The organism is Corynebacterium sp. 2571A, from assembly GCF_055700935.1.
Window position 1 is genome coordinate 457320 of record NZ_JASTTE010000002.1, and the last position, 57279, is coordinate 514598.

General features: G+C 67.7%; 53 protein-coding genes (2 of these 53 running past the window's edge). 41 read left to right on the forward strand and 12 right to left on the reverse strand.

Annotation, left to right across the window (positions count from 1 at the left end):
* The 19 genes from rsmH to ileS all read left to right on the forward strand — a co-directional run.
* Nucleotides 1–723, forward strand: partial view of a 16S rRNA (cytosine(1402)-N(4))-methyltransferase RsmH gene (gene rsmH / locus QQS53_RS05560; protein ID WP_472774903.1) — the 3' portion only. Its footprint begins 321 nt before the window's first position; 723 of the gene's 1044 nt are visible here — the last part of the coding sequence; its start codon lies off the left edge, out of view; its stop codon occupies nt 721–723.
* Nucleotides 720–1574 carry a cell division protein FtsL gene (ftsL, locus tag QQS53_RS05565; protein WP_472774904.1) on the forward strand — a complete coding sequence of 285 codons (855 nt, stop codon included), beginning with the start codon at nt 720–722 and terminating at the stop codon, nt 1572–1574. The genes rsmH and ftsL overlap by 4 nt, the downstream gene beginning before the upstream one ends.
* Before the next feature lie 244 nt (nt 1575–1818).
* A complete protein-coding gene (locus QQS53_RS05570) occupies nt 1819–3675 on the forward strand; it encodes a peptidoglycan D,D-transpeptidase FtsI family protein (RefSeq protein ID WP_472775057.1) in 1857 nt (618 codons plus the stop codon).
* A gap of 12 nt (nt 3676–3687) precedes the next feature.
* Entirely contained in the window at nt 3688–5253 is a 1566-nt protein-coding gene (locus tag QQS53_RS05575; protein WP_472774905.1) for a UDP-N-acetylmuramoyl-L-alanyl-D-glutamate--2,6-diaminopimelate ligase, read from the forward strand.
* Nucleotides 5250–6782, forward strand: coding sequence for a UDP-N-acetylmuramoyl-tripeptide--D-alanyl-D-alanine ligase (locus QQS53_RS05580; protein WP_472774906.1), 1533 nt, complete (start codon nt 5250–5252; stop codon nt 6780–6782). Before QQS53_RS05575 ends, QQS53_RS05580 begins: the two co-directional genes overlap by 4 nt.
* 76 nt (nt 6783–6858) lie before the next feature.
* Nucleotides 6859–7965 (forward strand): phospho-N-acetylmuramoyl-pentapeptide-transferase, encoded by a 1107-nt coding sequence (mraY, locus tag QQS53_RS05585; RefSeq protein WP_472774907.1) that lies wholly within the window; start codon nt 6859–6861, stop codon nt 7963–7965.
* Between the two features lie 37 nt (nt 7966–8002).
* The gene (murD, locus tag QQS53_RS05590; RefSeq protein WP_472774908.1) at nt 8003–9511 is read left to right on the forward strand and encodes a UDP-N-acetylmuramoyl-L-alanine--D-glutamate ligase; all 1509 of its coding nucleotides are present in this window, start codon (nt 8003–8005) and stop codon (nt 9509–9511) included.
* Entirely contained in the window at nt 9508–11010 is a 1503-nt protein-coding gene (locus tag QQS53_RS05595; protein WP_472774909.1) for an FtsW/RodA/SpoVE family cell cycle protein, read from the forward strand. The genes murD and QQS53_RS05595 overlap by 4 nt, the downstream gene beginning before the upstream one ends.
* Before the next feature lie 10 nt (nt 11011–11020).
* On the forward strand, nt 11021–12103 hold the full coding sequence (gene murG, locus QQS53_RS05600; protein ID WP_472774910.1) for an undecaprenyldiphospho-muramoylpentapeptide beta-N-acetylglucosaminyltransferase: 1083 nt from the start codon (nt 11021–11023) through the stop codon (nt 12101–12103).
* Nucleotides 12104–12174: 71 nt separating this feature from the next.
* Nucleotides 12175–13590 carry a UDP-N-acetylmuramate--L-alanine ligase gene (gene murC, locus QQS53_RS05605; protein ID WP_472775058.1) on the forward strand — a complete coding sequence of 472 codons (1416 nt, stop codon included), beginning with the start codon at nt 12175–12177 and terminating at the stop codon, nt 13588–13590.
* Nucleotides 13587–14240, forward strand: coding sequence for a cell division protein FtsQ/DivIB (locus QQS53_RS05610; protein WP_472774911.1), 654 nt, complete (start codon nt 13587–13589; stop codon nt 14238–14240). Before murC ends, QQS53_RS05610 begins: the two co-directional genes overlap by 4 nt.
* A gap of 232 nt (nt 14241–14472) precedes the next feature.
* On the forward strand, nt 14473–15771 hold the full coding sequence (gene ftsZ / locus QQS53_RS05615; RefSeq protein ID WP_472774912.1) for a cell division protein FtsZ: 1299 nt from the start codon (nt 14473–14475) through the stop codon (nt 15769–15771).
* A 31-nt stretch (nt 15772–15802) separates the two neighbouring features.
* Nucleotides 15803–16567 (forward strand): peptidoglycan editing factor PgeF, encoded by a 765-nt coding sequence (pgeF, locus tag QQS53_RS05620; protein ID WP_472774913.1) that lies wholly within the window; start codon nt 15803–15805, stop codon nt 16565–16567.
* Nucleotides 16557–17312, forward strand: coding sequence for a YggS family pyridoxal phosphate-dependent enzyme (locus QQS53_RS05625; RefSeq protein WP_472774914.1), 756 nt, complete (start codon nt 16557–16559; stop codon nt 17310–17312). Before pgeF ends, QQS53_RS05625 begins: the two co-directional genes overlap by 11 nt.
* A 63-nt stretch (nt 17313–17375) precedes the next feature.
* Nucleotides 17376–17819 (forward strand): cell division protein SepF, encoded by a 444-nt coding sequence (locus tag QQS53_RS05630; RefSeq protein ID WP_472774915.1) that lies wholly within the window; start codon nt 17376–17378, stop codon nt 17817–17819.
* 126 nt (nt 17820–17945) lie between these two features.
* Entirely contained in the window at nt 17946–18236 is a 291-nt protein-coding gene (locus tag QQS53_RS05635; RefSeq protein ID WP_070768273.1) for a YggT family protein, read from the forward strand.
* A gap of 291 nt (nt 18237–18527) precedes the next feature.
* Nucleotides 18528–19601: a DivIVA domain-containing protein gene (locus tag QQS53_RS05640; protein WP_472774916.1), complete on the forward strand. Its 1074-nt coding sequence runs from the start codon at nt 18528–18530 to the stop codon at nt 19599–19601.
* A gap of 149 nt (nt 19602–19750) precedes the next feature.
* A complete protein-coding gene (locus QQS53_RS05645) occupies nt 19751–19957 on the forward strand; it encodes a hypothetical protein (protein ID WP_290222428.1) in 207 nt (68 codons plus the stop codon).
* Between the two features lie 362 nt (nt 19958–20319).
* The gene (ileS, locus tag QQS53_RS05650; protein WP_472775059.1) at nt 20320–23469 is read left to right on the forward strand and encodes an isoleucine--tRNA ligase; all 3150 of its coding nucleotides are present in this window, start codon (nt 20320–20322) and stop codon (nt 23467–23469) included.
* Here the strand turns inward: ileS and QQS53_RS05655 are convergent.
* The gene (locus tag QQS53_RS05655; RefSeq protein ID WP_472774917.1) at nt 23466–24707 is read right to left on the reverse strand and encodes an MFS transporter; all 1242 of its coding nucleotides are present in this window, start codon (nt 24705–24707) and stop codon (nt 23466–23468) included. The two genes, ileS and QQS53_RS05655, sit on opposite strands and share 4 nt — an antisense overlap.
* On the reverse strand, nt 24704–25360 hold the full coding sequence (locus tag QQS53_RS05660) for a GntR family transcriptional regulator (protein WP_472774918.1): 657 nt from the start codon (nt 25358–25360) through the stop codon (nt 24704–24706). Before QQS53_RS05660 ends, QQS53_RS05655 begins: the two co-directional genes overlap by 4 nt.
* A gap of 58 nt (nt 25361–25418) precedes the next feature.
* Here QQS53_RS05660 and QQS53_RS05665 point away from each other — a divergent pair, with 58 nt between their 5' ends.
* On the forward strand, nt 25419–26831 hold the full coding sequence (locus QQS53_RS05665) for a DNA polymerase IV (RefSeq protein ID WP_472774919.1): 1413 nt from the start codon (nt 25419–25421) through the stop codon (nt 26829–26831).
* Here QQS53_RS05665 and QQS53_RS05670 read toward each other — a convergent pair.
* On the reverse strand, nt 26828–27766 hold the full coding sequence (locus tag QQS53_RS05670; protein ID WP_472774920.1) for an asparaginase: 939 nt from the start codon (nt 27764–27766) through the stop codon (nt 26828–26830). The genes QQS53_RS05665 and QQS53_RS05670 overlap by 4 nt on opposite strands.
* A 172-nt stretch (nt 27767–27938) precedes the next feature.
* Here QQS53_RS05670 and QQS53_RS05675 point away from each other — a divergent pair, with 172 nt between their 5' ends.
* Entirely contained in the window at nt 27939–28535 is a 597-nt protein-coding gene (locus QQS53_RS05675) for a WKL family lipoprotein (RefSeq protein WP_246819217.1), read from the forward strand.
* A gap of 87 nt (nt 28536–28622) precedes the next feature.
* Here the strand turns inward: QQS53_RS05675 and QQS53_RS05680 are convergent, their stop codons facing one another.
* Nucleotides 28623–29564, reverse strand: coding sequence for a hypothetical protein (locus tag QQS53_RS05680; RefSeq protein ID WP_472774921.1), 942 nt, complete (start codon nt 29562–29564; stop codon nt 28623–28625).
* A 32-nt stretch (nt 29565–29596) separates the two neighbouring features.
* On the opposite strand from QQS53_RS05680, the gene lspA reads away from it, so the two are divergent.
* The 3 genes from lspA to QQS53_RS05695 are packed head-to-tail and all read left to right on the forward strand — an operon-like array spanning nt 29597 to nt 31561.
* Nucleotides 29597–30106, forward strand: a complete 510-nt coding sequence (gene lspA / locus QQS53_RS05685; protein WP_472774922.1) for a signal peptidase II — start codon at nt 29597–29599, stop codon at nt 30104–30106.
* Nucleotides 30090–31016 carry an RluA family pseudouridine synthase gene (locus QQS53_RS05690; RefSeq protein ID WP_472774923.1) on the forward strand — a complete coding sequence of 309 codons (927 nt, stop codon included), beginning with the start codon at nt 30090–30092 and terminating at the stop codon, nt 31014–31016. Before lspA ends, QQS53_RS05690 begins: the two co-directional genes overlap by 17 nt.
* The gene (locus QQS53_RS05695; RefSeq protein WP_472774924.1) at nt 31013–31561 is read left to right on the forward strand and encodes a hypothetical protein; all 549 of its coding nucleotides are present in this window, start codon (nt 31013–31015) and stop codon (nt 31559–31561) included. Before QQS53_RS05690 ends, QQS53_RS05695 begins: the two co-directional genes overlap by 4 nt.
* Here QQS53_RS05695 and rarD read toward each other — a convergent pair.
* Nucleotides 31536–32423, reverse strand: a complete 888-nt coding sequence (rarD, locus tag QQS53_RS05700) for an EamA family transporter RarD (protein WP_472774925.1) — start codon at nt 32421–32423, stop codon at nt 31536–31538. The two genes, QQS53_RS05695 and rarD, sit on opposite strands and share 26 nt — an antisense overlap.
* 65 nt (nt 32424–32488) lie before the next feature.
* On the opposite strand from rarD, the gene dnaE reads away from it, so the two are divergent.
* The 3 genes from dnaE to QQS53_RS05715 all read left to right on the forward strand — a co-directional run bounded on the left by dnaE (nt 32489) and on the right by QQS53_RS05715 (nt 38590).
* The gene (gene dnaE / locus QQS53_RS05705; RefSeq protein WP_472774926.1) at nt 32489–36058 is read left to right on the forward strand and encodes a DNA polymerase III subunit alpha; all 3570 of its coding nucleotides are present in this window, start codon (nt 32489–32491) and stop codon (nt 36056–36058) included.
* Between the two features lie 89 nt (nt 36059–36147).
* Complete coding sequence (locus QQS53_RS05710; RefSeq protein WP_472774927.1) at nt 36148–37350, forward strand: cobalamin-independent methionine synthase II family protein; 1203 nt, start codon at nt 36148–36150, stop codon at nt 37348–37350.
* 238 nt (nt 37351–37588) lie between these two features.
* The gene (locus tag QQS53_RS05715) at nt 37589–38590 is read left to right on the forward strand and encodes an HNH endonuclease signature motif containing protein (protein ID WP_472774928.1); all 1002 of its coding nucleotides are present in this window, start codon (nt 37589–37591) and stop codon (nt 38588–38590) included.
* Between the two features lie 182 nt (nt 38591–38772).
* Here the strand turns inward: QQS53_RS05715 and QQS53_RS05720 are convergent, their stop codons facing one another.
* Nucleotides 38773–39183, reverse strand: coding sequence for a hypothetical protein (locus tag QQS53_RS05720; protein WP_472774929.1), 411 nt, complete (start codon nt 39181–39183; stop codon nt 38773–38775).
* A gap of 190 nt (nt 39184–39373) precedes the next feature.
* Between QQS53_RS05720 and ilvA the strand changes: the two genes are divergently transcribed.
* Genes ilvA through QQS53_RS05740 form a run of 4 tightly spaced genes read left to right on the forward strand, consistent with a single transcriptional unit; the run spans nt 39374 to nt 41938 of the window.
* The gene (gene ilvA, locus QQS53_RS05725; RefSeq protein WP_472774930.1) at nt 39374–40648 is read left to right on the forward strand and encodes a threonine ammonia-lyase IlvA; all 1275 of its coding nucleotides are present in this window, start codon (nt 39374–39376) and stop codon (nt 40646–40648) included.
* A complete protein-coding gene (locus QQS53_RS05730; RefSeq protein ID WP_472774931.1) occupies nt 40648–41292 on the forward strand; it encodes a YigZ family protein in 645 nt (214 codons plus the stop codon). Before ilvA ends, QQS53_RS05730 begins: the two co-directional genes overlap by 1 nt.
* Before the next feature lie 16 nt (nt 41293–41308).
* Nucleotides 41309–41548 carry a hypothetical protein gene (locus tag QQS53_RS05735; protein ID WP_070769540.1) on the forward strand — a complete coding sequence of 80 codons (240 nt, stop codon included), beginning with the start codon at nt 41309–41311 and terminating at the stop codon, nt 41546–41548.
* A gap of 3 nt (nt 41549–41551) precedes the next feature.
* Nucleotides 41552–41938: an RNA-binding S4 domain-containing protein gene (locus QQS53_RS05740; RefSeq protein ID WP_070769539.1), complete on the forward strand. Its 387-nt coding sequence runs from the start codon at nt 41552–41554 to the stop codon at nt 41936–41938.
* A gap of 1 nt (nt 41939) precedes the next feature.
* On the opposite strand, the gene QQS53_RS05745 is transcribed toward QQS53_RS05740, so the two are convergent.
* From QQS53_RS05745 to QQS53_RS05765, 5 genes are all read right to left on the reverse strand, one after another.
* On the reverse strand, nt 41940–42905 hold the full coding sequence (locus tag QQS53_RS05745) for a GTP pyrophosphokinase (protein WP_472774932.1): 966 nt from the start codon (nt 42903–42905) through the stop codon (nt 41940–41942).
* Nucleotides 42906–42930: 25 nt separating this feature from the next.
* Nucleotides 42931–43566 carry a hypothetical protein gene (locus QQS53_RS05750; protein ID WP_472774933.1) on the reverse strand — a complete coding sequence of 212 codons (636 nt, stop codon included), beginning with the start codon at nt 43564–43566 and terminating at the stop codon, nt 42931–42933.
* Nucleotides 43567–43638: 72 nt separating this feature from the next.
* A complete protein-coding gene (locus QQS53_RS05755; RefSeq protein ID WP_472774934.1) occupies nt 43639–44949 on the reverse strand; it encodes a 3'-5' exonuclease in 1311 nt (436 codons plus the stop codon).
* A gap of 27 nt (nt 44950–44976) precedes the next feature.
* Nucleotides 44977–47148: a glycogen debranching protein GlgX gene (gene glgX, locus QQS53_RS05760; RefSeq protein WP_472774935.1), complete on the reverse strand. Its 2172-nt coding sequence runs from the start codon at nt 47146–47148 to the stop codon at nt 44977–44979.
* A 31-nt stretch (nt 47149–47179) separates the two neighbouring features.
* Nucleotides 47180–47737, reverse strand: coding sequence for a TetR family transcriptional regulator (locus QQS53_RS05765; RefSeq protein WP_472774936.1), 558 nt, complete (start codon nt 47735–47737; stop codon nt 47180–47182).
* Between the two features lie 186 nt (nt 47738–47923).
* Here QQS53_RS05765 and QQS53_RS05770 point away from each other — a divergent pair, with 186 nt between their 5' ends.
* Both QQS53_RS05770 and QQS53_RS05775 read left to right on the forward strand, forming a co-directional pair.
* Entirely contained in the window at nt 47924–48646 is a 723-nt protein-coding gene (locus tag QQS53_RS05770) for a hypothetical protein (protein ID WP_472774937.1), read from the forward strand.
* A 98-nt stretch (nt 48647–48744) separates the two neighbouring features.
* On the forward strand, nt 48745–49245 hold the full coding sequence (locus QQS53_RS05775; RefSeq protein ID WP_472774938.1) for a hypothetical protein: 501 nt from the start codon (nt 48745–48747) through the stop codon (nt 49243–49245).
* Here QQS53_RS05775 and QQS53_RS05780 read toward each other — a convergent pair.
* On the reverse strand, nt 49242–50255 hold the full coding sequence (locus QQS53_RS05780; RefSeq protein WP_472774939.1) for a type III secretion system chaperone family protein: 1014 nt from the start codon (nt 50253–50255) through the stop codon (nt 49242–49244). The two genes, QQS53_RS05775 and QQS53_RS05780, sit on opposite strands and share 4 nt — an antisense overlap.
* 186 nt (nt 50256–50441) lie before the next feature.
* Here QQS53_RS05780 and hisD point away from each other — a divergent pair, with 186 nt between their 5' ends.
* From hisD to QQS53_RS05820, 8 genes are all read left to right on the forward strand, one after another.
* Nucleotides 50442–51749, forward strand: a complete 1308-nt coding sequence (gene hisD, locus QQS53_RS05785; protein WP_472774940.1) for a histidinol dehydrogenase — start codon at nt 50442–50444, stop codon at nt 51747–51749.
* A 26-nt stretch (nt 51750–51775) separates the two neighbouring features.
* The gene (locus QQS53_RS05790) at nt 51776–52912 is read left to right on the forward strand and encodes a histidinol-phosphate transaminase (protein WP_472774941.1); all 1137 of its coding nucleotides are present in this window, start codon (nt 51776–51778) and stop codon (nt 52910–52912) included.
* A complete protein-coding gene (gene hisB / locus QQS53_RS05795) occupies nt 52912–53523 on the forward strand; it encodes an imidazoleglycerol-phosphate dehydratase HisB (protein ID WP_472774942.1) in 612 nt (203 codons plus the stop codon). Before QQS53_RS05790 ends, hisB begins: the two co-directional genes overlap by 1 nt.
* Nucleotides 53524–53527: 4 nt before the next feature.
* Nucleotides 53528–53692: a hypothetical protein gene (locus tag QQS53_RS05800; RefSeq protein WP_296205084.1), complete on the forward strand. Its 165-nt coding sequence runs from the start codon at nt 53528–53530 to the stop codon at nt 53690–53692.
* Nucleotides 53693–55054 (forward strand): MFS transporter, encoded by a 1362-nt coding sequence (locus tag QQS53_RS05805; RefSeq protein WP_472774943.1) that lies wholly within the window; start codon nt 53693–53695, stop codon nt 55052–55054. It begins immediately after the preceding gene.
* Nucleotides 55054–55689, forward strand: a complete 636-nt coding sequence (hisH, locus tag QQS53_RS05810; RefSeq protein WP_472774944.1) for an imidazole glycerol phosphate synthase subunit HisH — start codon at nt 55054–55056, stop codon at nt 55687–55689. The genes QQS53_RS05805 and hisH overlap by 1 nt, the downstream gene beginning before the upstream one ends.
* Nucleotides 55690–55703: 14 nt before the next feature.
* Nucleotides 55704–56513 carry a bifunctional 1-(5-phosphoribosyl)-5-((5-phosphoribosylamino)methylideneamino)imidazole-4-carboxamide isomerase/phosphoribosylanthranilate isomerase PriA gene (gene priA, locus QQS53_RS05815; protein ID WP_472774945.1) on the forward strand — a complete coding sequence of 270 codons (810 nt, stop codon included), beginning with the start codon at nt 55704–55706 and terminating at the stop codon, nt 56511–56513.
* Nucleotides 56514–56574: 61 nt separating this feature from the next.
* On the forward strand, nt 56575–57279 hold the 5' portion of the coding sequence (locus QQS53_RS05820) for an inositol monophosphatase family protein (protein ID WP_472775060.1). 72 nt of this gene lie beyond the right edge of the window; 705 of the gene's 777 nt are visible here — the first part of the coding sequence; it begins with the start codon at nt 56575–56577; its stop codon lies beyond the right edge, outside the window.

The following is a 57279-nucleotide window of genomic DNA, read 5'->3' on the forward strand; positions in this document are numbered from 1 at the left end:
CACGCGGTTTTGGACAAGGCGCGGGAGTGGGGCATCGCGGGCGCGTTGTTTGACCTGGGGGTGTCGTCGATGCAGCTGGACCAGGCCGAGCGCGGCTTCGCCTACAGCCAGGACGCGCCGCTGGACATGCGTATGGACCCCAGCCAGGGGATTACCGCGGCGGATGTGCTCAACACCTACGACCACGGCAACCTGGCGCGCATCCTTAAGACCTACGGGGACGAGCGTTTCGCCGGCAAGATTGCCAGCGCCGTCGTGCGCGAGCGCGAGAAGGAACTCTTCCGTGACTCGGCGCGGCTGGTGGAGCTTTTGTACGCCACCATCCCGGCGGCGACCCGGCGCACGGGCGGGCACCCGGCCAAGCGCACCTTCCAGGCACTGCGCGTGGAGGTCAACCGCGAGCTGGAGGCCATCGAGCAGGTGCTGCCGGTTATCGCCGCGGCGCTGCGCGTCGGCGGCCGCGCGGTGTTTATGAGCTACCAGTCCCTGGAGGACCGGCTGGTCAAGCAGTTCTTCAAGGAGCAATCGACGTCGTCGACCCCGGAGGGCCTGCCGATGGACCTGCCAGGCACCGAACCGGACTACCGGGTGGCAACCCGCGGGGCGGAGAAGGCCTCTAAGGCCGAAATCGCCGAGAACCCGCGGGCCGCCTCGGTGCGGGTGCGGGCACTGGAGCGAATAGCCGGCACCCCGCAGCTGCTTTCCCCGGGAGGCACGCCATGACCCAGACCACTCGACACACCACCCGCCAATCCTCGACGAAGGGACACCGCTCCATGGGAGCTAGCCGAGATTTCACCACCGGAGAAGATACCGGAGCAGCCACCGCACTGCTCGAGCGGGATGGCCGCCGCGGCGCCCAGCGCACCGCGCGAACCCGGACCCCGGAACGCTGGGATGTGCGCCCGCGGCGCAGCTCGCACGGCACGACCAGCCCGCACGGCCCGCGCTACCAGCGCCTGGGCTCCCAGCAGGTGGTCTCCCAGCGCGGCCGCCGGCTGACCCCGATCAAGAAGAACTCACTGTTCGCCCGCCTGTCGGCAGTGGCCATCGTGCTGCTTATCGGCGGCGTGTGCCTGGCCATGTGGCTGTCGGGACTGTCGACCTCCCAGACTTTCAAGATCCAGCAGCTCTCCGCGCAGGAATCGCAGCTGGGCAACCAGATTGAAACGCTGAACCGCGACCTGGAAAACGTGCGCTCCACCGCGGACGTGGCCCGCCGCGCCGCGGACGCGAACATGGGCGTGCCCACCAACCCCGGCGTCGTCGAGGTCGGCGAGGACGGCAAGGTAGAGGAGAAGCGCGCGGCGACGGACGAGCAGGAATCCATCATCGACGTCAACGGCACGGCGATCCGCCCGGGCCGCGCCTCCAGCAACCCGGACGACACGGAAGGCATGTCCGATAGCCTGAACGCGACGCCGGACGGGCATCGTTCGCCGCAGGCACAGTCCGAGCGTTCGGGCGAGGGCCGCGAGCAAAACCGTGAGCAGAACGCGGAATCGAATGCACCACGCGCGGACGAGTTACCGGATCTGCCGGTCCGTGCCCCGTATTCTGGAGCCGGGAATTAGCAGTTGCTTTGGGCAGCCGGGTGGTTGTCCCAGAGGAAATGAATAAGGCAGGTGACTTACCACCGTGACGTCACGGAATCCGGGATCGCGCCCGCACCGGCGGTATCGCGATACCGGCGCGCGGGTGGGGCAATCGGCACGTCAGCCGCGCGCCGGCGGCCACAGCTACGGCACCGCCGCGGAGAAGACGCGGCCGGCTAGCACCCAGCCGCAGGTCAAGAAGCTCTACAAGAATTCGCACATGATGTCCCGCCGCCTGCGGTTCATCATGGCTTTCCTGTTGGTGGGCATGCTGGTACTGGTGGGACGCCTGGCCTGGGTGCAGGTCGTCTGGGGCCCGGATCTGTCGGCTAAGGCTATGGAGCAGCGCTCCCGGGTCTACGTGGAGCCGGCCCGCCGCGGCGAAATCACCGATAGCGATGGGCAGCGCCTGGCCTATACCATGCAGGCCCGCTCCCTGACCGTCTCGCCGACGCGCTTGCGCAAGGAGCTGGAGGAGCAGTTCACCAACGAACTTAGCGCCGAGGGCGCTAGCGGCGACGATCTGAAGAAGAAGGCCGGCGAGGCCGTCGATGACCGCCTGAAGGAGATGTCCAAGGGCATCCCGAAGATGATCAAGGACGCCGGCGCCGAGGTCGGCAGCGTTGACGACAAGGAGATCCTCGACAAGCTGAAGGCGGACACCCAGTACGAGGTGCTGGTGCGCAACGTGGATCCGGACGTGGCCGTAGAAATCGCCGAGGAATACCACGGCGTGGCCGCCGACCACCAGGACATCCGCCAGTACCCGAACGGTGCCATCGCCGAGAACGTGATTGGCAAGGTCTCCATGGACGGCCAGGGCCAGTTCGGCCTGGAGGCCTCCGGCGACTCGACGCTGACGGGCATCGACGGGCGCAAGACCGAGGACGTCTCCACGGACGGGCAGCCCATCCCGGGCACCCTGCGCGACGAGGTCAACGCCGTCGACGGCGCCAACGTCCACCTGACGCTGGACCTGGACCTGCAGACCTTCGTGCAGCAGAAGCTGGAGAAGGCCAAGGCCAATTCGCAGGCCAAGTCCGCCGAGGCCGTGGTGCTGGACTCGGCCACCGGCGAGGTTCTCGCCATGGCGAATACGGATACCATCGACCCCAACGAGGACATCGAAAAGCAGGTCAAGGCCGGCAAGGGCTTCGAGAACCCGTCGATCTCCCACCCCTACGAGCCGGGCTCGGTGGCCAAGATCGTCACCGCCGCCGCGGCCATCGAGGAGGGCGTGACCACCCCGGAGGAGGTCCACCAGGTCCCGGGCTCCATCGACATGGCCGGTGTGACGGTCAACGACGCCTGGCAGCACGGCGTCGAGCCCTACACCACGGCCGGCATCTTCGGTAAGTCCTCCAACGTCGGCACGCTCATGCTGGCCGAGAAGCTGGGGGACAAGACCTACTCGAAGTACCTCGACGCCTTCGGGCTGGGCAACGCCAGCGGCATCGAGCTGCCGAACGAGTCCGGCGGCCTGGTACCGGCCTTCGAGCAGTGGTCCGGCGGCACCTTCGCCAACCTGCCGATCGGCCAGGGCATGTCCTGGACGACGCTGCAGATGGCGAGTGTCTACCAGACCATCGCGAACGAGGGCGAGCGCATCACCCCGCGCATCATCAAGGACATCGACGGCGAAAGCGGCGAGGACCGCATCCACTCCGAGCCGGAGAAGACCCAGGTCATCAGCCCGGCCGCGGCGAAGACCACCCTGGACATGTTCCGGGCGGTTTTCCAGGAGGACCCGGCGGGCGTGCAGTCCGGCACGGCGCAAGGCAACGGCATCGACGGCTACCAGCTGTCCGGCAAGACCGGCACGGCCCAGAAGGTCGACCCGAACACGGGGGCGTATTCTAATTCCGCCTACTGGATCACCTTCGCGGGCGTGGCCCCGGCGGATGACCCGCGCTTCGTGGTCGCCATCATGCTGGACGAGCCGAAGTCGGGCGTCAACGACGACGGGTCGGGCGGGCAGTCCGCGGCGCCGGTCTTTAGCGACATCGCCGGCTGGCTGCTCAACCGAGACAACATACCCACCTCTCCGGAGGGCAAGAACCTTAAACTGCGGGCGGAATAGGAGAACATCACCATGGCACGTACGCTAGCTCGACTGGCACAGCTGGCCGGCGGGAGCCTGAGCGGCTCGCCGGAGACGGAAGTTAGCAGCATCGGACTGGACTCGCGCTCCATCGCCCCGGGCGGGATGTTCGCGGCCTTGCCGGGCCTTCACGCCCACGGCGCGCGTTTCGCCGCCGACACCCCGGCAGCGGCGGTGCTTACCGATGCCGCCGGCGCGGAAATCCTCGACGCCGCCGGCGACACCCGACCCCGGCTGGTGGTCGAGGACATCCGGGCCGTGCTGGGGGATATCTCCGCCGAAATCTACGACCACCCGTCGGCCGACCTGACCATCCTGGGCGTTACCGGGACCTCCGGAAAGACCACCACTAGCTACCTGCTGGAGGCCGGGCTGCTGGCCGCCGGCTACCAGGTAGGCCTTATCGGCACCACCGGCACGCGCATCAACCGCACCCCGGTGCCCACGTCGCTGACCACGCCGGAAGCCCCCAAACTCCAAGAACTTTTCGCGCAGATGCGCGACCAGGGGGTCACCCACGTGGTCATGGAGGTCTCCTCCCACGCCCTGGCACTGGGCCGCGTGAAGGGCACGCGCTTTGCCGTGGGCGGGTTCACCAACCTCTCGCAGGACCATCTGGACTTCCACCCGACCATGGAAGACTATTTCCTGACCAAGGCCCGCCTGTTCACCGGCCCCGAGGCCGCCGCGGCTGCGGTCATCTGCGTCGACGATTCCTGGGGCCAGCGGCTGGTGGAACTGTCCCGCGCGGCGGGCACCCCCACCGCGGAGGTCGCCACCGCCGAGAAGGCCGTAACAACCAACGCGGGCAAGGTCATTTCCGCCCACCACACCGCGGTGGAACCGACCGGCGAACAGCACGGCGTGCTCAGCCTGGAGGGCAAGGACTACCAGTTCACGGTCCCGCTACCGGGCAAGTTCAACGTAGCCAACGCCGCCCTGGCAGCCGGGATGGCCGCCGCGGCCGGAGTGGACGTGGAGGCCTTCCTGAAGGGCGTGGCCGGCGTCGCGGTGCCGGGGCGCATGCAGCGCGTGGACTGCGGCCAGGATTTCGTCGCCGTGGTCGACTACGCCCACAAGCCGGCGGCCGTGGCCGCGGTCCTGGACACGCTGCGCGAGCAGATTCGGACCTCCGAGCGCCCGGAGGGGCGCATCGGCATTGTCATCGGCGCCGGCGGCGACCGGGATTCTTCCAAGCGCCCGCTGATGGGGCAGGCCGCGGCCAGCCGCGCCGACTACGTCGCGGTCACCGACGACAACCCCCGCACCGAGGACCCGACTCCCATCCGCGCAGCCGTACTGGCAGGTGCGAAGGAGGCCGCCGCCGAGCGCGACGACGAGGTCACCTTGGCAGAGTACGCCTCCCGCGCCGCGGCCATCGACGCGGCTATCCAGTGGGCAGAGCCTGGCGATGCGATTATCGTGGTAGGCAAAGGCCACGAAGTCGGCCAGATCGTGGGGGACACGGTCCACCACTTTGACGACCGGGAAGAGGTACAGCGCGCACTGGAAACTAAGACCTCCGGCACCACGCCGGCGGGGAAGGAAGAAGCATGATTGAGCTAACGCTAAAAGAGATAGCCGAGATCACCGGCGGCTATCTGGACGAGGTCGATGACCCGCAGGCTCAGGTCACCAGCTTCGTCGAATTCGATTCGCGCAAGATCACCCCGGGCGGGCTGTTTTTGGCCCTGCCCGGCGCCCGCGTCGATGGGCACGACTACGCCCGCGCGGCCGTCGATCAGGGCGCGGTGGCCGTGCTGGCCGCCCGCCCGGTGGGCGTGCCCGCAATCGTCGTCGAACCCACCGGCCGCGTGGAGGGCGACGGCGCGAACGCTGATATCTACGCCCACGACGCCGACGGGTCTGCCGCCGCTGTCATCCGCGCCCTCTCAGCGCTGGCCCAGGCGGTCACCCGCCGGCTGGCCGACCACGGCAACCTGACCATCGTCGGAGTGACCGGCTCGGCCGGCAAGACCTCGACCAAGGACCTGATGGCGGCCATTTTCCACTGCGCGGGCGAGACCGTCGCCCCGCCCGGCTCCTTCAACAACGAGGTCGGACACCCCTACACCGCGCTGCGGTGCGACTGGCAGACCAAGTACCTGGTCGCGGAGATGTCGGCGCGCGGCATCGGCCACATCCGCCACCTGGCGGACATCGCCCGCCCGACCATCGGCGCGGTGCTCAACGTGGGCTCGGCCCACCTGGGTGAGTTCGGCTCCCGCGAAAACATCGCCCAGGCCAAGGGCGAGCTGGTCGAGGCCCTACCGGCGGCCGCCGAGGGCGGGGTAGCGGTGCTCAACGCCGACGACTCCTTTGTCGCCGCCATGGCGAAGCGCACAGACGCCAAGGTCGTCTACTACTCCGCGGCGAACCCGCCGGCGCCGGAGGCTGACTACACCGCTACCGACGTGGAGCTCGACGACGTTGCGCGCGCCGCGTTTACCCTCCACTCGCCGAACGCCGCCCCGCAGCGCATCAAGCTGCAGGTCTTCGGCGTCCACCAGGTCTCCAACGCCCTGGCGGCGGCCGCCTCGGCCATCGAGTCGGGGATCCCGGCGGAGCAGGTCGCCGCGGCGCTGAGCGGGCACCGGAACGCCTCCGCGAACCGGATGGACGTCTACAGCCGCCCGGACGGGGTCACCATCATCAACGACTCCTACAACGCCAACCCGGACTCCATGCGCGCGGCCATCGCGGCGCTGGGGTATACCACCGCGGCGCGCCCGGACGCCCGGGCGATTGCGGTCTTGGGCGAGATGGGCGAGCTGGGCGCGGAAGCCGAGCACGCCCACCAGCAGCTGGGCGCGGAACTGGCGAAGTACAACGTGGACCGGCTGATCATCGTCGGTGATTCCCCGGCCTGCCGGGCGCTGGCCGCCGCGGCCGCCGACCGCGGGATCACCACGACCGTCGGGGCGGACCACGCGCAGGCCGCCCAGCTGGTCGAGGAAACCCTGCGCACCCCGCCCGCCGGGGTGGAGCAGTGGTCGCAGCGCGCGGCGAAGGACGTGGTGCTCATCAAGGCATCGAACGCCCAGCAGCTGTGGCGGGTAGCTGCAAACCTAAAGGGCGAGGGCTAGAACCACCTCGATAAGATAAGCTCGCGCAGAATTTTCTTCAGACTGCTTTTGTTGTATTAGAAGGACCACGTTCACAGTGACCCAAATTATTCTCTCCGGCGTAATTAGCTTTATCGTCGCGATTTTCTTCACACCCTGGCTGATCCGGTATTTCTCCCACGCCGGCAAGGGGCAAGAGATCCGCGAAGACGGCCCTAAGTCGCACCTGCGCAAGCGCGGGACCCCGACCATGGGCGGTCTGGCGATCCTAGCCGGCATCGTCGTGGCCTACCTGACCACGGGCTTCTACGGGTTGGTTTCCGGCAAAGGCGGGTTCACTGTCTCCGGCGTCCTGGTCCTGGGCTTGACCCTGGGGCTGGGCGGCCTGGGCTTTGCGGACGACTTCATCAAGCTGTTCAAGGCCCGCAACCTGGGCCTGAACAAGAAGGCCAAGCTCATCGGGCAGCTCGCGCTCGCCCTGGCCTTTGGCTTCCTGGCGCTGCAGTTCCCGGACGACAACGGCCTGACCCCGGCCTCGACCAAGCTGTCGATGTTCCGCGAGATCGACACCTTCGACATCGCCGTGGGCGGCGCCGTCATCGGCACCATCGTCTTCCTGGTCTTCATGTATATCCTCATCGCGGCCTGGTCGAACGCGGTCAACCTCACCGACGGCCTGGATGGGCTGGCGGCCGGCACGACCGCCTTCGTGATGGGCGCCTACAGCCTGATCACCTTCTGGCAGTTCCGCAACGCCTGCGGCGCCGACCACGCCGCCGGCTGCTACGAGGTCCGGGATCCGCTGGACCTGGCCATCCTGGCCGCGGCCGGGCTGGGCGGCTGCCTGGGCTTTCTGTGGTGGAACGCTGCCCCGGCCAAGATCTTCATGGGGGACACGGGCTCCCTGGCGCTCGGCGGCCTGGTCGCGGGCATCTCCGTGACCACCCACACCGAGCTGCTGATGATCATCATCGGTTCCCTGTTCGTGGTGGAGGCGGCCTCCGTGGTCATCCAGGTCGCCGTCTTCAAGACGACCGGCAAGCGCTTTTTCCGCATGGCGCCCATCCACCACCACTTCGAAAACGGTGGATGGCCGGAGACCTCCGTGGTCATCCGCTTCTGGCTGCTGGCCGGCATGGCCGCCATGCTGGGCGTGGCCCTGTTCTACGCAGACTGGCTGACTGCCGCGGGCATCGGAATCTAGAAACTGAAGATAAAGGTTAGGAGCCTTCGATAACACCATGACTTTGCACACGGCGCGTAGTCTGCCCGCGGACCTGGCCCAGGCCCGCCGGGTGCTGGTAGCGGGCGCGGGCGTATCCGGGCGCGGCTGTGCTCGCGTGCTGGACCGCCTGAACCTCGAGGTCACCATCGCCGACGACAACCCGCAGGCGCGGCAGCAGGGCCTGGCCGATTGCGGCGCGCGGGCGACCGGGATGAGTACCGCGGAGGCTATGGCGATTGCCGCCGACGGCCAGATCGACCTGGTGGTGACCTCCCCGGGCTGGCGCCCGGACTCGCCGCTGCTTACCGCCTACCGTGACGCCGGCGTCGAGGTCATCGGCGACGTCGAGCTGGCCTACCGCCTGGACGCGGCCGGCACCTTCGGCGCGCCGCGCCAGTGGCTGGTCATCACCGGCACCAACGGCAAGACCACTACCACCGGCATGCTGGCGGCCATCATGCAGGCAGACACTAGTCGCACCGGCCGCCGCGCGGTGTCGGTGGGCAACATCGGGGTCTCCGTCTTCGACGCCATCCAGGACAACGATCGCGTCGACGTGCTGGTCGCTGAGCTGTCGTCTTTCCAGTTGCACTGGGCCAGCCAGCTGCGCCCGGACGTGGGGGTGCTGCTGAACTTGGCCGAGGATCACCTCGACTGGCACGGCAGCTTCGACAACTACGCCGCGGACAAGGCCAAGGTCATGCACGCAGGCATCGCTATCGCCGGTGCGGACGACGCGCACGTGATGGAGCTGGTCGCCCGCGCCCGCCAGTCCGGCGACCTGGCCCCGCAGGTCTATTCCTTTAGCTCCCAGACCCCGCTGGCCGGCCAGGTCGGCGTGGAGGGCGGGCGAATTATCGCCCGCCTGGACGGCGAGGACCTAGACCTAGTCTCCGCCGACGGGGTGGAGCCGGCCGGATTGGCCGGGGTTTTGGACGCCTGCGCGGCGGCAGCGGCCGGGCTGGCCGCCGGCGCGAGCCGCGAAGCCGTGGAAGCAGGCCTGGGGGCCTACCACGTCGCCGGCCACCGCGGCGCGGTCGTGCACCGCCACGGCGGGGTCAGCTTCATCGACAACTCCAAGGCCACCAACCCGCACGCCGCCGACGCCGCCCTGGAGGGCCTCGACCGGGTCATCTGGCTGGTCGGCGGGCAGCTCAAGGGGGCAGATGTCAGCGAGCTGGTCGCCACCCACGCCGACCAGCTCAAGGCCGCCGTCGTGCTGGGCACAGACCGGCAGCTGGTGGCGCGGGCCCTAAGCGCCCACGCCCCGCAGGTCCCCGTGACCGTCTTAGACGAGCAGGACCCGCAGGCGGCCATGGATGGCGCAGTCGCGGCGGCCTGGCAACACGCCGAGGCGGGGGATACCGTACTTCTGGCCCCGGCTGCGGCATCGTTAGACATGTACACCGGGATGGCGCAGCGCGGCGACTTCTTTGCCGCCGCAGCCCGCGCTCTCACGGAGCAATCCGCCCACGACGCCGCCCAGGATGCCGGAGAAGATACCGAGGAGAAGCCAGCGCAATGACCTCCACAACGCAGAAGTCAGCCAAGCCCGGCCACCGGGTGGCTAATTTCCTCGAGCGCAGCCTCGAGCAGATGAACAAGTGGCCGGGGCTGGACTATCTGATGTTGCGGATCATCATCTTCCTGCTCGTCGGCATCGGTGTGACGATGGTCTTCTCGTCGTCTATGGCCGAGTCCCTCGTGGAATCCGGCCTGGTCTGGGGCCAGGCGCTGCGCCAGACCGCGATGGTCCTGGTCGGCCTCCTGGCCTTCTGGGTCGCGCTGAAGATCCCACCGCGGGCCATGCGCTGGGCCATCCCATGGATCCTGTTGTTGTCCATCGTGCTGCTCATCCTCGTGCTCATCCCGGGGGTGGGTACCGGCCGCGCGGAGGTCGGCTCCCAGTCGTGGATCATCCTGGGACCGATTTCCTTGCAGCCCTCGGAGCTGGCGCGCGTGGCCATCGGGCTCTTCGGTGCCTCGGCGCTGGCCAACAAGCAGCACCGCCCGAAGGACCTGCTGGATCCGTTCATGGTCTATTCCGCCATCGCGGGCCTGATGTTCCTGCTGATTATCCTCCAGGGCGACCTGGGCATGGCCATGTCTTTCGCCGTGGTGGTCGTGTTCACCCTGTTTTTCGCCGGCGTGGACTGGCGCGTGGTCGCCTCGATTATCGGTCTGGCGGTCGCGGGCGTCGTCTTCGTCTTTCTCTCGGGCGGCTTCCGCTCGCACCGTTTCCACACCTACTTCGACGCCCTGGTGGGCAACATCCAGGACACCCAGGGCACCGGCTTCCAGGCCTACCAGGGTTTCCTCTCGCTAGCCGACGGCGGCGTCGCCGGCGTGGGCATCGGCCAGTCCCGCGCCAAGTGGTTCTACCTGCCGGAGGCCAAGAACGACTTCATCTTCGCCGTGGTGGGCGAGGAGCTCGGCCTGTGGGGCGGCGCACTCGTCATCGTGCTCTTCGCCCTGCTGGGGTTCTTCGGCATCCGCACCGCCCTGCGCGCGCAGAACCAGTTCCACGCCCTCATGGCGGCGACCCTGACCACCGGCGTGGTGGCCCAGGCCTACTTCAACATCGGCTACGTCGTCGGCCTGCTACCGGTGACCGGCATCCAGCTGCCGATGATCTCGGCCGGCGGCACCGCGGCAATCATCACCATCGGCTCCATGGGCCTGTTGTGTAACGTGGCCCGGCACGAGCCGGAGGCAGTCTCGGCCATGCGCAACTACGGGCGTCCGCTCTTCGACCGGCTCTTCTTCATCGCGGAGCCGGAGCCGGCCGATGCCGCCCCGCGCGGCGGCCGTCGCCGCGCCGACGGTTCGGGCGCGCCCCGGGACCGCCGCCCCGAGCGCCCGGGTGCCAGCCCCCAAAAGCGGGGCAGTGCCCGCAGACAGCAGCAGCGTGAGGAGCGTTTCGGCTCCCCGGTGACCGGCCGGACCCGCCCGGTGCGCTCCACGCCGCGTGGGCAGGATTCCACCGGGCGCGGCGGGGACAGGAACCCGCGCCGGCGCTGGTAGCCTGTAGTTCATGAATTCAAAGCCTTTATCCGTCGTCGTCGCTGGTGGCGGCACTGCCGGACATATTGAGCCGGCCCTGGCTGTGGCCGCTGTCCTGCAGCGCGACTACGGCGCCCGTATTACCGCTCTGGGCACCCAGAAGGGGCTGGAGAGCGACCTCATTCCCGCCCGCGGGGTCGATCTGGAGATGATCACCCCGGTCCCGATCCCGCGCAAGCTCAGCCTGGACCTGCTGAAGCTGCCGTACCGCCTGGTGCGTTCCGTGCTGGAAGCGCGCAAGGTTCTTAAGAAGGTGGACGCCGACGCCGTCTTCGGCACCGGCGGCTACGTCGCCGCGCCGGCCTACCTGGCCGCGGCCAGCCACCACCTGCCCTTCTACGTGCTGGAGACCAATGCGCTGGCGGGCCTGGCCAACAAGCTGGGCGTCAAGCTGGGCGGCATCGGCTTCAACGCCCACCCGAATTCGGGCATGCCGGGCGAGCAGATCGGCATTCCGGTGCGACCGGAACTGGGCAACGATCCGGAGGCCGCCGCCCGCGGGCGCGAGCTCTGGGGTCTGCGCGAGGGTATTCCCACCATCCTGGTCACCGGCGGCTCCCAGGGGGCGGCCAGCATTAACCGCGCCGTGGCCGCGGCGAAGTCCTCCTGGGACGGGGAGTTCCAGGTCCTGCACGCCGTCGGCAAGAAGAACGCGCTGCCCGAGTCGAGCGAGGGCTACGTGCCGGTGCCGTATATCGACGACATGTCCGCGGCCCTGGCCGTGGCGGATCTGGCGGTTTGCCGCTCCGGGGCGATGACCGTGGCGGAGGTCTCCGCCGCCGGCGTGCCCGCCATCTACGTGCCGCTGCCGCACGGCAACGGCGAGCAGGCTCTCAATTCCAAGGACGTCGTGGCAGCGGGAGCGGCCGTCCAGGTCCCCGACGCCGAGCTGGACGGGGCGCGCCTGGACCGCGAGGTGCGCGCCATCCTGGGCGATGAGCAGCGCCTTGAGTCTATGCGCGCGGCTGTTGCCAACAGCGCGGCCGGCGGCGCGGCCCAGCGCCTGGCCGACCACATCGCCACCGCCGTCCGAGAAGGCAAGGAGGTCTCCTAGTGGGTCCCGAATCCACCCCAGACGCAGTCAACCTCGACCGGGTCCACCTGGTGGGCATCGGCGGCGCCGGCATGTCCGGCCTGGCCCGGATCCTCCTGGCCCGCGGCAGCGCCGTGTCCGGCTCGGACCAGAAGGAGTCCACCGCCGTGGAAGTCTTGCGCACCCTCGGCGCGCACATCTCGGTCGGCCACGCCGCGGAGAACCTGCGGCTCGGCGGCGAGAACCCGACCGCCGTGGTCACCTCTTTTGCCGCGATCCCGCAGGACAACCCGGAGCTGGTCGCCGCGCGGGAGGCCGGCATTCCGGTCATTCGCCGCTCCGACCTGCTGGGCGAGCTGATGGAGGGCTACACCCAGGTGCTGCTAGCCGGCACCCACGGCAAGACCTCGACGACCTCGATGACGGTCAACGCGCTGCAGCAGGCCGGCGAGGACCCGTCCTTCGCCATCGGCGGCCAGCTCAACCGGGCCGGCACCAACGCCCACCACGGCACCGGGAAGGCCTTCGTGGCCGAGGCGGACGAGTCGGATGCCTCCCTGTTGCGCTACCGCCCGGACGTGGCGGTGGTGACCAATATCGAGCCTGATCACCTGGACTTCTTCGGCACCCCAGAGGCCTACTTCCAGGTCTTCGAGAACTTCGCCGATCGGATCACCCCGACCGGGCACCTGGTGGTCTGCCTGGAGGACGAGCACGCGGCCCAGATGGGCCAGCGCGCCGCCCAGCGCGGCATCGCCGTCGTAGGCTACGGCACCCCCGACGCCGTAAAGCGTTACCCGGACGTTCCGGCGGCCGCGGTGATTTCTACCGAGGAGGCCACCGCGGAGGGCACCCGGGTCACCGTCCACCTGGATGTGGCGGGGCACTCGGTGGGGCTGGACTACCTGCTGCAGGTCCCCGGGCACCACATGGTGCTCAACTCGGCCGCTGCCTTGGTGGCCGGCACGCTGGCGGGCGCGGACCCGCACAAGCTGGCCGACGGGCTCAGCGACTTCACCGGCGTGCGCCGGCGCTTCGAGTACCGCGGGGCCGTCGCGGCGGGGCCTCAAGGCCAGGAGCCGGTGGAGGTCTTCGACGACTACGCGCACCACCCGACCGAGGTAGCCGCGGTCCTGCGCGCCGCCCGCGAGCGGGTGGAGGCGACCACCCGCGCCGGCCGCGTGGTGGTCTGCTTCCAGCCGCACCTGTACTCGCGCACCATTAAATTCCAGCAGGAATTCGCCGACGCGCTGAGCCTGGCGGACGTGGCGGTCGTGTTGGATATCTACGGCGCCCGCGAGCAACCGGTGGAGGGGATCACCTCCCGCATCATCACCGACAAGATACCCGCGGGAACCGAGGTCTTCTACGAGCCGGACTTCTCCGCGGCGGCGGCCAGCGTGGTCGCGGCCGTCAAACCGGGCGATCTGGTGCTGACCATGGGCGCCGGCTCGGTCACCTTGGTGGCCGCGGAGATCCTGGCTGAGCTGGAGCAGCGTTTCCAATGAGGAGCAAGCTAGTACTGTCGGTGGTCGGCGCCCTCGTGGCGGTGGCGGTCATCGCTGCCGCCGTGGTGTGGTTCTTCCCCGTGTTTAAGGCCCAGGATTTCGAGCTCAACGGCGCCACCCAGGTCACCGAGGAAGAGGTCCGCGAGGCCTCCGGGATAGCCGAGGGCAGCAACCTGATGCGCCTGGACGCGCACGCGGCCGCCGAGGGCGTGGCCACCCTTCCCTGGGTCAAGTCCGCGACGGTGGGCCGCTCCCTGCCCAGCACGGTGCAGGTGGATATCACCGAGCGGGAGGCCGTGGCCTTCCTGCGCGAGGGCGATGGCACCCACCTCATCGACTCGGCGGGCAAGGAATTCGTCGTCGCCGAGCCGCCGGAAGGGGCCGTGGAGATCGACAGTGATGACAAGTCCAGCCTGGTCGACGCCGTCGAGATCTTGGCCGCCCTGTCGCAGGACCAGCGCGCCCAGGTCGAAAAGCTCAGCATGGACGAGAAATACTCGGCCACGCTGCACCTGACGGAAGGCCGCACGGTCGTCTGGGGCGCGAACGACGACAACGCCGACAAGGCGCGGGCGTTTTCCACCGTGCTGCAGATGGACGGCACCCAGTGGAATATCACTAACCCCGAGTTGGTGACTAAGCGCGGTTAGCGCTGTAAAAAATTCTCGAATTCGCGCCCCCGCCTGATTGCCGTATGGTGGGGGCGCGAACTGCATAAAAGCCCATGTCAGCAACCCTAAAGTAGAGGTTGAGGGTACCGACACGCGGGCAAATGAACACGTAAATTACACGTGTGTCAGTGAAGATGGATAGCAACCGCGTCATAGGCGCGCAATTCCTCGTTTATTTACCAACAAATCCCGAAAGGTTTGACCACCTCTCATGAGCACACCGAACAACAATTTGGCGGAAATCAAGGTCGTCGGCGTCGGCGGCGGCGGCGTCAACGCCGTCAACCGCATGATCGAAGAAGGCCTCAAGGGCGTCGAGTTCGTGGCAATTAACACGGACTCCCAGGCGCTGATCTTCTCCGACGCCGACTTCAAACTGGATATCGGCCGCGAGGCCACCCGCGGCCTGGGCGCCGGCGCCAACCCGGAGGTCGGCCGCACCTCCGCCGAGGACAACAAGTCCGAGATCGAGGACGCCCTCAACGGCGCCGACATGGTCTTCGTCACCGCCGGCGAGGGCGGCGGCACCGGCACCGGCGCCGCCCCGGTCGTGGCCTCCATCGCCAAGAAGCAGGGCGCGCTGACTGTCGGTGTCGTCACCAAGCCCTTCAAGTTCGAGGGCGCCCGCCGTACCCGCCAGGCCCTGGAGGGCATCGAGCAGCTCCGCGAGGTCTGCGACACCTTGATTGTCATCCCGAACGACCGCCTGCTGCAGCTGGGCGACGAAAACCTGTCCATGATGGAAGCCTTCCGCGCCGCCGACGAGGTCCTTCACAACGGTGTTCAGGGTATCTCCAACCTGATCCTCATCCCGGGCATGATCAACGTCGACTTTGCCGACGTTCGCTCCGTCATGGCCGACGCCGGCTCCGCCCTGATGGGTGTGGGTTCTGCCCGCGGCGACAACCGGGTCATGACCGCGGCCGAGCAGGCCATCAACTCCCCGCTGCTGGAGTCCACCATGGAAGGCGCCAAGGGCGTGCTGCTGTCCGTGGCCGGCGGCTCCGACCTGGGCCTGCAGGAGGTCTACGAGGCCTCCTCCATGGTCGAGGAGAAGGCCGACCCGGACGTCAACCTGATTTTCGGCACCATCATCGACGACAATCTGGGCGACGAGGTCCGCGTGACCATCATCGCCACCGGTTTCGACGCCGAGAAGAACGCTACCGATAAGCCGGCTGGCGAGGCCCACCCGCAGCAGCCCCAGCAGCAGCGTTCGGGTTCGCTGTTCGAAAACCGCGACCGCGCCACCGAGCCGGAGCCGGCCGAGGAGCCGCGCGGCGGCTACGAGCCGCGCCACCAGCTGCGCCACGACGAGCGCGAGGGCTACAGCCCGCGCGAGTCCGAGCCGCAGCGCCGCGCCGGCGATTCCCGCGGCGACGGCGGGCTGTTTACCACCCGCGAGCGCTTCGACCGGGAGGCCCCGCGGGGGGACTACCGCCCGAGCTACCGCGACGAGCGCGACAACCGCGGCGACGATGACCTGGACGTGCCGGACTTCTTGCGCTAATTGAGTCCCCGCGCGCGCTAGTCTGGAGTGCATGCCAGTAAACGAGGAAGCACGCACCACCCGCCCCGCCCGCCTGAAACGCCCCTTCCGGATGGTCTTTACGGCCCGCTCGGGAGGGGCTTCGGCGTCCCCGTACGAGTCTTTCAACCTGGCTGAGCACGTGGGCGACGACCCGGCGGCGGTCGCGGCGAACCGGCAGCGCCTGCGCGAGCTGCTGCGCCTAGACGAGATCGTCTGGATGGAGCAGCTCCACACCAATAACGTCACCGTCGTCGACGGCCCGCGGTCTGCGCCCGTGGAGGCTACCGATGCCCTGGTCACCGCCACCGAGGGCCTCGCCCTGGGCGTGCTGGTCGCCGACTGCACCCCGGTGCTGCTGGCCGACCCGGAAGCCCGCGTGGTCGCCGCCGCCCACGCCGGGCGCTTAGGCGCGCGCAACGGGATCGTGCCGGCGACCGTGGAGGCGATGTGCGATCTTGGCGCGCGCCCGGAGCGCCTGCAGGTGCTGCTGGGCCCGGCCGCCAGCGGACGGCACTACGAGGTGCCCGCCGAGATGGCCGCCGACGTCGAGGCCCACCTGCCCGGCTCGCGGACGACGACCGAGAAGGGCACCCCGGGCATCGACGTGCGCGCCGGACTCATCCGGCAGCTGATGGGCCTGGGCGTTACCGCCATCCAGGCGGATCCGCGCTGCACTATCGAGGACACCACTTTCTTTTCCTACCGCCGGGAGGGGACGACCGGCCGGCAGGCAGGACTCATCTGGTTGGAGGAGCAGACCGACAATGACCGATAAGACTACCCCGCAGGACCGCCAGCAGGACACGGCAGACCAGGGCCGCGACCAGGCCCGGCTCGCCGAGTTGGAGCGCGGACTGGCCCGCACCCGCGAGCAGATTGCCGGGCTGGCCGCCGAAGCCGGCCGCCCGGCGCCGCGCCTGCTGCCGGTGACCAAGTTCCACCCGGCCGAGGACATCGCGCTGCTTAGCCAGCTGGGCGTGACCGACGTCGCCGAAAACCGCGAGCAGGAAGCCCGCGCCAAGGCCGAGCATCTGCCCGAGATGCGCTTCCATATGATCGGCCAGATCCAGACCAAGAAGGCCAACCACGTGGCCCGCTGGGCACACAGCGTGCACTCGCTGGATTCCGAAAAACTCGCCCACGCCCTCGACCGCGGGGTGGAGCTGGCCCGCGAGCGCGGCCAGCGCAGCGAGAACCTGCCGGTCTACGTGCAGCTGTCCTACGACTCGGATCCGTCCCGCGGGGGCGCGGCCTGGGACACGGCCGAAGACCTGCTGCGGGTGGTCGAGGATTTGGACAACCTGGACCTGCGCGGCATCATGGTTGTCCCGCCCGTGGAGGCGGACGCGGCAGAGGTCTTTGCCTCCGCGCGCCAGCTGGCCGACGAGCTGGGGGAGAAGCTCGGCCAAGCGCTCGAGCTGTCGGCCGGGATGAGCACGGATCTGCGCGAGGCAATTTTTGCCGGCACGGATATCGTGCGTGTCGGAACCGGCATCATGGGCACGCGGCCAGTAGGTTAAAAACCAACGCAAAGACGCATATCAGACCGCACTTGTACATTTCGGGTCAGAGGGAGACCACATATGTCATTTATTGATCGCACGAAGGAGTTCTTCGGCCTGCAGCCGATGGACATGGACCACGACGACGCCTACTACGAGGACGACGCTCGCTACGCCACCGCCGGCTCCGCGGCCTACCAGCCGCGCCCGAGCTACGAGCGCACCCCGGCCGAGCCGGAGTTCGCGCCGACCATCGTGCCGATTTCCCTGACCACCTACAACGACGCCCCGAAGATCGGCGAGCCCTTCCGCGACGGCGACGCCGTCGTCTTCGAGCTGACCGACGCCGAGAAGTCCGCCGCCAAGCGCTTCATCGACTTCGCCGCCGGTCTTTGCTTCGCGCTGCGCGGCCGCATGGTCGACCTGACCAAGGGGCTGGACACCGACCGCCGCGTGTTCGCCATCGTGCCGGAGCGCGCCAACATCTCCACCCTGGAGCTGGAGCGCGCCGCCCAGCTGCGCTAAGCGCGTCACGGCTTTTTGTTCCCCGGGCTTCGCCCACCGGTTAACCCGGTGAGGGCACCCGGGGATTTTTCGTGGCTTGCCGGGTAATTCCCCAAAGGTGGGGGTAGTTCGGATAGGGTCGATGGGGTGAGTCAATTAGGAATTATTCTGTACGCCGTGCTCCGGATCTTTTCCCTAGCGCTAATCGTGCGCATCATCATCGAGATGATCCAGTCCTTTTCCCGGCAGTTCAACCCGCCGCGCTGGTTCATGATGTGCGCCGAGCCGCTGTTTGCGGTCACAGATCCGCCCGTAAAAGCCCTGCGCAAACTCATTCCGCCGCTGCGGCTGGGCGGGGTAGCGCTAGACATGTCAATCATCGTCCTGTTCATCATCCTGGCCATCCTGATGAATATCGTCATCGCCACGATGGTCTAGTTTCCGTGATCTAGCCGGCCGCCGGCGGGCTAGAACACACGGGTAACGGACGGGCACTAGCGGGGCAGAGGTAAACGAAAGTGCAAAATCGTCAACCTCGGCTTAATATTGAGACTTGAGTAATCGTCCGTTACTGTGTCTTTTTGGTTACAATGAAACGAAGAATCGTATTATTGTCCGATTAGAAAACCTTGGGTTGGGCGACGAGTGTAGGCTCGTAGCTTGATTCATATCTTCTATTGGCTCCGGAAACCTCCGGGGTTGCACCGACTTGAAGGGGAAGAGAAGTCAATGCCGCTGTCACCAGCTGATGTACACAACGTCGCGTTCAGCAAGCCGCCGATTGGCAAGCGTGGCTACAACGAGGACGAGGTCGACCAGTTCCTCGACCTGGTTGAAGACGCCCTTGCCCAGCTGCAGGACGAGAATGACGACCTGCAGTCGCAGGTCAACAGCCTGCAGTCCGGCTCCGGCGCCGCCACCGCTTCCGCGGCGTCCGCTACCTCTTCGGTCGACGAGGCCGCTCTCCGCAAGGAGATCGAGGCAGACCTGCGCTCCCAGCTCGACAAGGAATACGAGAAGAAGCTGGCCGACGCCAAGGCTGAGGCCGCGCAGAACGCCAAGAAGGAGCAGGCTTCCGCTGCCGCTGGCAAGTCCAGCGCCGACTCCAAGGAGCTGAAGGCCGCCCAGGACGAGGCCACCAAGGCCAAGCAGGACCTGGACAAGGCTCGCCGCGACCTGGAGGCTGCCAAGAAGGAAAACCAGGAGCTGCAGAAGAAGGTCGCGGACGTTTCCGCTTCCTCCGCTTCCGCTTCCACCGCCAAGGAGACCCCGGCGGCTGCCGCCACCGCGGACGCCAACGGCCTGGCTACCCCGGAGACCCACATGCAGGCCGCCCGCGTGTTGGGCCTGGCCCAGGAGATGGCCGACCGCCTGACCAACGAGGCCAAGGCCGAGTCCGAGTCCATGCTGACCGACGCGCGCACCGCCGCCGAGAAGCAGCTGTCCGACGCCGACACCAAGTCCCGCACCCAGCTGGACGAGGCCCAGAAGAAGGCCGACGCCCAGGTCGCCGAGGCCCAGCAGCGCGCCAAGCAGACCGAGTCCGAGGCTAACTCCCGCGCCGAGGCCCAGATCCGCCAGGCCGAGGAGAAGGCAGCGGCCCTGCAGGCTGACGCTGAGAAGAAGCACACCGAGATCATGAATACGGTCAAGCAGCAGCAGACCGCCCTGGAGACCCGCATCTCCGAGCTGCGCACCTTCGAGCGCGAGTACCGCACCCGCCTGAAGACCCTGCTGGAGTCCCAGCTGGAGGAGCTCGAGACCCGCGGCTCCGCCGCCCCGAACGGCGAGTCCAACTCCTAAGACCTCGCTAGGGGAGGAAGCTCGTTATCCCCGCGCTACCGCACGCCCCCGGACGCCCACGGTCATAACCGTGCGCGACGGGGGCTTTGGTGTAGGTTTAATGCATAAGCCAGTTTGATACGCATCTGCGAGAAAGGGCGTCATTTTCCATGCTGATTGCTGCCTTGGTCTTAGCGTTCATCGCTTTCATCGCCTTCGTCAACTACCTGCTGTCCGCGGCCACCTGGTCGCTCGTGGTGGTTTTCGTCGCCGCAGCCGCCGGCATCATCCTGGTTATAATCGACGCCTTCGCCAAGCACCGCGGGGACCGGACCCCGCCTAGCTCGCAGCCGCAGGACGCGGCCCACCAGTCCTAGCTGTCCCGTCCTCGCCGGCTGGCCTGGTGCGCAAAGGAATTGCCGCCGGGACTGGCTCAGCCGGCGCTCGGGCGGCTATACTAAGGGCTTATATACGATGATCCGGCAATCACCGGGGAGTATTCCGGAAGAACGGCGCTGCTTTTTACGTTATCTGAGCAGCGCTTATTAGAACCGGGCGGGTGGGACCGTCAACTCCTTCACGACCAACGAAGCGGGAGCGCCATGTGGGCTCCAAGCGGGGTGGTACCGCGCTCATAACGGGCGTCCCCGCGCAGTGTTTAATTACCGCGCGTGAAGGATGGAGCAATACCGTGAACCACCACAGCCCCAATGTCGGCGGCGTGTACCCCAAGGTCGATATGACCGGCGATTCCAGCCGCTTCCCGGATATGGAAGAGGTCGTCCAGGACTACTGGAAGCAGGACGGGACCTTCCAGGCCTCGTTGGATCAGACCCAGGATAAGCCGGAATACATCTTCTACGACGGCCCGCCTTTTGCTAACGGCCTGCCGCACTACGGTCACCTTCTGACCGGCTACGTCAAGGACATCGTCCCGCGCTATCGCACCATGGCGGGCAACTACGTCCCCCGCGTTTTCGGCTGGGACTGCCACGGCCTGCCGGCGGAGCTGGAGGCCGAAAAGCAGCTGGGCATCACCGACAAGGGCCAGATCGAGGAAATGGGCCTCGAACGCTTTAACGAGTACTGCGCGTCCTCGGTGCTGCGCTACGCGGACGAGTGGAAGGACTACGTCACCCGCCAGGCCCGCTGGGTGGACTTTGACCACGGCTACAAGACCATGGACCTGGACTTCATGGAGTCGGTCATGTGGGCCTTCAAGGAGCTCTACGACAAGGGGCTTATCTACCAGGGCTTCCGCGTGCTGCCGTACTCCTGGGCCGAGCACACCCCGCTGTCGAACCAGGAGACCCGCCTGGATGATTCCTACAAGATGCGCCAGGATCCGACGCTGACCGTGACCTTCCCGGTCACCGGCGCGCTGGCCGGCTCGGCCGCGGAGGAGACGCTGCAGGCCAACCCGGAGCTGGCCGATGCCTCCTTCCTGGCCTGGACCACCACCCCGTGGACCCTGCCGTCTAACTCCGCCCTGGCCGTGCACCCGGAGGTCACTTACGCCCTGGTGCGCGTGGGCGGCGACGGCGAGTTCGCCGGCCGGCTGTTCGTGCTCGCCGACGGGCTGCGCGCGGCGTATGCCAAGGAGCTGGGCGATAACGCCGAGGTCGTCAAGACCTTCACCGGCGCGGAGCTGACCGGCTTCAAATACCAGCCGATCTTCGATTACTTCGCCGACATGCGCAACGGCTTCCAGGTGCTGTCTGCCGACTACGTCACCACCGAGGACGGCACCGGTGTGGTCCACCAGGCCCCGGCCTTTGGTGAGGACGATATGAACACCTGCGCCGCCCACGACATCGAGCTGGTCATCCCCGTCGACGACGACGGCAAGTTCACCTCCCAGGCGCCGGACTACGAGGGCCAGCTGGTCTTCGACGCCAACAAGGACATCATCCGCGATCTGAAGGCCGCGGGCCGCGTGGTGCGCCACCAGACCATCGAGCACTCCTACCCGCACTCGTGGCGCTCCGGCGAGCCGCTCATCTACAAGGCGATGCCGTCCTGGTTCGTCAAGGTCACCGAGTTTCGCGATCGCATGGTCGAGCTCAACCACAACGAGATCGAGTGGATGCCGGGTCATATCCGCGACGGCCAGTTTGGCAAGTGGCTAGAGGGCGCCCGCGACTGGAACATCTCCCGCTCGCGCTACTGGGGCGCGCCGATCCCGGTGTGGGTCTCCGACTCCGAGGAGTACCCGCGCATGGACGTCTACGGCTCGCTCGACGAGCTGGAGCGCGACTTCGGCGTGCGCCCGACCTCGCTGCACCGCCCGTACATCGACGAGCTGACCCGCCCGAACCCGGACGATCCGACGGGCAAGTCCACCATGCGCCGCGTGCCGGACGTGCTGGACTGCTGGTTCGAGTCCGGCTCCATGCCGTTTGCTCAGAAGCACTACCCGTTCGAGAACAAGGACTGGTTCGAGACCCACTCGCCGTCGGACTTCATCGTCGAGTACTCCGGCCAGACCCGCGGCTGGTTCTACGTCATGCACGTTTTGTCCACCGCGCTGTTCGACCGCCCGGCGTACAAGAAGGTCGTCGCCCACGGCATCGTCCTGGGCAACGACGGGCTGAAGATGTCCAAGTCCAAGGGCAACTACCCGGACGTCAACGAGGTCTTCGACCGCGACGGCTCGGACGCCATGCGCTGGTTCCTCATGTCCAGCCCGATCCTGCGCGGCGGCAACCTCATCGTGACCGAGCAGGGCATCCGCGACGGCGTGCGCCAGGCGTTGCTGCCCATCTGGAACGCCTACTCCTTCCTGCAGCTCTACGCCGGCCAGGAGGCGCACTTCGACACCTCGTCGACCAACGTGCTGGACCGCTACATCCTGGCCAAGACGCACGACCTGGTCAAAAACGTCGATGCCGCCCTGGCGAATACCGACATCGCCACGGCCACCGAGGAGGCGCGCCTGTTCGCGGACGTGCTGACCAACTGGTATGTGCGCCGCTCCCGCGACCGCTTCTGGTCCGGCGACGCGGAGCACCCGGAGGCCTTCAACACCCTCTACACGGTGCTGGAGACCGTGGCCCGCGTCTTCGCTCCGCTGCTGCCGCACATCAGCGAGGTCATCTACCGCGGCCTGACCGGTGAGCGTTCCGTCCACCTGACCAGCTTCCCGGATCCGGCGGACTACCCGGCTGACGATGCCCTGGTCTCCGCCATGGACGCCACCCGCGCGGTGGCCTCGGCGGCGTCCTCGGTGCGCAAGTCCAACAAGCTGCGCAACCGCCTGCCGCTGCCGAAGCTGACCGTGGCCATGGCCGGCGCGGATAAGCTGGCGGACTTCGCGGGCATCATCCGCGACGAGGTCAACGTCAAGGAGGTCGAGCTGACCGAGGACGTGGATTCCGCCGGCCGCTTCGAAGTCGTCTGCAACGCGAAGGTCGCCGGCCCGCGCCTGGGCAAGGACGTCCAGCGCGCGATCAAGAACCTGAAGGCGGGCAACTACGAGCGCCAGGGCGAGGAGGTCGTCGTCGACGGCGACATCACCCTGCACGCCGACGAGTACACCGAGCGCCTGCAGGCGGCGGATCCGGACTCGACGGCCCGCATCGACGGCGTCGACGGGCTGGTGGTGCTGGACACCAACGTCACCGAAGAGCTGGAGGCCGAGGGCTGGGCCGCGGACGTTATCCGCGGCCTGCAGGATGCCCGCAAGGCCTCCGGGTTCGAGGTCAGCGACCGGATTTCCGCGGTGCTCTACGTGCCGGCGGAGAAGGAAGACTGGGCTCGTCGCCACGCCGAGCACATCGCGGGCGAGGTGCTGGCCACGGACTTCCAGGTCAGCACAAACGCCCCCGCTGATAGCGAGGGCGTGCACCAGGTGGTGGCGGGAGTTACTGCCACCGTCGCGAAGAATTAATTCGCGCCCGGCAGGTGCTTGCGCCAGGCCAGGGACACGTTGCCCAGGCAGAACAGCGCGAGCACCGCGCCGACGGAAAACAGGCTGGTAAAGCCGATATACGGCGCCAGCGCCGAGAACGCCATCGGGATGAAGAACCCGAGGTAGGCGATGCAGTAGTAGACGGCGGTCAGGCCGGCCAGCTCCCGCTCGCCGGCAATCCGCTGGACCTCGGACAGGCCGGCCACCAGGGCCAGGCCGTAGCCGGCGCCCATCGTGGCCGCGGCGAGAATTCCCAGCGGCAGCGACAGGGTGTGCGCGGCGGCGGCCCCCAGCAGGGTGCCGCAGGTGATAACCGCCATGGCGATAGCCGAGGCGCGCGCCGAGCGGTGGGTGTCAATGACCTGGCCGAGCATCTGCACGCCCACGCCGCAGCCCAGGGTGATGACCGTCATCAGGCCGGAAAAGGCGATGGGGACGTCCCCGGCTGAGCGGGAGAGCAGCTGGGGCAACAGAGCATAGGCCGCGCCGGCGCAGCCGAAGACCCACGGGGCGACGGGGACCACCACGCGCAAAAAGCGGCGGTGGGCGGCGGCCGGGATGCGCAGCATGGCCAGCATGTCGCCGATGGTCAGCTCCAGCACCGTGCGCTTGATGGACCCGCGCATGGGCTGCCGGGTCTCCGGGGCGTGGCCCAGCCACCAGCCGGTGGCCAGGGTGAGCACGATGTGGATGACATACGCCAGGTGGGTGGGCCACGGGCCCCACTGCGCGAGCACCGAGGCGAGGCCGGCGCCGACGAGGAAGCCGACGGTCAGGCACAGTGAGGCCTTGCGGGCGCCGCCGCGGGGCTCGAGCTCGGTGATCCAGGTGGACCCGACCGCCATGACCAGGCCCAGCGCCATCCCGCAGAGCACGCGCCCGCTGGCGATAATCAGCGGCTCGTTCGGGGCCACCGACAGCAGGAAGGAACCGAACAGGGACAGGGGAGCGGCCGGCAGCAACGTGGGCTTGCGGCCGATGAGATCGGACAGCGGCCCGCCGATGAGCAGGGCGGGGATAATGCCCACCACGTAGGCGGCGAGCAGGCCGTTGACGGTGACCTGGCTGAAGCTGGAGACCTCGCGGTACATCACCAGCAGCGGGGTGAACTCGTTGCCGCCCCAGGCGACGGCGACCATGGTGCCGGCCACCGGCCACCAGGCGTGGGAGGGATAGGACTTGACGGAGGGGATGCGTTCGGTAACGGTAGTGGTCATAACTGATTTCGGGAGTGGGTGAGGTGTTCGGATAAGGCGTGGCTGTAAGCCTCGAAGTCGCCGTCGTTAAGGGCGCGGGTGAGCTGGCGGTGGCCGTCGACGAAGCGGCGGGCGCGCGCCGGGCTGCGCCCGACCGCCGTGGCGGTAAAGCGCTGCTGCTGCTCGCGCAGGCTGTGGCCGAGCTGGGACAGGAAGCGGTTGCCGCCGTTGTCCATGATGGTCTGGTGGAACTTGGCGTCCAGCCGGGTGTATTCGGCCAGGTCTTCGGCCGCCAGAGCTTCGTCCTGTTCGGCGATGATGGCCTCCAGCACGCTGCCGATGACGTGCCGCTCGCTGTCGGAAAGCCCGCAGATATGCTCGGCGGAGAAGCGGTCCACCAGCTCGCGGGCCTCGTAGACCTCGCGGATGTCCCGGGCGGTCAGCGGCACCACCAGGGCGCCGCGCTTGGGGTAGAGCTGCAAGAAGCCTTCGACCTCTAGACGGAGGAAGGCTTCGCGGACGGGAGTGCGGCTGCAGCCGAGCTCCTGGGCCACTTCGCCCTCGCTCAGCATGGTCGATCCGGGCACGGTGCCGTCGATAATTCGTTCCTTGAGGTAGGCGTAGGCCCGTTCCGCCGCGGGCGGGGAGGGGTGCTCGGTCTTTGTATGCAACATGGATACATCATGGATCCAAGTTGGGTCGGCAGGCAAGCGCCGGGTTAAGATCGGGGGTATGCAGCGCTGGGTTCTCCACATCGATATGGACGCGTTTTTCGCCTCCGTCGAGCAGCTGACCCGGCCCACCCTGCGCGGGCGCCCCGTTCTCGTCGGCGGCCTCGGCGGCCGCGGCGTGGTCGCCGGGGCGAGCTACGAGGCCCGCGCCTTCGGCGCCCACTCGGCGATGCCCATGTACCGCGCCCAGCAACTGGTCAGCGCCCGCGCCGTCGTGGTCCGCCCCCGGCGCGTGGTCTACCAGGCCGCCTCCCGGCGCGTCTTTGAACTGATTTCCTCCCGCGTCGGGCTCATCGAGCAGCTGTCCATCGACGAAGGCTTCATGGAGCCGGCCGAGCTGCAGGGCGCCTCCGCGAAGACCGTCTTCGACTGGGCCGAGGAGCTGCGCGCGGCCATCCGCGCCGAGACCGGCCTGCCGTGCTCCATCGGAGCGGGCACGGGCAAGCAGTTCGCCAAGATCGGCTCGGTCGAGGCCAAGCCGGACGGCACCTTCGTCATTCCCGCGGACAAGCAGCTGGACTTCCTCCACCCGCTGGACGTGGCCAAGCTGTGGGGAGTGGGCCCGGTGACCGCGCAGAAGCTGCACTCGATTGGGATTAAGACCATCGGCGACTTGGCCAGCCTGAGCAAGCGCGAAGTGGAGATCTCGGTCGGCTCCGTGGTTGGCGGCCAGCTGTGGGAGATGGCGCGCGGCATCGACCCGCGCGAGGTCGCCCCGCGGGCCATCTCCAAGTCGATCTCCGCCGAGCACACCTACCCGAAGGATCTGATAACGGAGGCGGAGGTGGACGCGGCTATCGACCGCGCCGCCGAGGGCGCGCACGTCCGCCTGCTCAAGGACGGGCGGGGAGCGCGCACCGTCACGGTCAAGCTGCGGATGGCGGACTTTCACATCGAGTCGCGCTCGGCGACCCTGCCGTACGCTACCGACGACTTCGAGACCCTGCGCGCCGCGGCGTTCAAGCTGGCGCGCTACCCCGCGGAGTTGGGCCCCATCCGCTTGGTCGGCGTGGGCTATTCCGGGCTGGAAACCGCCCGGCAGGACGTGCTCTTCCCGGAGCTCGACCGCGAGATCGTCAGGCCCGTCCCGCCGGATAGCGACTTCGAGACTGGCGTGGCCGATCACACGGTGGATACGGGCCCCGTGGCCGTCGATGTCGCCGATACCCCGGATAGCCAGTGGGTGGCCACCCAAGACGTCTACCACCCGGACTACGGACACGGCTGGATCCAGGGGGCGGGACATGGGGTGGTCAGCGTGCGCTTCGAAACGCGCGCTACCGGCCCCGGGCGCACCAAGTCGCTTCCCGACGACGACCCGGACCTGGTGGCCGCCGATCCGCTGGACTCGCTGGCCTGGGACGAGTGGTTCCTAGCCCGCGAGGATGACCTCGCCGGGCTGGACGAGGACTAGAAACTAAAGACCTCGGCCGGGTCCACCCCGCCGGCCAGGCAGGCCGCCAGCAGGATCCGGGCCTGCCCCGGGCGCAGCGGTCCCGCGCCCAAGGCTCCCGCCGCGCCCAACGATGCGCCCCCGCCGTCACCGCCGTAGGCCAGCCGCACCGCGCCGTAGGGCGAGCGGGTCGAAATCACCACGCTGGTCCCGGCCCGCAGCGCCTCGCCCAGGGCCTGGCCCATCGCGGGGGACATGTTGCCCGAGCCCATGGCCGCGACGACGATGCCGCGGGCTCCGCTGGCCACGGCGGCATCGACAAGCTCGCGCCCGGCGCCCGGGTAGGCCGCGAGGGTGGCAACCGGGGCGGTATCCAGCGCGCCCGCCGGCAGCGGGAAGCGGGCAGAAAGCGCGTCTGGTACCTCGAGCGACTCGAAGGCGTCGAGCTGGCTGGTATGCCGCTTGCGCACGCCCGCCGCCGGCAGCGTCTGCCCGCCGAAGCAGACCCACGCCCCGTCGGTGGCAGCGCCCGCGTGGCGGCAGGCGGTGTCCAGGGCCAGCTGCAGGTTGCCCGGCCCGTCGGGCTCCGGGTGGTCGGCGGCGCGCTGGGCGCCGGTAAGCACCACGGGCTTGGCAGGCGCTAGCTGGCAGGCCAGGGCCATGGCCGTTTCCTCCAGCGAATCGGTGCCGTGAGTTATCACCACGCCCGCGGTGGCGGGATCGGCCAGCAGCCCGCGGACCTCGGCTAGCAGCCCGTCCAGGTCGGCCGGCGTGATGGCGGAGGAATCCAGTTGCAAGTAGTCCACGGCGCGGACGGGCAGCGGGTGCGCAAGCCCCCGCACCAGGTCCGCGGCCTGGCGGGTGGGCACCAGCGCGCCGGAATCATCCTTCGTGCAGGCTATGGTCCCGCCGGTGGCCAGGACGACGATGGTCGGGGACGCGGAGGTGGAATTCATGCGCTCCAGCATAACCTTTAGGGGCTGCGTCAAGCGTGGGGGAGTTTGGGAATTGGCTGATAGCTCCGGCGCGCGTGTTTCGCAGGTGGCGGCAAAGCCGGTAGCATAATTAAGGCTGACAGGCGCGCTCTGCAAGACCGCGCGCTGGACCCTATGCAAGGAGATCTTTTTCGTGATTAACGCTCAACTTGGTCGTCGGATTTCCGCCGCGGCACTCGCCACGGCCGCCGGGCTGGCGCTGGCCGCCTGCTCTTCCGACGAGGAAGAGAACAACGCCACCGATTCCGCCGCGACCACCCAGGCGGAATCCGCCGAGGGCACTGACGGCTCCGCCGGAGCCGAGGGTGACAGCGCGACCCCGGAGCAGCCGACCGCCGCGGACCTCAACGCCGTCCTGGCCACCGCCACGGACCCGGCCGCCTCCGAGGAAGATAAGGTTGCCACCGTCCAGGGCGGGGAGACCGCCCCCGAGCTCTTCGAGACCATGGCCGCCTCCAAGGCCGAGACCGGCGCTACCTTCGAGGTCGTCGACCCGGTTCTGCCGGGCTACGCCCCGCAGTCGGTGCTGGCCACCGTCAACTTCAGCGTCCCGGAAGAACCCGGCCAGACCGCCGACAACGTCGAGTTCGTCTACGAAGACGGTAAGTGGAAGCTGTCCCAGTCCTGGGCCTGCACCCTGATTACCAACACCGTCGCCCCGGAGCAGGTGCCGGCCATGTGCACCGACGGCAGCGTCGAAAACAACGACGGCGCCGTCAGCGAGCAGTAAGCCCGCCCGCCGCCGCGCAACTACTGAGCCGAAGACCCTCCCCGCCCTAGCGGCCGGGAGGGTCTCGTGCTGTGCGGAGCCGGGGTTCTAGGAAAAGTCCAGCGCGGTGGCCGAGGTCTGGACCACGCGGACCTCGGACTCCGGGGTGCCGTAGGTGATCTTGGTATGCATGCTGACGTTGCCGGCCACGGGCAGGGGCTTGCCCAGGTCCACGGTCAGCGATCCCGTGCTGTTAGTGCTCGAATCCAGCACCTTCAGCTCCTGGCCCTCCAAGTCGGTTCCTTCCGCCTGGCCGTCCAGGGACAGCGCGCCCAGCGACGGGCGCTGGTGGATCTCCACGCCCAGCTCGGCGCGCCCATCTTTAAGCGATTCCAGCGTGTAGGTCGTCTCCTGCAGCAACACCGCCTCGCCCGGCACGCGCGACTCCACGGTCCAGGTCGCGCCGGGGCCAATCTCCTCGTCCGGGAAGACCACGGGCAGGGCCGTCAGCTTGGTGATGGCCTGCTCGGCGATGGCCCGCGCGGTATCCGTGGATTCCTGCGGCGCGGCCAGGCGCAGCGAGGACATCTGCCCGTTGTCCTCGGCGCGCCAGCCGAACTGGAAGCCTTCGGCCGAGGAGATATCGGAATCGCCGTCGAAGCCGGGCTCGCCCACGGTGAAGAAGGCATTCCGGGTGGCGGGTGCCTGGCCCTCGGTGGCCTCGGAGGCTTCCTCCACGGAGCCTTTCAGCGGCAGGTGCGTGGTGGCGGTGTCGATGTCCTCGGCGCGGAAGTCGGCCGCGGCATCGGCCCGCAGGACGTCCTGCTGGAAGCCCTCCGTGATATCCAGGTTGAGCTCCTGCTCGGAGTCGATATCGGCGAAGGCGAGCACCTGTTTGTCGCCCTGGCCGGTGGATTCGACGGTGACCCGTGGGGCATCGACAGCCATGCCCACGGGCTGCTCCACGGCCGGGCCGGGGGCTTGGTAGTTGCAGCCGGCCAGCAGCAGGGAGGTGACTAGGACAGCGGGGATAGCTTTAACACGAAACACGTATTCCAAATTACCGGATCGTTACGTTTACAATGGACCGGGTGAGCCCAACTAAAAGGAGAAATCTCGGATTAATGGCCACCATCGTGGTGGCGGTGGCAGTCCTCGACCAGGTGACCAAGGCGGTCATGCTGGCGTGGCTCGACGAAGGCGAAGCCGTCGCCGTCATCGGGGACTGGTTCCGGTTCTTCCTCGTCTTCAACCCCGGGGCCGCCTTCTCCATGGGCGGGGAGGGGTCCACCTGGCTATTTACCACCATCCAGCTGGCCTTCGTCGTGGGTGTGGCCATCGCCGCCCCGCGGATCAAAGACCCCGGCCAGGCCGTCGGGCTGGCGATGATCGCCGGCGGCGCCCTGGGCAATTTCATCGACCGTATCGCCCGCGAACCGGGCTTCTGGTTCGGCCACGTCGTGGACTTTATCTCCGTGGGATCGTTCGCCGTGTTCAACATCGCCGACGCGTCCATCACCATCGGGGTGGTCGTCTTCATCGTCGCCATGTTCCTAGAGGAAAGGAGCCAAGCCCGTGCACAGGGAGAGTAGAACGCTGCCCGTCCCCGAAGGACTCGCCGGCATGCGGGTCGATGCCGCCCTATCCAAGCTGCTCGGCTTCTCCCGGGCCACGGCCGCGCAGCTGTGCGCCGACGGCGACGTCACCGTCGACGGCAAGCCGCAGAGCAAGTCCGACCGCCTGCTGGAGGGCGCCTGGCTGGACGTGACCATGCCGGAGCCGCCCAAGCCGCTGATGCCCACCGAGGAATTGGTCGAGGGCATGGACATCCTCTACTCCGATGACGACGTCATCGCCGTGCACAAGCCCGTGGGCGTGGCCGCCCACCCCACCGTCGGCTGGGACGGGCCCACCGTCGTCGGGGGCCTGGCCGCGGCTGGGTTCCGGATTTCTACCTCGGGGCCGCCGGAGCGCAAGGGCATCGTCCAGCGCCTGGACGTGGGCACCTCCGGCGTGATGGTGGTCGCCGCCAGCGAGCGCGGCTACTCGGTGCTCAAGCGCGCCTTCAAGGAGCGCACGGTGAAAAAGACCTACCACGCGCTGGTCCAGGGCCTGCCCGATCCCATCGAGGGCACCATCGACGCGCCCATCGGCCGGCACCCGTCCGCCGGCTGGAAATTCGCCGTCACCGAGGACGGCAAGCCGGCCGTGACCCACTACCAGCTCATGGAGGCCTTCCGCGAGGCCAGCCTGCTGGAGGTCCACCTGGAGACCGGCCGCACGCACCAGATCCGCGTGCACATGTCCGCCACCGGGCACCCGTGCTGCGGGGATCCCATGTACGGCTCCGATCCCAATCTCGCGCAGCGCCTGGGGCTCATCCGCCAGTGGCTGCACGCGGTCAAGCTGGGCTTCTACCACCCGGTCAGCGGACGCTGGATGGAGATCACCGCGCCGTACCCGGATGATCTGGCCCACGCCCTCGACGTGGTGCGCGGATGAATGGCCGCGGCTGGGCGGTCGTCGGCGTCGCCGCGGTCGGGGTGGTCTGGGCGGCCGGGGCCTGCGGCGCGCAGCCTACCGCGCCGCTGCAGGGCGACCAGCTCGGCCCGGAGGCGGGCGAAGACCAGGGCGCTTACACTGCACGGGCGGCCGGCCGGCTGGCGGAGGCCGACGATGCCACCTCTACCTACGCGCTCGTGACCTTCCAGTCCGCGCTTTCCCCGCAGGAGGCCGCTGACGTCGTGGAGCCGGCCGGCCGCGTCAACGCCCTGCTGGTGGGCGCGTCCGAGCCCATCGCCCTGCCGGAGCCGGTCGCCGGGGCTACCCGGGCGGACGTCTTTGACGCCGCGCTGGATCAGACCCAGGCGGGGCTGGAGGGAATCGGCCGGGTCGAGGTCCCGCGCGAGCTGAGCGCGGTGGTGGTCTGGGACTCGGGTCGGGTCCTGCGGGACATCGCCGGGGAGGGCCAGGTGGCCGCCGTGGAACCCGCGCCCGCCGATGCCGCCTGGGGCAGCTTCGCTATTCGCCCGCCGGGCGCCCTCTAGTCCCCGCCCTGCCCGCGCGAGGCCGGTGGCGCAGCAGGTCGATGAGGTAGACCGCCACGGCCACCCAGATGATAATGAAGCCCACCCAGCGCTCCGGGGGCATGTGCTCCTGGGTGACAAACAGCGCCCAGAGCATCTGCATGGTCGGGGTGATGTACTGCAGCATGCCGATCGTCGCCAGCGGCAGGTGCTTGGCGCCCTGGGCGAAGCACAGAAGCGGCAGCGCGGTAACCAGGCCGGCGCTAATGAGCAGCAACGGGTGCAGCGGGCCCTGGTTGAAAAAGGTGCCCTGGCCGCCGGCCTCTAGGTAGATGAGGTAGCCCAGCGCCAGCGGGACCATGACCAGGGTCTCCGCGGCCACGGAGCCGGTCGAGGAGACTGAGATCTTCTTCTTGAGCAGTCCGTAGATACCGAAGCTGAGCGCCAGTGCCAGCGAGATATACGGCGTCTGGCCCGTCATGAAGGTCAGCCAGAGCACCGCCACCGCGGCAATGAGAACCGCCGCCAGCTGGCCGCGGCGCAGCTGCTCCTTCAGGAAGATGATGCCCAGGCAGACCGCCACCAGCGGGTTGATGAAATAGCCCAGGGCGGCATCGGCGACGTGGTTGGTGTTAATCGCCACGACGTACACACCCCAGTTGATGGTGATCGCCACGCCGCAGGCGGCCATCCAGCCCCAGGTGCGCAGGCTGAAGGCTTGCAGCTCCCGCCAGCCGCCGGTGGCCAGGAGGTAAGCCCCGACCAGCACGGCGGTCCACACCACGCGGTGGGCGAGGATCTCCAGCGGGTCGGCGGGCAGCAGGAGCGGAAAGAAAGCGGGGAAGAATCCCCACATCAGGTAGGCGGCGAGTGTATACAGCATTGGCTTAAAAGGTACCCCTTCCACGGCTTTAAGGCTGCCTTGACGCACCGGCTAGAATAGCCGGCATGGTCAAAAACTCCTCCTTCGTCCACCTGCATAACCACACCGAGTTTTCCATGCTGGACGGCATGGCCAAGGTGGATCTGCTGGCAGAGGAGGTCGGCCGGCAGCAGATGCCGGCCGTGGGCATGACCGACCACGGCAACATGTTCGGCTCCGACGCCTTCTACCGCCGCATGACGGGGGCGGGTATTAAGCCGATCATCGGCATCGAGGCCTACATGGCGCCGGGGTCCCGCTTTAACAAGAAGCGCCAGCTGTGGGGCAACCCGGACCAAAAGCGCGACGACGTCTCCGCCTCCGGCGCCTACCTCCACCAGACCATGCTGGCCGAGAACGCCACCGGCCTGCAGAACCTGTTCAAGCTGTCGTCGCTGGCCTCCTACGAGGGCCAGCTGGGCAAGTGGCCGCGCATGGACGCCGAGCTCATCGCCGAGCACGCCGACGGCATCATCGCCACCACCGGCTGCCCCTCGGGGGACGTGCAGACGCGCCTGCGTCTGGGCCAGTTCGACGAGGCGCTGGAGGCCGCCGCGATGTGGCAGGACATCTACGGCAAGGACAACTACTTCCTGGAGCTGATGGACCACGGGCTGGACATCGAAAAGCGCACCCGCGACGCCCTGCTGGAAATCGGCCGCCGCCTGGACCTGCCGCCGCTGGTAACCAACGACTGCCACTACGTGCTGGAATCCCAGGCCCCCAACCACGAGGCCATGCTGTGCGTGCAGACCGGCAAGACGCTTAACGACCCGGACCGCTTCAAGTTCGGCGGCTCGGGCTACTACATCAAGTCCGCGCAGCAGATGCGCGAGATCTGGGACGAGATGGTCCCGGACGGCTGCGACAATACCTTGTGGATCGCCGAGCGCGTCGGCGACTACAGCAAGGTCTGGGAGGAACACACCCACGACCGCATGCCGATCGCGGACGTGCCGGAGGGCTACAGCCCGACCTCCTGGCTGACCCACGAGGTCATGGAGGGGCTCAAGGCGCGCTTCCCCGACTCGGAGGTGCCGGACGACTACATCAAGCGCGCCGAGTACGAGATCTCGGTCATCGACATGAAGGGCTACCCGTCCTACTTCCTCATCGTGGCCGAGCTGATCAAGCACGCCCGGTCGGTGGGCATCCGCGTCGGGCCGGGCCGTGGCTCTGCCGCCGGCGCCCTGGTCGCCTACGCGCTGACCATTACCAATATCGACCCCATCGAGCACGACCTGCTCTTCGAGCGCTTCCTCAACCCGGAGCGCCCGTCCGCGCCCGATATCGATATCGACTTCGACGACCGCCGCCGCGGCGAGATGATCACCTACGCCGCCGAGCGCTGGGGTGAGGACAAGATCGCCCAGGTGATCACCTTCGGCACGGTCAAGACCAAGCAGGCCATCAAGGACTCCGCGAAGGTGCACTTCGGGCAGGAGGGCTTCCAGATGGCCGACCGCATCAACGCGGCCCTGCCGCCGGCGATCATGGCCAAGGACATCCCGCTGGCCGGCATCACCGACCCGGAGCACGAGCGCTACTCCGAGGCCGCCGAGGTGCGCAACATGGTCGAATCCGACCCGACCGTCCGCCAGATCTACGACACCGCCCGCGGCCTGGAGGGCGTGGTCCGCCAGGCCGGCGTCCACGCCTGCGCGGTGATTATGGCCTCGGTGCGCCTGATGGACCACATCCCGATGTGGAAGCGGCCCGCCGACGGCGCCATCATCACCGGCTGGGACTACCCGGCCTGCGAGGCCATCGGCCTGCTGAAGATGGACTTTCTGGGCCTGCGCAACCTCACCGTCATCGGCGACGCCCTAGAAAACATTCGCAAAAACCGCGGCGAAGAGATCCACCTGGAGGACCTGCACGCCGACGATCCGGCCGTCAGCCGCGTCTACGACCTGCTTTCCCGCGGCGAGACCCTGGGCGTGTTCCAGCTGGACTCCGGCGGCATGCAGGAGCTGCTCAAGCGCATGAAGCCGACGGGCTTCAAGGACATCGTGGCATCGTTGGCGCTCTACCGTCCGGGCCCGATGGGTGTTAACGCCCACTGGGATTACGCCGACCGCAAGAACGGGCGCAAGGAAATCACCCCGATCCACCCCGAGCTGGCAGAACCGCTGAAGGAGATCCTGGACGAGACCTACGGCCTCATCGTCTACCAGGAGCAGATCATGCGTATCTCCCAGAAGGTAGCCAACTACACGGCCGGCGAGGCAGACGGCTTCCGTAAGGCCATGGGTAAGAAGAAGCCCGAGGTGCTCGCCCAGCAGTACGAGAAGTTCTCGGGCGGTATGTTCGACAACGGCTACTCCAAGGACGCCGTCGATGCCCTCTGGGGCACCATCGAGCCCTTCGCGTCGTACGCGTTCAACAAGTCCCACGCCGCCGGCTACGGGCTGGTTTCCTTCTGGACCGCCTACCTGAAGGCCTACTACGCGCCGGAATACATGGCGGCGCTGCTCACCTCGGTCGGCGACAAGAAGGACAAGTCCGCCATCTACCTGTCCGACTGCCGCCACCTGGGCATCAAGGTGCTGCCGCCGGACGTCAACGAGTCCGACGTCGACTTCCAGGCAGTCGGCGAGGACATCCGCTTCGGCATGGGGGCCATCCGCAACGTCGGCGCGGACGTGGTGGAGTCTTTGATTTCCACCCGCCGCGACAAGGGCGCGTTTACCAGCTTCTCCGACTACCTGGACAAGATTGAGCTGGCCGCGTGCTCCAAGCGCGTGACCGAGTCGCTCATCAAGGCCGGCGCCTTCGACTCCCTGGGGCACCCCCGCAAGGGCCTGATGCTCATCCAGGAGGACGCGGTGGACTCGGTGCAGACCACCAAGAAGGCCGCGGACAAGGGCCAGTTCGACCTGTTCGCGGGCTTTGGCGGCGACGACTCCGAGACCGCCAACGCCTTCGCCATCGAGGTCCCGGACGAGCACTGGGAGCGCAAGCACGAGCTGGCGCTGGAGCGCGAGATGCTGGGCCTGTACGTCTCCGGCCACCCGCTGGACGGCTTCGAGGAGGCCCTCGACGCGCAGACCGACACCCCGCTGCCCAAGATCCTGGCCGGGGAGGTCCGCGACAAGCAGGAGCTGCTCATCGGCGGCATCATCTCGGGTGTGGACCGGCGCTTCTCCAAGAAGGACGGCTCGCCCTGGGCCATCGTCACGGTGGAGGACCACCACGGCGCGCAGGTGGAAATCCTGGTCTTCAACAAGGTCTACTCCTTGGTCGCTCCGCAGATCGTGGAGGACAACATCATCCTGGCCAAGGTCCAGGTCAAGATCCGGGACGAGCGCATGTCCCTGTTCTGCAACGACATCCGCGTGCCCGACCTGGGCCCCGGCAACGGCGCCGGCCTACCGCTGCGGCTAACGATGCGCACCGACCAGTGCACCATGGACAACATCGCCAAGCTCAAGCAGGTGCTGAGCAACAACCGCGGCGAGTCCGACGTCTACCTGACGCTGACGTGCGGCGACGAGTCCACCATGATGATTCTGGGCGAGGATCTGCGCGTGGAGCGCTCCGGCAACCTGATGGGGGATTTGAAGGCGACGATGGGCGCCGGCATCCTCGGCTAGCCGGGCAGGGTGAATAAAAACGTCGGGGCGCAGGCCATCCTCGGTTAATGTAGACAGCACAGTCTACTAGGAACAAAGGAGAGCCTCCCATGGCCAACAAGATTCGCACTACCCACGTCGGCTCGCTGCCGCGCACCCCGGAACTGCTGGAGGCCAACCACCAGCGGGCCCAGGGCGCGCTCAACGACGAGGAATTCCACGCCATCCTGGAGCGTTCCGTCGACGAGGTGGTCAAGCGCCAGGTCGACCTGGGCCTCGACATCATTAACGAGGGGGAGTACGGGCACATCACCTCCGGCGCCGTCGATTACGGCGCCTGGTGGAACTACTCCTTTACCCGCCTGGGCGGGCTCACCATGACCGACACCGACCGCTGGGCCAACGACGAGGTCGTGCGCTCCACCCCGGGCAACCCGCGCCTGACCTCCTTCCCGGACCGCCGCGACCGCGCGCTGTTCTCCGAGGCCTACGAGGACCCGGAGTCCGGCATTTTCACCGGCCGCTCCAAGGTGGGCAACCCGGAGTTCACCGGCCCGATTACCTACATCGGCCAGGACCAGGTTGAGGCTGACGTGAAGCTGCTGCGCCAGGCCATGGACAAAGCCGGCGCCACCGAGGGCTTCGTCGCCGCTTTGTCCCCGGGGTCGGCCGCCCGCCTGAAGAACAAGTACTACGACGACGAGTTCGACGTCGTGCGGGCCTGCGGCGAGGCGCTGAGCCACGAGTACAAGGCGATTACCGACGCCGGCTTCACCGTCCAGTTCGACGCCCCCGACCTGGCCGAGGCCTGGGACCAGATCAACCCGGAGCCGTCCGTGGAGGACTTCCGCGGCTTCGTGCGGGACCGCATCAACGTGCTCAACGATGCCATCCGCGACCTGCCCGTCGAAAAGACCCGCCTGCACATCTGCTGGGGTTCCTGGCACGGCCCGCACGTGACCGACGTTCCGTTCGCGGACATCATTGACGAGATCCTGCAGGCCAAGGTCGGCGGCTTCTCCTTCGAAGGTGCGTCCCCGCGCCACGCCCACGAGTGGCGCGTCTGGCAGGACCACGAGCTGCCCGAGGGCACGGTCATCTACCCGGGCGTGGTCTCACACTCCACCAACGCCGTCGAGCACCCGCGCCTGGTGGCTGACCGTATCATCAAGTACGCCGAGCAGGTTGGCCCGGACAAGGTCGTCGCCTCCACGGACTGCGGTCTGGGTGGGCGCCTGCACCACCAGATCGCGTGGGCGAAGCTGCAGTCGCTGGTCGAGGGCGCGGAAATCGCGTCGCGCGAGCTGTTCTAGCAGTTAAGTTTTCCACAGCCCCCGCCGCGTGCGGGGGCCTTTGTGCGCCTAATTATGCCTAACGATGCCTACTTGGGCACATTGCTCCATTTTTCGGCCTTTGGGCAGGTGGCGCCGCAAAAACGGCCGTTTTCGGCCTGTGGATAGTTTGCGCAGGGCGGTTATATTGCCCCGAGTTATCCACAGATCGGGTCTTCGGCCCTTGTAGGGGTTGTCAGGGGCTTCTAGCGTGTGAGTCATGACAACGACAGCCATGGACACACTCAAAGCAGCGCACGCCATCTTCGCGGACGGGATCAGCTACCTGGACCTGTGCCGCCAGCTCAGCCTGCCCGCTTTGAAGGCTGTCATGTCCGACGTCGCCGCCGCCGCGCACTTTCGCGCGTGCCAAACCTTCTTCGGGAAAACGTCCTATACGCGCAAACAAGCCGCCGCCCGCCGAGCCGCCGCCGAATCCGGCCACCACCTCGACACCCTCTTAGTGTTGGACAATGCCTTCCGCCGGGTACGCCACCAGGGCGACGCCTGGGCCATGCTCATCGAACTGTGCAACACCCCCGGCACCACCAAACAACTCCGCCGACTGGCCAACCAAAAAGTCTTGGAACTCAACCGCCCGGCCCCACCCGCCGAAGGCGTAAAAGTCACCCGCCGCAAAGACGGACCCAGCACCTTCTCCATCACCGGGGACCCCGAGTTGGTGGAAAACCTCTGGGCCAGCATTAAGACCATCCCCGACGTGGAAGCCTTGTTCAGCGGCGGGCTAGAAAAACAACCCAAGACCACCCACGTGGTCATCTCCCTGCCGGACTGGGTGCGCATCCTTGCCGGCGACGGGGAGGACATCACCGTGCAGCTAAGCAACGGCACCACCATGACCGGTGCCGACTACGTCCGCCAATGCCTGCTGGACGCCGGCCTGGCCACCCTGGTGGATCCGAGGCGCGGGCCGGTCAACCAGTACCGCTACCAACGGCATGCCTCGCCCAAGCAGAAGGACATGGCCAAAGCCGAGACCACGACCTGTGCCTGGCCAAACTGTAGGAAGCCGGCGGATGAGTGCCAGGTCCACCACATCCACCCCTGGGCAGGCGGCGGTGAGACCAACCAAGAAAACCTGACACTGTTGTGCGAGTTCCACAACTCCTGGAACGACGACGACCCCGCCTACCCCAGACACGGAAGAGTCAACCGAAGACACGGCAAAGTCACCTGGGACCCGCCCTGGAGCAGCGGCTGACGGCTGACACGGGGGCCAGCCGAAAAAGCAAAGCCGCGAGAGCAAAGCCGCGAGAGGCCGCCACAAGGAATAAAGTCAACCAACCCCCGCGACTGCCGGGCCGCAAGGAACAAGGCCAGCCGAAATACGCAAAAAGGCGCCACGGACCACGTCCGTAGCGCCTACTCGGCGTGCCTTAAGCCCTAGAACTTAACGCCGGCCTGCTTTAGGAGATCCTTGAGCGGGTTGAGGATAGCCGGGTTGATCTGGGCGAGCATCACGGTGGCCTGCACGATGCCAGCCAGCAGCGCGCCCACCACGGAGACCCACGACATGATTTCCTCCAGCTTCTCGGTCTGCTCAACGCTGGATCCGAAGATGGTATCGGGCTCTTTATCGCCCTTCGTCTCGTCGCCCTCGTCGCCGTCCTTGTCGTCGGAACCTTCGGGAGCACTGGTGTCGCCGGCGTCAACGCTCTCGGTGGAGTTGTCAGTGGAGGATGCGGAAGAGAGCGGGGTCTCCGCGGCTTCGTCGGCCATGGCTACCGGGGAGGCGAGGCCGAACGTGACGGCGGCGGCTGCGACAAGGGTGGTGGAAAGGCGAGTACGGCGCATGGTGGGAACTCCTTAAAAACAAGACGAGAGAAACGGTGCTAAATATCCTCAGATGAATTTATCAGGTTGTTTGGAGATGTCTACCCCTGCGGGCGCATTAGTGGTCCAGGGCACCCCGGTGCTGGGGAATGTCTGTCAAACTATAGGTATTGCGCACCGGCCGCCACCCTGCCCGCTAGAATGAACCGACATGACGCAAAACTTCGACCCCATCCGAGCCTCCGACGTCCAGCTGGCCCAGTCCCGCATTTCGTCCGAGATCGCTCCCACCCCGCTGCACTACTGCCCGCGTCTGTCGCAGATTACAGGCTACGAAGTCTTCCTCAAGCGGGAAGACCAGCAAGACGTGCGTTCCTACAAGATCCGCGGGTCCTATTTTGCGATTTCCAACTTGACCGAGGAGCAGCGTGCCGGCGGGGTAGTGGCGGCATCGGCGGGCAACCACGCCCAGGGCGTGGCCTATGCCTGCCGCACCATGGGCATCAAGGGCAAAATCTTCGTGCCCGGCCCCACCCCGAAGCAAAAGCGCGACCGCATCCTGGTCCACGGCGGCGACGCGGTCGAGTTGGTCGTCGTCGGCGCCAACTTCGACGAGGCGGCGGCCGCAGCCCGCGCCGATGCCGAAGCCCGCGGCGCCACCATGATCGAGCCCTTCGACGCCCGCGACACCATCACCGGCCAAGGCACCGTCGCCGCGGAGATCGTCTCGCAGCTGTCCGCCCAGGGGCGCAGCCTCGACGCGGTCGTCGTCCCGGTGGGCGGCGGTGGTTTGCTGGGCGGCATCGTCAGCTACTTGGCCGACATGTCCCCGCGCACGCAGGTCTACGGGATTGAACCGCAAGGGGCGGCATCGCTGACCGCGGCCCTGCGGGCGGGCGAGCCGGTGACGCTGGACGAGATCGATCCCTTCGTCGACGGCGCGGCCGTGGGGCGCATCGGTTCGCTGCCGTTCGACATCGTCAGCCACAACCGCGAGCGGCTCAGCTGCGAGACGGTCTCCGAGGGCGCGGTGTGCACCGAGCTGCTGGAGCTCTACCAGAACGAGGGGATCATCGCCGAGCCCGCCGGCGCCCTGTCCGTGGCCGGGCTCGAGCTTGTCGATGCCCCTGCCGGGTCCACCGTCGTCTGCGTCATCTCGGGCGGCAACAACGACGTGCTGCGCTACGCCGAGATCATGGAGCGCTCCCTGGTCCACCGCGGGCTCAAGCACTACTTCCTGGTCAACTTCCCGCAAGAACCCGGGCAGCTGCGCGCGTTCTTGGAGGAGATCCTGGGCCCGCACGACGACATCACCCTGTTCGAGTACCTCAAGCGCAACAACCGCGAGACCGGGGCGGCGCTGGTCGGTCTGCAGCTCGGGGAGGCCGTCGGCCTGCCGGGGCTGCTCGCCCGGATGGAGGAGTCGCGCATCAAGTGCCAGCGCCTAGAGCCGGGCACCCCCGAGTACGAATTCCTGGTGTCTTAATGGAGCGCTACCCGCTACCCGCGGCCGGGAAGGTCACCGAGCATGAAGTAGAAATTAAGCGCTCCCGCTTCATCGCGCTCGTCGCGCGGGCCCAGAACGAAGAGGAGGCGCGCGGGTTCATCGCGAGCGTGCGCGAGCGCTTCCCGGACGCCCGCCACCACTGCAGCGCCTACGTCTACCACCAGAACGGGGCGCAGCCGGTGGAGCGTTCCTCCGACGACGGCGAGCCGTCGGGCACCGCCGGCAAACCGATGCTGGACGTGCTCAAGGGCAGCGGCATGCTGGACGTGTGCGCGGTGGTGGTGCGCTACTTCGGCGGCATCAAGCTGGGCGCCGGCGGGCTGGTGCACGCCTACGGCGGCACGCTCAGCGAGGCGGTCGCGCAGGTCGACCGCGTTACCCGCGCGCAGCGGGAGCTCTACACGATTGAGGTCGCCCACGCGGAGGCCGGCCGCCTCGAGGCGGACCTGCGGGCCCGCGGCTACGACATCCAGGACACCCAGTACGGCGCGGCGGTGACCTATACGTTGGCGTGCGCGCCCGGCGGCCGCGACGGGCTGGAGGCCGAGCTCGCGGCGCTGACGCAGGGGCGGGTGACCCCGCGGGCCGGCGGGCGAGCCTGGGTGGAGTTACCTGGTACGTGAGGTAGAATAGCGTGCCATGACCATGCAGCGACGTCCCAACAATCCGATTGAAGCGCGCAAGCAAGCAGTCCGCAAGCACTCCCGCAACGGCCTCATCTCCGTGGGCGCCGGGGTCGGCGGCGGCGTTCTGATGACTATCCTGTTCGGCAACCCCGGCTTCTGGCTGGTGCTCGGCCTGGTGGTGGCCGTCGTGGGTGGCGCCGCCAACTTCCTTAAGGTGCGCAAGATCATCAACCAGAACTACAACAACTACTAATCCATGGATAACCAGCCTGCTGGTAGGCCGGTTCGCATCGACGCGTGGGTCTGGGCGGTGCGCATGTTCAAGACCCGCTCCGCGGCCGCCGATGCCGTCAAAGCCGGCCACGTCAAAATCAACGGCGAGGCCGTCAAGCCCTCGCAGCAGGTCGTCCCCGGCGACCGCGTCCGCGTGTGGAAGGACCACCACGAATACGACCTCGAGGTGCTAGCCACCGTCCGCAAGCGCGTCGGGGCGCCGGTCGCGCGCACCTGTTACACCGACCACGCGCCGCCGCCCCCGCCGCGGCAGTTCCAGCCGTCGGTGCCCGTCCGCGCGAAGGGCGCGGGCCGGCCCACCAAGCGGGAGCGCCGCCAGATGGAGAAGTTCCGCGGCGGCTTCCGCTAGCCTAGCCGCGCAGTTGCTTTAAGCGCCCGCGCAGGCGCTTGGCGCGGTCGGTGCGGTTGCCGGTGTGCGCGGTGGCATCGATGTGCGCCTGCCCGAAGCGGTTGAGCAGGAGATCGTCGACCAGTCGGATGTGGCCGGGGCGGAAGCGGTACTGGAAGGCCTCCTGCAGGGAGGCGATGTCCTCGTCGTTGAGCAGCTCCTGGAGCTGGCGCACCGTGGTCACCCCGTTGAGCTCGAGCAGTTCTTCCAGCCAGCGGTAGTGATCCGAGCGCGAACGCGGGAAGCGCGAGCCCAGCAGCATGGTGAGAATCCCGGGCAGCGTCTCCGCCGTGACCACCACGTCCTCGGTGGTCTCGGTCCGCGGGCTCTTGAGCGCGGCGATCTCGTCGAACTGCTGGTCGGCGAGCTCGATCAGCCCGGCCGCCAGCGTGAACAGGCGGTCCACCTGCGGCGACGGCGGGTTGGGGCCCTGCTTGTAGCGGATGTCGTGCTCGAACTCGGCCCAGGCGTGCTGCAGGACGGTGCGCACCTGCACCTCGAAGGTGAAGCCGCGGTAGGCGGCCAGCTCCTCGATGGCGTCGGTCACCCGCAGCACCAGGTGGTGCGAGCCGTAGCCGAAGCCGCCGGAAATCCGCGTCTGCGCCGCCTTGTCGACCGAGCGCAGGACCTCGAAGGACTCGCTTAACACGTCGATGGCCTGCGGGATGGCGGTGGAGTGGAAAACCGTCGCGCGCACGCCGACCAGATCGTGGATATCCTCCCACGGGTGCGGGTAGACCGGATCGCCGTCGGAGTTGCGCTTTTTCGCCTTCGCCTTGAACGAGGACCAGCTCTTCACGCGGGCGGAGACGTGATCGAAGATGACGCCGGCATCGTTAAGCAATTCTTCGATGGCCGAGTGGAAGTCCGCGGCGGCGTGCGGGTGCTGCCGGTTCCAGTCGTGGTAACGGGTGCCCAGGCGGGCCACAGGGCGGCTCCTTTCTGGTCGAGCTTTAAATGTTGAGGCAGTAGTCCTGCGGAAACCCCTGCACCAATAGTAACGGCACCGAGGACAGTTGCACCCGATGCCGCGGCCGCGTTTCCTGCGCCCGTTGCGCCCACGCCGTGGCCTCCTGGTGGCCGATGCCGGCCAGCGCAATCACCGTGGCAGGGTCGGGCACGAGGTAGACCAGGCGCTGGGCAGCCAGGACGGTGCGCAGGTGATCGTCGAGCAGGAGGAAGGCGCGCGGGTGGGCCAGCCAGGAGCTAATAGGGTGCCGCGAGGTGGCCACCTGCACGCCGTCGGGGCAGCCCGGCCCGAGGACCGCGCTGGCCGGCCGCATCCAGAACTGGGTACCGTACTCCGAGCGGGAGGCCTCCGCCAGGTTGATGGCGGCGAAATCCCAGGCGTGCTGGATGGACACGCCCAGCTCGTCCAGGCCGCGCTGGCTGACGTTGATGCCGCCGTCGGAGGTTGTACACCGCAGGGTCATCGACCAGTTCTGCGACAGCGGCAGGGTCGCCACGGAGTCGCAGAAGCCGTCGTCGGATAGCCCGGTATTAGTCGTCCAGCGCTGGCGGACCAGGCGGGGCAGCAGGCCGCTTAAGCTCAGCTCCGGGTGCGTGGCGGGGTGGAGGGCGGTGGTCACAGCTATTCTCCTGGGAAGTCGGCGGGAATCCCTGACGAATAGTTAGACTGCGCCGCGGCCGCAACGGTTCCCTTAGAACGGCGGCTGGTCGCTCAAGCCCACCGCGTCGAGGAGTTCGTTGGCGCTCCAGAAGGTGATGTCCTGGCCTTTGTCGCGCAGCTGTTCGGCGCGCTTTTCCTTAGAGGTCTTCTTCGCCCACGTGCCAACGACCAGCAGGGTGGTCTTCTTCGTGACGTTTTTGCCGATAACGCCGCCGCGCTCGGCGATGGCGGACCACAGCTGGCCCTTGTCGAAGGGCTCGAAGTCGCCGGTCAGCGTGACGTGCTGGCCGAAAAGCGGGCCCTGCGGGTCGGCGTCGGGGTTGGGATCGGGGATGGTCTCCGGCGTGGCGACGGTCTTCCAGGGGGCGGGCCGCCGCGCGCCGGACTCGCGGGTCTGCGAGCGGAAATCCGTGCCCGCGCCCAGGTCGGCCGCCGAGGTCGGCGCCACGTTGTCCTGCAGTACCGGCATGACCTGCTTGGGAGACAGGGACCCCAGGCGGAAGCCGCACTCGTCGAAGAGCCCGGCGATCCCCCCGGTCAGCCCCAGCTTCTGCGCCAGGCCGGCGACGATGACGCCGGCCGCGCGGGCGTCGGCGCAGGCGTCGTGGTGGCTGAAGGATTCGAGCCCGCACGCCGCGGCGACGGTGGGCAGCTTGTGGTTGGCCACATCCAGTACCCCGCGGGCGGAGCAGTAGCGCGCCAGCGCCAGGGAGCAGGCCAGCTGCCAGTCGGGGACGGCGCTGGAGGTGGCCTGCAGGGCGGAGTGCAGGGCGCTGGAGTCGAACTGGGCGTTGTGCGCGACGAAGACGTCGTCGCCCACGAAGTCGACCAGCTCGGCGGCGACGGTGGCAAAGGGGGCGGCATCGGCGACATCGGCGGCGGTGATGCCGTGTATGGAGGTGTTGACCTCGTCGAAGTCGGGCCAGCTAGCCGGCGGCTGGCACAGCCAGGTGCGCGACTCGGTCTCGCGGCCGTCGCGGAAGCGGACCGCGCCGACCTGGCAGATGGAGCCCCAGTGCCAGTTGGCGGTCTCGACGTCGACGGCGGTGAAATCCAGCCCCGGCACGCCCGGGTCGTGCTCGCCGCTTTGGGCGGCGGCGATCAGCGCGCGGATGGCCTCGGCGTCCTGGTGCGGGTCGACGGGGATGGTCACTCCCGCGCCCTCCAGCGCCACCCAGCCCTGCGCGGTGGCGGTAGGCTCGCGCACGCTTAAACCCCTGATGTCGGCGAGCGGGACCGAGGTGGTGGCCGGCTTCCCCAGGCTCAGCGAGAGCACGGAGTGGTGGATCTCCACGCTGGTAGCGGTGACATCGACGTGGGCGCCGTGGGCTTTAACCGACACTAAAATCAGGGCCTTTCCAAGCAGGAACTAATCGAGAACGGGCGGCTCCACCTGCTTGAGTAACAGCGTGGAGCGCGGCTGCACATCGATGGTACCCGCTGCCGGGATCAGGATTTCCTCGGTGGGGTATCCGCCGGGGTGCGCGGTGTCGACCACCAGTTTCCACTTCGCCCCGAGATCCTGGGTGGGCAGCGTGAACTCGATCTGTTCGTGGTGGGCGTTGAAAATCATCACGAAGGAGTCGTCGACGATCTTCTGGCCGCGGGCGTCGGGCTCGCTAATCGCGTTGCCGTTCAAGTAGACCATCAGGGACTTGCCGAAGTCGTGGTCCCAGTCGTCCTGGGTCATCAGCTTGCCGGAGGGCACCAGCCAGGCGATGTCGCGGTCGCGCGCGTCGGTGCCCAGCGGGCCGCCGGCCAGGAAACGGCGCCGGCGGAAGACCGGGTGGCGGTGGCGGATGCCGATGAGCCGTTTGGTGAAGCCGTAGAGCTCGGAATTTTTCTCCTGCTCCAGCAGGGACCAGTCCATCCAGGAGATCTCGTTGTCCTGGCAGTAGGCGTTGTTGTTGCCGGACTGGGTGCGGCCGAACTCGTCGCCGTGGCTGAGCATCGGGGTGCCTTGGCTCAGCAGCAGCGTGGTCAGGAAATTGCGCTGCTGGCGGCGGCGCAGGCGCTGGATGTCGGGATCGTCGGTGGGTCCTTCGACGCCGTGGTTCCAGGAGCGGTTGAAGGACTCGCCGTCCTGGTTGTCCTCGCCGTTGTCCTCGTTGTGCTTGTCGTTGTAGGTCACCAGGTCAGCGAGGGTGAAGCCGTCGTGGGCGGTGATGAAGTTGATGGAGGCAGTCGGGCGGCGGTCGTTGTTGCCGTAGAGATCGGAGGAACCGGTCAGCCGGGAGGCGAACTCTCCGAGCGTGGCCGGCTCGCCGCGCCAGAAGTCGCGGACGGTGTCGCGGTACTTGCCGTTCCACTCGCTCCAGATCGGTGGGAAGTTGCCCACCTGGTAGCCGTCGTGGCCGACGTCCCAGGGCTCGGCGATGAGCTTGACCTGGCTGACCACCGGGTCCTGCTGCACCAGGTCGAAGAAGGTGGCCAGCTTGTCGACGTCGTTGAGCTCACGCGCGAGCGTGGCCGCCAGGTCGAAGCGGAAGCCATCGACGCGCATCTCGGTGACCCAGTAGCGCAGCGAGTCCATGATCATCTGCAGCGAGGACGGGTGGCGCACGTTCAGCGAGTTCCCGGTGCCGGTGTAGTCCATGTAGTACTCGGGGTTGTCATCGTCCAGGCGGTAGTAGGCCTGGTTATCGATGCCCCTAAACGCAATGGTGGGGCCCATATGGTTACCCTCGGCGGTGTGGTTGTAGACCACGTCGAGGATGACCTCGATGCCGGCGGCGTGGAAGGCGCGCACCATCGTCTTGAACTCGGCCACGGCCTCGCCGGGCTTGCGGGCAAAGGCGTAGTCCTGGTGGGGCGCGAAGAAGCCGAAGGTGTTGTACCCCCAGTAGTTGCGCAGCCCCAGCTCGCGCAGGCGGTCGTCCTGGAGGAACTGGTGGACGGGCATGAGCTCCACGGCGGTCACGCCGAGGTCGCGCAGGTAGTCAGTGACCGCCGGGTGGGCCATGCCGGCGTACGTGCCGCGCAGGTGCTCCGGGACGCCGGGGTGCTGCATGGTCATTCCCTTGACGTGGGTTTCGTAGATGACCGTTTCGTTTTCGGGCGTGTGCGGGCGGCGGTCCCCGCGCCAGTCGAAGAAGGGGTTGATGACCACCGAATACATGGTGTGGCCGAGCGAGTCGGAGGTGTTGCGCCCGGTCCCGGGCTCCGCGGCGTGGATGTCGTAGGAATACAGCGCGGCGTCCCGATCGAATTCCCCGGTGAAGGCGCGGGCGTACGGGTCCACCAGCAGCTTGGAGGGATCGCAGCGCAGGCCGGCCTCGGGATCGTAAGGCCCGTGGACGCGGTAGCCGTAGCGCTGGCCGGGCGAGACGTAGGGCAGGTAGCAGTGCCAGACGTGGGCGCTGACCTCAGTGAGTTCGATGCGCTCTTCCTGCCCGGCGGCATCGATCAGGCAGAGTTCTACCTTGTCGGCCACCTCGGAGAAGAGGGCGAAATTTGTACCGGAACCGTCGAAAGTGGAACCCAGGGGCGCGGGCGAGCCGGGCCAAACCTGGGTGATCTGGGTGCGGGAAGTTGCGCTCATGGCTGCTTAGCTTAATGGCAACCGGGCGCTTTCACCTGTCGAGCGAGTCGGTACCCGCGAGCACGATGTGAACCGCGCGGGCGAGCTTGTCCGCCCCGGAGTGCTCACCCGCGCGCTCCTCGGCTGCCGCGTCGCCGGTAGCCGCCTGGTATTGCAGCAGGGACTGCTCCAGGGTGGTGGCCCCCAAGACTAGGTGGAGGAGGGATTCGGCGCCGAGCTGGCGGGTGGCATCGTCAGCGCCGTGGCCGGCGGCGGCCAGCGCGGACTTGAAGCGCGCTACGAGCTGCTCCCAGGACAGCGAGTGCGGCTGGGACAGGGCGGCGGAGACCACCTCGGCGCCGTCGCGGTGGGCCAGCAGGGCTAAGCGCAGGCTCAGGCTGAGCTCGACGGGGGAGGTGCCGTTCAGGGGTGCCAGGATGGCATCGGCAAGCGCGGAAATGAGGCCCTGTTTGTTGGTGATGTGCCAGTAGAGCGCGCCGGGGGCAACCCCCAGCGAGCCCGCGACGCGCCGCATGGTGGTGTCTGCCAGCCCGTAGGTATCTAGCAGGTCAAGGGCGGCTTTGATGATGGTTTCGCGGGATAACTGCACGATGACCTAGTTTAGCGGGCCGGCCCAGCGTGGGCCAGAACGCCCACGTTCACAGGTTTCTATGACCAAACTGTAACTGTCCTGCCACGCAAGGGTTGTTATGATATTCGACGTTAAGGGTGTACTGCCGCTGCGTTAGGGTAGCGCCCCGAAAGCCTGTAGTCCCTCAAATCGTCAGGAGAAACGTTGTCCCTTTTCACCCCGTCTAAGATGTCCGTTGCCGCGCTTGCGTTGGTCGTTCCACTGACCCTTACGGCTTGCGGTTCTGACGAGGAAGACTCCACCGAGGCTGCTCCGTCGACCGAGACCGCCACCAAGGAGGCCCCGAGCTCCAAGGCCAAGGACGAGGATAAGGACAAGGACGCCGAGAAGTCCTCCGAGGCCAAGGCCAAGGACAAGGACGCCGAGAAGTCCGCTCAGGGCAAGGAGCGCTCCGCCTCTCACCAGGACGGCAACAACGCCGGCGGCGACCAGGCCGCGGCGGCCGAGTCCCTAGTTGACCCGTTCGAGGGCGGCGACCCGCTGCAGGGCCAGGCCGACATCGCCCCGGTCGAGGGCGGCCAGGCTGCCGACGGCGCCGTGTCCGGCGAGATCAACGGCCTGGTCCGCGGCCTGTACGATCAGCAGGACATGCGCTCCTTCATGCGCTACATGCCGGATCATACCTGCCAGCGCGTGCTGGACGCCCAGCCGGAGCTGCGCAACGCCGATTACAACCAGATCCCGCCGGTCTCCATGGACGAGGCCAGCAACGGCCAGTGGAAGAACACCTATGTCCAGGACATCCGCGACATCAAGGTCAAGGACAACACCGCCTCCGCCACCGTGGAGGTAGCCACCCCGCAGGGCCCGGACACCACCACCATGCGCTTTGCCAACGAGGGTGGCAACTGGACCTTCTGTAACTAGCAGCACCCGGCAGGGTAGCCTGGAAGGCTATGTTGAGCCGCTCGTTTACTCCACCCCGCAGCGTCGGTTTCGCTGCGGGGTTATTCGCTTGCGTACTCGTGGTCTTCGGGGTCGCGGGCATCCTGTGGGGCCTGTGGCGCCCGCGCGTCGCCCTCGTGGAGCTGCCCGAGGGCGGCTTCGGCGTGGATATGGGCTCGGCGCCGGCGGTGGCGATGCTGAGCTTCACCGTGATTACCGGGATAGCCGGCACGGTCACCGGCGTGTCGGCCTTTACGCGAGGCGCGCGCTTCCGCGGGTTAGGAACCCTGCTGTGGGTGGGCGTGTGCGCGCTGGCTGGCGCCGCCGCCTTTGTGGTCTTCTCCGGCCTCTTCGCGCCCACCGAGCCGGCCGAGATGGTCGCCGGCGCGGAGTTCGTCCCGCCGTTCCCGCTCGGGGTCGCCCTCTTGGCCGCGCCCTTCATGGCGATGTTCGGCTACTGGTCGGCGGCCTTCGTCAGCGGCGACGAAGCCTGGGAAGCCCAGCAGGCACAGCAGGCCCAACCGGCCCAAGAAGCCCCGACCGCGGCCCCGGTTACGGCCGGCGACAACCACCCAGCCTAGTGAGGCCACTTGACGGGGGAGACGCCCACGACGTCGCGGGCAATCGAGTCGAGCCCGTAGAGGATGTTGTGCAGCCCGATGCCGATGTGCTGGGTCAGCTGCGCGTCCGTGAGCCCCTCGGCGGTGACGACCGAATAATCGATGTGGACGTCGACGGTGCTCTCGGTGCCGGCCGCGGCATCGTCAGTGCTGTCAGTGCTTCCCGGCTCCGGGGAGCTTAAGTGGCAGAAGGCGGAGGAGGCCTCCGTGGTGCGGTTCCAGTCGTTGCAGGTCAAAAACAGCTTGGAGAATTCCGCGGCCGGCAGCTGCGGTTCCCAGCGGCCGTTGATGACCACGGAGGGGCCGGAGTCGATGGCGAAGCTGACCAGGACCTCGTTGATCCAGGCCAGGACCGGGCCATCCTCCAGGCCGTGCTGGTTGACCACCCCCATCTGGCGCAGGCGCTCGCGCAGCCGCGGGTAGCTCACGGGCGCCGGCCGCTCGCTGTCGTCCTCGCTAAGCTCCGGGGCCCACCCGGCCCAGCTGGTGTGCGCGGCGCTGCCGGGGGCGTGGTCGACCTCGGGGAAATGCTCGATGAAGAAGTCAAAGGCGGCGCCGGCGTTGGACAGGGCCCGGATGAGGCAGGACTCCAGCTGCGCGGTGGTCAGGCCCTGGTGGCTGACAATCGCCCCGTGCCCGGAGAGGGTGAGGTTTTCCAGGCCGCTGTGCTCGAAGACCATGGTGGGGGTGAAGCAGTCGTGGTTCCATTCGTTGAGCGCCTGGGCTAAGTCGTCGATGGCGGAAAAGGCGATGGGCCCGTCGAATTCCAGGCGGCAGTTGATGACCGCGGGGTTGTCCGGGTTGAGCGCCAGGGTCAGCCGGCAGTGCGGGGTGTGCTGGTAGACCAGCTGGGGCTGGGGGCCATCGGCCCAGCGCAGCGGCAGGCCGATCTCCTGGGCGCAGGAGTAGACGCGGGGCAGATCCACCGGCGCCAAGGAATCCGGGAAACCGGGGCGAGGGGAGGCGGTCAACGTCTAACACCTGCTTTCTTTACGGCTTGGGGACGGTCAGTGGGGCGCCAGGGGCACCGGCGCCGGCCGGGTGGGCCGAAATTTTGGCCCGCGTCCCAAGTCTATCTGCTCATACGGGCCCGGCACGTAGAAATTGCTCCTAAGATGGTCTCTACTACACGTTTGGCCCTTTGAGGAGGCATAAGATTGCTCAATACCATTGATTTGCGGAATACCGAGCTGACGACGTCGGCGCTGCGGAAGGTTCTGCCCCGCGGCGGCGTCAACGTCGAATCGGTGGCCGGCACCGTCGCCCCCGTCGTCGAGGCGGTCAAGGCCGGCGGCGAATCCGCCGCGCTGGATTACGGCGAGCGCTTCGACCACGTCCGCCCGGCGGCGGTCCAGGTTCCGGCCGCGGCTATCGATGCCGCCGTCGAGGTCCTAGAGCCACACGTTCGCGCCGCGATCGAGGAGGCCATCGCGCGCGTGCGCAAGGTCCATGTTGAGCAGGTTCCGCAGCCGCACACCACGCAGCTGGGCGAGGGCGCGACCGTCACCGAGGTTTTCGCGCCCATCGAGCGCGTGGGCCTCTACGTGCCGGGCGGGCAGGCGGTCTATCCGTCGTCCGTGGTGATGAACGTGGTCCCGGCGCAGGCCGCCGGGGTGGAGTCCCTGGTAGTGGCCTCCCCGCCGCAGGCCGATCACGACGGCCTGCCGCACCCGACGGTGCTGGCTACCTGCGCCCTGCTGGGCGTGAGCGAGGTCTGGGCCGTCGGCGGCGCCCAGGCGGTCGCGCTGATGGCCTACGGCGACGACGCCGCGGGCCTGGAGCCGGTCGACATGATCACCGGCCCGGGCAATATCTTCGTGGCTGCGGCGAAGCGGCAGGTCTCCTCGTTTGTCGGGGTGGACGCGGAGGCCGGCCCGACGGAGATCGCCGTGCTGGCCGACGACAGCGCCGACCCGGTCCTGGTGGCCTACGACCTCATCTCCCAGGCCGAGCACGATCCGATGGCCGCCAGCGTGCTGATCACCGACTCGGAGTTTTTGGCCCAGCGCGTCGACGCCGAGGTTGAGGCCCGCTACACCGCCACCGCCAACGCCGAGCGCGCCGCCGAGGCCCTGCGCGGCAAGCAGTCCGGGATCATCCTGGTCGATGACATCAACGCCGGCATCCGCGTGGCCGACGCGTATGCGGCCGAGCACCTGGAGGTCCACGCCCGCAACGCCCGCACCGTCGCGGAACGCATCCGGCACGCCGGCGCGATCTTCGTCGGCGAGTTCTCGCCGGTCCCGCTGGGCGACTACGCGGCCGGCTCCAACCACGTGCTGCCGACCTCCGGCACCGCGCGGTATGGCGCCGGGCTGTCCACGCACACCTTCCTGCGCCCGGTCAACCTCATCGACTACGACGAGACGGGCCTGCGCGAGGTGGCCAGCCACGTCATCGCCTTCGCCGACGCCGAGCGCCTGCCCGCCCACGGGGAGGCCATCCGCGCCCGCACCGAACGCTAAAACGCCACCTGCCACCCACACCGACCTTGTCAGAAAGGCTTGTCGTGTCCTTGTCCCTGGAAAACCTTCCCCTGCGCCCCGAGCTGCGCGGGCGCAGCGCCTATGGCGCCCCGCAGCTTAAGGTCGCCAACCAACTCAACACCAACGAAAACCCGTACCCGCCGTCTGCCGAGCTGGTCGAGGAGCTGGTCAGCGAGGTCCGCCGGGTCGCACCGCAGCTCAACCGCTACCCGGACCGCGACGCCGTCGAGCTGCGCGAGGCCCTGGCCGACTACGTCACCGAGCGCACCGGCGTCGAGGTCGCGGCCGCGCAGGTCTGGGCGGCCAACGGCTCCAACGAGGTCCTCCAGCAGCTGCTGCAGGCCTTCGCCGGCCCCGGGCGCAGCGCGCTGGGCTTCACGCCCTCCTATTCCATGCACCCAGTGCTCTCCGCCGGCACCCAGACCGAATTCCTGGAGTGCCCGCGGGGCGCGGATTTTCGCATTGACATGGCGGCCGCGCGCCAGGCCATCGCCGAGCACCAGCCCGACGTCGTGTTCGTGACCACCCCGAACAACCCGACCGGCGACGTGACGGAACTCGGCGACATCGAGGAGCTGGTCAAGGCCGCGCCGGGCATCGTCATCGTGGACGAGGCCTACGCCGAATTCTCCGACGGGCCTTCGGCCGTGCGCCTGCTGGCCGACTACCCGGACAAGCTGGTCGTCTCCCGTACGATGTCCAAGGCCTTCGACTTCGCCGGCGGCCGCCTGGGCTACTTCGTGGCCGACCCCGCCTTCGTGGAAGCCGTCATGCTGGTGCGCTTGCCGTACCACCTGTCCGCCCTGTCGCAGGCCGCGGCCCTGGTGGCGCTGCGCCACCGCGCGGCGACCCTGGAGACCGTCGCGAAGCTCGCGGCCGAGCGCGACCGCGTCGTCGCCGGCCTCCGGGAGCTGGGCTACCGCGTCGTCGACAGCCAGTCGAACTTCATCTTCTTCGGCGAATTCAGCGACCAGGCCGCCGCCTGGCAGGCCTTCCTGGACCGCGAGGTGCTCATCCGCGACGTCGGCCAGGCCGGCTTCCTGCGCGCGACCGTGGGCCTGCCGGGCGAGAACGACGCCTTCCTCGCCGCCGCCGCGCAGCTGACCGACTACCAGACCGACGCTGAGAAAGGACGCGCCTGATGAACCAACCGGAACCGCGCCGCGGGAAGGCCACCCGTCGCACCAAAGAATCCGATATCACGGTGAGCGTGAACCTCGACGGCACGGGCCAATCGAGTATCGACACCGGCCTGCCGTTTTTCGACCACATGCTCACCGCCGTAGCCACGCACGGCGGCTTCGACCTAGAGGTCAGCGCCCGCGGGGACGTCGAGGTCGACGCGCACCACACCGTCGAGGACACCGCCATCGTCTTCGGCCAGGCCTTCGCGGAGGCAGTAGGGGACAAGCGCGGCATCCGCCGCTTCGGATCCCAGCTGCTGCCGATGGACGAGACCCTGGTCGAGGCCGTCGTCGATCTGTCCGGCCGCGCCTACTTCGTCATGCACGGGGAGCCGGAGCACCTCCAATGGCAAATCATTGGGGGTCACTACGCTACGGTTATCAATAGGCACTTTTTTGAAACCTTTGCCGCCCACAGCAAGACCACCCTGCACGTCAACGTCCGCTACGGCCGCGACCCCCACCACATCACGGAGGCCGAGTACAAGGCAGTCGCCCGGGCACTACGCCAAGCGGTAGAATCCGATCCGCGCGTGGACGGCATACCATCGACGAAGGGAGCGCTGTAGCCGCATGTACATGATGGTCTGGATCCTTTTCCTGCTGGGTGGGCTCCTTTTGGGAGGGGCCTGGACGGCCTACCAGTCCGGCTCGCGCTTCTGGACCATCGTCGCCGCCGCACTCGGCGGCATTACGACCATTACCGCGTTGATTTGGATGATTGGGGAGATGCAATAGATGGCAGGAGCAGGCGCATCGCAGGGCAAGGTTAGTCTGTGGAAGGTCCCGGGGTTCCCGGAGACCATGGTCGCCGTGGCCGCTGCCTTCGGCGCGTGGTCGCTGCTGCTTCCCGTTCTGCCCATGGCGGTGCTCGACGCGGGCGGCTCGAACACGCTCGCCGGCGGGTCGACGGGTGCGTTCATGGCCGCGACCGTCATCACCCAGATGTTCACGCCCTGGTTACTCAGTCGCTTCGGTTACCGTCCGGTCATGGCCGTGGCCGCCGGCATGCTGGGCATCCCCGCCCTGGGTCACCTGCTGGGCATGGAGGTCTGGCAGGTGCTGCTGTTTTCCGCGCTACGCGGCGTCGGCTTCGGCGCGCTGACGGTGGCGGAATCCGCCCTCATCGCGGAGCTGGTCCCGCTGCGCCTGCTGGGCAAGGCCACCGGCACGATGGGCCTGTTCATCGGCCTGTCGCAGATGATCTTTTTGCCGGTGGGCCTGGCGATGGCCGAAAACATCAGCTTCGCCTCGACCTATTTCACGGCCGCGGCCATCGCCTGTCTGGCGGTGGTCATGTGCCTGCGCCTGCCGAGCGTGCACCCGCGCAGCGGCAGCGAGTCCGAGGCCTCCGAGGCGCCTAGGGCCTCCACGTGGAAGCTGGTTATCGTGCCGGCCCTGGCGCTGACCACCCTGTCGATGAGCTACGGCGTGGTCTCTTCCTTCTTGCCGGCCTCGGTCCGCGAGATTGACCCGGAAACCGGCGCGGTGCTGGGCGGGCTGATGCTGTCCATCGTGGGCGGATCGGTGATGGTCTCGCGCCTGTTCGCGGGCGTGGTCGCCGACCGCCTGGGTGAGCCTGGCCACCTGTACATCCCGGCCCAGGTCATCGGCGGCGTGGGCATGCTGCTGATGGCGGCCGCCATGGTAAACGGCTGGTCCGTGTGGTGGATGGTGCTGGCCTCGGTCTTTTTCGGCATCGCCTTTGGTATCGCGCAAAACGAGGCCCTGCTGTCGATGTTCAACCGCCTGCCGCGCTCGAAGATTTCGCAGGCCTCGGCGGTGTGGAACATCTTCTACGACGCCGGCACGGGCCTGGGCTCGGTCGTGCTCGCCGCCCTGGTCACCGGCTACGGCTACGCGGGCGCGTACGGGGCCGGCGGCGTCATCATCCTGGCCGGCATCCTGATGACCGGCCTGGATACCATCCTGGGCCGCCACCGCGTGGCCGAATTCGACAACATCCGCACGCGCCTGCGCCGCCTGCGGAAGGCGCCGGCGAAAAACCAGCGCCGGACCGTTACCCGGACCGAAGAACTGAAAAAGAACACACTCGATAACGTCGATAACGTCGACAACGTCAACAAGGAGCTGGACTAGTGGCGGAGAAATGGGTAGCCCTGCTGGACTACGGGGCCGGAAACCTCCGGTCGGCCCAGCGGGCATTGGAAGTAGCCGGGGCGCGGGTCGTAGTCACCGCGGATCCGAAGGTGGCCACGGAGGCCGACGGCCTCGTCGTGCCCGGCGTGGGAGCCTTCGCCGCCTGCATGGAGGGGCTGCGCGCCATCCAGGGCCCGCGGATCATCGGCCAGCGTCTGGCCGGGTCCCGGCCGGTGTTGGGTATTTGCGTCGGCATGCAGGTGCTCTTCGACGGCGGCAACGAGCACGGTATCGAAACCGCCGGCTGCGGCGAGTGGCCGGGCATGGTCACCCGCCTGCAGGCGGACGTGTTGCCGCACATGGGCTGGAATACGCTCGAGCGCGCGAGCGACGGCGCGATGTTCGCCGGCATCGACCCGCAGGAGCGCTTTTATTTCGTGCACTCCTACGGCGCGCGGACCTGGGAGCTGGAGACCGAAATCACCACCCCGCCGTCGGTGGCGTGGGCCAGCCACGGCGGCGATCGCTTCGTGGCCGCGGTGGAAAACGGCGCCCTGTGGGCCACGCAGTTCCACCCGGAGAAATCGGGGGCCACCGGGCTGAAGCTGTTATCCAACTGGATGGGCACCCTGTAGGTAGGATAGAGACAATGACTCAGCACACAGATTCCTTCGTACTCCTGCCGGCCGTCGACGTCGTGGGCGGCCAGGCCGTGCGCCTCGAGCAGGGCAAGGCCGGCACCGAGAAGTCTTACGGCGATCCGCTGGCGGCCGCTTTGCAGTGGCAGGAGCAGGGCGCGCAGTGGCTTCACTTCGTCGACCTGGACGCCGCCTTCAACCGCGGCTCCAACCACGAGATGATGGCTGAGGTCGTCGGCCGGCTCGACATCCCGGTGGAGCTGACCGGCGGAATTCGCGACGACGCCGGGGTGGAACGCGCCCTGGCCACCGGCGCGCGCCGCCTGAACATCGGCACCGCCGCGCTGCAGGACCCGGAGTGGATTGCCCGCGTCATCGACACATACGGCGACAAGATCGCCGTCGACCTGGCGGTCCAGGAAGAAGACGGGGAGTGGCGCACCCGCGGCAACGGCTGGGAGTCCGACGGCGGCGACCTCTGGGAGGTCCTCGAACGCCTCGACGCCGCCGGCTGCCAGCGCTTCGTGGTCACCGACGTCACCAAGGACGGCACCTTGAGCGGCCCCAACCTGGAGCTGCTCCAGGACGTGACCATGGCTACCGATGCCGCAGTGACGGCCTCCGGCGGCATCTCCACGCTGGACGACGTCACGGAGCTGGCCGCCTTCCTTAACCGTGGCATCGACTCCGCGATCATCGGCAAGGCCCTCTACGAGGGGCGGTTCCGCCTAGACGACGCGCTTGCAGCGGTGGGCCAGGTAGACCCGCTGCCGGCCGAGACCCCCATCGACCTCCTTGATTCCTCGGAAGACAGAGGATAGACCGACCCCACAGACCACCCCACCGCAGGATAAAAACCGACCGAGGATGAGTGAGCACGCCATGACATCGCCGCTGGAATTGCTGGCCTTCGCTGAGGCCATCGTGGATGAGACCACCGACCGTTTCCGCACCGGGCTGGGCGCGAAGCCGGCCCAGTTCAAGGGCCAGGGCGACTTCGCCACCGAGGTCGACATCGCCATCGAGACCAACCTGCGCCGGCGCCTGACCCAGCTCACCGGCATCCCGGTCTACGGGGAAGAATCCGGCGGCAAGCTGGCCGAGACCGTCTGGGTGGTCGATCCCATCGACGGCACCGCCAACTACTCGGCCGGCAACCCGCTGTGCGGCACCCTGGTGGCACTCGTCCAGGACCACCAGCCCGTCGTGGCCGTGGCGGACTTCCCGCTTCTGGGGCGCCGGCTCGCGGCAGCTGACGGCGCGCCGCTGCGCTCGGTGGGCGGGCCGCCGAGCGGCTTCGGCGGCGGGGAAGACGCGCTGGGCTTCGACGAGGCCCGCGGCCACGTCGGCTGCTCCTCGCACCTGCGAACGCCCATCTTCAACGATCTCAAGCGCAAGGGCCTGCGCCCGCGGATCACCGGATCCGTGGGGCTGGACAGCGCCTTCGTGGCCCAGGGAGTCTTCGACGGAGCGGTGAATTTCTCCCCGCACGCCTGGGACAACGCCGCGGGCGCGCTCTTCGTGCGCTCCGCCGGGGGCCTGGTCACCGATCCCTACGGCGAGGAGTGGACCGTGCACTCGGCCGGC

Bases quoted from the DNA above. Each gene is read 5' to 3' on its own strand.
- ftsL (WP_472774904.1), top strand. From the start codon at position 720: ATGACCCAGACCACTCGACACACCACCCGCCAATCCTCGACGAAGGGA.
- QQS53_RS05570 (WP_472775057.1), top strand. From the start codon at position 1,819: ATGTCCCGCCGCCTGCGGTTCATCATGGCTTTCCTGTTGGTGGGCATG.
- QQS53_RS05575 (WP_472774905.1), top strand. From the start codon at position 3,688: ATGGCACGTACGCTAGCTCGACTGGCACAGCTGGCCGGCGGGAGCCTG.
- QQS53_RS05580 (WP_472774906.1), top strand. From the start codon at position 5,250: ATGATTGAGCTAACGCTAAAAGAGATAGCCGAGATCACCGGCGGCTAT.
- murD (WP_472774908.1), top strand. From the start codon at position 8,003: ATGACTTTGCACACGGCGCGTAGTCTGCCCGCGGACCTGGCCCAGGCC.
- QQS53_RS05595 (WP_472774909.1), top strand. From the start codon at position 9,508: ATGACCTCCACAACGCAGAAGTCAGCCAAGCCCGGCCACCGGGTGGCT.
- murG (WP_472774910.1), top strand. From the start codon at position 11,021: ATGAATTCAAAGCCTTTATCCGTCGTCGTCGCTGGTGGCGGCACTGCC.
- murC (WP_472775058.1), top strand. From the start codon at position 12,175: ATGTCCGGCCTGGCCCGGATCCTCCTGGCCCGCGGCAGCGCCGTGTCC.
- QQS53_RS05610 (WP_472774911.1), top strand. From the start codon at position 13,587: ATGAGGAGCAAGCTAGTACTGTCGGTGGTCGGCGCCCTCGTGGCGGTG.
- ftsZ (WP_472774912.1), top strand. From the start codon at position 14,473: ATGAGCACACCGAACAACAATTTGGCGGAAATCAAGGTCGTCGGCGTC.
- pgeF (WP_472774913.1), top strand. From the start codon at position 15,803: ATGCCAGTAAACGAGGAAGCACGCACCACCCGCCCCGCCCGCCTGAAA.
- QQS53_RS05625 (WP_472774914.1), top strand. From the start codon at position 16,557: ATGACCGATAAGACTACCCCGCAGGACCGCCAGCAGGACACGGCAGAC.
- QQS53_RS05630 (WP_472774915.1), top strand. From the start codon at position 17,376: ATGTCATTTATTGATCGCACGAAGGAGTTCTTCGGCCTGCAGCCGATG.
- QQS53_RS05640 (WP_472774916.1), top strand. From the start codon at position 18,528: ATGCCGCTGTCACCAGCTGATGTACACAACGTCGCGTTCAGCAAGCCG.
- QQS53_RS05645 (WP_290222428.1), top strand. From the start codon at position 19,751: ATGCTGATTGCTGCCTTGGTCTTAGCGTTCATCGCTTTCATCGCCTTC.
- ileS (WP_472775059.1), top strand. From the start codon at position 20,320: ATGACCGGCGATTCCAGCCGCTTCCCGGATATGGAAGAGGTCGTCCAG.
- QQS53_RS05655 (WP_472774917.1), bottom strand. From the start codon at position 24,707: ATGACCACTACCGTTACCGAACGCATCCCCTCCGTCAAGTCCTATCCC.
- QQS53_RS05660 (WP_472774918.1), bottom strand. From the start codon at position 25,360: ATGTTGCATACAAAGACCGAGCACCCCTCCCCGCCCGCGGCGGAACGG.
- QQS53_RS05665 (WP_472774919.1), top strand. From the start codon at position 25,419: ATGCAGCGCTGGGTTCTCCACATCGATATGGACGCGTTTTTCGCCTCC.
- QQS53_RS05670 (WP_472774920.1), bottom strand. From the start codon at position 27,766: ATGAATTCCACCTCCGCGTCCCCGACCATCGTCGTCCTGGCCACCGGC.
- lspA (WP_472774922.1), top strand. From the start codon at position 29,597: ATGGACCGGGTGAGCCCAACTAAAAGGAGAAATCTCGGATTAATGGCC.
- QQS53_RS05695 (WP_472774924.1), top strand. From the start codon at position 31,013: ATGAATGGCCGCGGCTGGGCGGTCGTCGGCGTCGCCGCGGTCGGGGTG.
- rarD (WP_472774925.1), bottom strand. From the start codon at position 32,423: ATGCTGTATACACTCGCCGCCTACCTGATGTGGGGATTCTTCCCCGCT.
- dnaE (WP_472774926.1), top strand. From the start codon at position 32,489: ATGGTCAAAAACTCCTCCTTCGTCCACCTGCATAACCACACCGAGTTT.
- QQS53_RS05710 (WP_472774927.1), top strand. From the start codon at position 36,148: ATGGCCAACAAGATTCGCACTACCCACGTCGGCTCGCTGCCGCGCACC.
- QQS53_RS05715 (WP_472774928.1), top strand. From the start codon at position 37,589: ATGACAACGACAGCCATGGACACACTCAAAGCAGCGCACGCCATCTTC.
- QQS53_RS05720 (WP_472774929.1), bottom strand. From the start codon at position 39,183: ATGCGCCGTACTCGCCTTTCCACCACCCTTGTCGCAGCCGCCGCCGTC.
- ilvA (WP_472774930.1), top strand. From the start codon at position 39,374: ATGACGCAAAACTTCGACCCCATCCGAGCCTCCGACGTCCAGCTGGCC.
- QQS53_RS05730 (WP_472774931.1), top strand. From the start codon at position 40,648: ATGGAGCGCTACCCGCTACCCGCGGCCGGGAAGGTCACCGAGCATGAA.
- QQS53_RS05735 (WP_070769540.1), top strand. From the start codon at position 41,309: ATGACCATGCAGCGACGTCCCAACAATCCGATTGAAGCGCGCAAGCAA.
- QQS53_RS05740 (WP_070769539.1), top strand. From the start codon at position 41,552: ATGGATAACCAGCCTGCTGGTAGGCCGGTTCGCATCGACGCGTGGGTC.
- glgX (WP_472774935.1), bottom strand. From the start codon at position 47,148: ATGAGCGCAACTTCCCGCACCCAGATCACCCAGGTTTGGCCCGGCTCG.
- hisB (WP_472774942.1), top strand. From the start codon at position 52,912: ATGAACCAACCGGAACCGCGCCGCGGGAAGGCCACCCGTCGCACCAAA.
- QQS53_RS05800 (WP_296205084.1), top strand. From the start codon at position 53,528: ATGTACATGATGGTCTGGATCCTTTTCCTGCTGGGTGGGCTCCTTTTG.
- QQS53_RS05805 (WP_472774943.1), top strand. From the start codon at position 53,693: ATGGCAGGAGCAGGCGCATCGCAGGGCAAGGTTAGTCTGTGGAAGGTC.
- priA (WP_472774945.1), top strand. From the start codon at position 55,704: ATGACTCAGCACACAGATTCCTTCGTACTCCTGCCGGCCGTCGACGTC.